52 protein-coding genes and 1 pseudogene (1 of these 53 only partly in view) are annotated in these 56142 nt (G+C 71.1%); 23 read left to right on the forward strand and 30 right to left on the reverse strand.

Annotated features, from left to right (window positions below; genetic code table 11):
- Positions 1 to 313 carry the 3' portion of a hypothetical protein gene (locus FY549_RS02080; protein ID WP_149083613.1) on the forward strand. It extends 470 nt beyond the left edge of the window, so 313 of the gene's 783 nt are visible here — the last part of the coding sequence; the start codon falls outside the window, past its left edge; its stop codon occupies positions 311 to 313.
- A gap of 3 nt (positions 314 to 316) precedes the next feature.
- On the opposite strand, the pseudogene cydC reads toward FY549_RS02080, so the two are convergent.
- The 5 genes and pseudogenes from cydC to FY549_RS02105 form a co-directional block, all read right to left on the reverse strand.
- A pseudogene (cydC, locus tag FY549_RS02085) lies at positions 317 to 1985 on the reverse strand (thiol reductant ABC exporter subunit CydC).
- The gene (gene cydD, locus FY549_RS02090) at positions 1982 to 3640 is read right to left on the reverse strand and encodes a thiol reductant ABC exporter subunit CydD (protein ID WP_149083614.1); all 1659 of its coding nucleotides are present in this window, start codon (positions 3638 to 3640) and stop codon (positions 1982 to 1984) included. Before cydD ends, cydC begins: the two are co-directional and overlap by 4 nt.
- A complete protein-coding gene (gene cydB / locus FY549_RS02095) occupies positions 3637 to 4665 on the reverse strand; it encodes a cytochrome d ubiquinol oxidase subunit II (RefSeq protein ID WP_149083615.1) in 1029 nt (342 codons plus the stop codon). Before cydB ends, cydD begins: the two co-directional genes overlap by 4 nt.
- Positions 4666 to 4679: 14 nt before the next feature.
- Positions 4680 to 6095 carry a cytochrome ubiquinol oxidase subunit I gene (locus tag FY549_RS02100; protein ID WP_149083616.1) on the reverse strand — a complete coding sequence of 472 codons (1416 nt, stop codon included), beginning with the start codon at positions 6093 to 6095 and terminating at the stop codon, positions 4680 to 4682.
- Complete coding sequence (locus tag FY549_RS02105) at positions 6082 to 6756, reverse strand: ArsR family transcriptional regulator (RefSeq protein WP_149083617.1); 675 nt, start codon at positions 6754 to 6756, stop codon at positions 6082 to 6084. The genes FY549_RS02100 and FY549_RS02105 overlap by 14 nt, the downstream gene beginning before the upstream one ends.
- A gap of 100 nt (positions 6757 to 6856) precedes the next feature.
- Here FY549_RS02105 and radA point away from each other — a divergent pair, with 100 nt between their 5' ends.
- Positions 6857 to 8224 carry a DNA repair protein RadA gene (gene radA, locus FY549_RS02110; RefSeq protein ID WP_149083618.1) on the forward strand — a complete coding sequence of 456 codons (1368 nt, stop codon included), beginning with the start codon at positions 6857 to 6859 and terminating at the stop codon, positions 8222 to 8224.
- A gap of 24 nt (positions 8225 to 8248) precedes the next feature.
- Here radA and FY549_RS02115 read toward each other — a convergent pair whose 3' ends face one another.
- The 4 genes from FY549_RS02115 to FY549_RS02130 all read right to left on the reverse strand — a co-directional run bounded on the left by FY549_RS02115 (position 8249) and on the right by FY549_RS02130 (position 12842).
- The gene (locus FY549_RS02115) at positions 8249 to 8668 is read right to left on the reverse strand and encodes a dehydrogenase (protein ID WP_149083619.1); all 420 of its coding nucleotides are present in this window, start codon (positions 8666 to 8668) and stop codon (positions 8249 to 8251) included.
- Between the two features lie 236 nt (positions 8669 to 8904).
- On the reverse strand, positions 8905 to 9546 hold the full coding sequence (locus tag FY549_RS02120; RefSeq protein ID WP_149083620.1) for a hypothetical protein: 642 nt from the start codon (positions 9544 to 9546) through the stop codon (positions 8905 to 8907).
- A 60-nt stretch (positions 9547 to 9606) separates the two neighbouring features.
- On the reverse strand, positions 9607 to 10107 hold the full coding sequence (locus tag FY549_RS02125; protein WP_071329949.1) for an amino-acid N-acetyltransferase: 501 nt from the start codon (positions 10105 to 10107) through the stop codon (positions 9607 to 9609).
- A 203-nt stretch (positions 10108 to 10310) separates the two neighbouring features.
- The gene (locus FY549_RS02130; protein ID WP_025105479.1) at positions 10311 to 12842 is read right to left on the reverse strand and encodes an ATP-dependent Clp protease ATP-binding subunit; all 2532 of its coding nucleotides are present in this window, start codon (positions 12840 to 12842) and stop codon (positions 10311 to 10313) included.
- A gap of 175 nt (positions 12843 to 13017) precedes the next feature.
- Between FY549_RS02130 and FY549_RS02135 the strand changes: the two genes are divergently transcribed.
- From FY549_RS02135 to FY549_RS02160, 6 genes are all read left to right on the forward strand, one after another.
- A complete protein-coding gene (locus tag FY549_RS02135; protein ID WP_149083621.1) occupies positions 13018 to 13641 on the forward strand; it encodes a hypothetical protein in 624 nt (207 codons plus the stop codon).
- The gene (locus FY549_RS02140; protein WP_149083622.1) at positions 13641 to 14276 is read left to right on the forward strand and encodes a hypothetical protein; all 636 of its coding nucleotides are present in this window, start codon (positions 13641 to 13643) and stop codon (positions 14274 to 14276) included. Before FY549_RS02135 ends, FY549_RS02140 begins: the two co-directional genes overlap by 1 nt.
- The gene (locus tag FY549_RS02145) at positions 14276 to 15028 is read left to right on the forward strand and encodes a hypothetical protein (RefSeq protein WP_149083623.1); all 753 of its coding nucleotides are present in this window, start codon (positions 14276 to 14278) and stop codon (positions 15026 to 15028) included. Before FY549_RS02140 ends, FY549_RS02145 begins: the two co-directional genes overlap by 1 nt.
- Positions 15025 to 15261, forward strand: a complete 237-nt coding sequence (locus FY549_RS02150) for a helix-turn-helix domain-containing protein (protein WP_149083624.1) — start codon at positions 15025 to 15027, stop codon at positions 15259 to 15261. The genes FY549_RS02145 and FY549_RS02150 overlap by 4 nt, the downstream gene beginning before the upstream one ends.
- Positions 15262 to 15430: 169 nt before the next feature.
- Positions 15431 to 15772: a hypothetical protein gene (locus FY549_RS02155; protein WP_149083625.1), complete on the forward strand. Its 342-nt coding sequence runs from the start codon at positions 15431 to 15433 to the stop codon at positions 15770 to 15772.
- A 143-nt stretch (positions 15773 to 15915) separates the two neighbouring features.
- Positions 15916 to 17337 carry a dicarboxylate/amino acid:cation symporter gene (locus FY549_RS02160; protein WP_187614908.1) on the forward strand — a complete coding sequence of 474 codons (1422 nt, stop codon included), beginning with the start codon at positions 15916 to 15918 and terminating at the stop codon, positions 17335 to 17337.
- Positions 17338 to 17500: 163 nt separating this feature from the next.
- On the opposite strand, the gene FY549_RS02165 is transcribed toward FY549_RS02160, so the two are convergent.
- Entirely contained in the window at positions 17501 to 19231 is a 1731-nt protein-coding gene (locus FY549_RS02165; RefSeq protein ID WP_149083626.1) for a cation:proton antiporter, read from the reverse strand.
- A 78-nt stretch (positions 19232 to 19309) separates the two neighbouring features.
- On the reverse strand, positions 19310 to 19618 hold the full coding sequence (locus tag FY549_RS02170; protein WP_149083627.1) for a MerR family transcriptional regulator: 309 nt from the start codon (positions 19616 to 19618) through the stop codon (positions 19310 to 19312).
- Between the two features lie 127 nt (positions 19619 to 19745).
- On the opposite strand from FY549_RS02170, the gene FY549_RS02175 reads away from it, so the two are divergent.
- The 5 genes from FY549_RS02175 (at position 19746) to FY549_RS02195 (ending at position 23085) form a co-directional block, all read left to right on the forward strand.
- Positions 19746 to 20168 (forward strand): Hsp20/alpha crystallin family protein, encoded by a 423-nt coding sequence (locus FY549_RS02175; protein WP_025105470.1) that lies wholly within the window; start codon positions 19746 to 19748, stop codon positions 20166 to 20168.
- 67 nt (positions 20169 to 20235) lie between these two features.
- Positions 20236 to 20463: a DUF2795 domain-containing protein gene (locus FY549_RS02180; RefSeq protein WP_149083628.1), complete on the forward strand. Its 228-nt coding sequence runs from the start codon at positions 20236 to 20238 to the stop codon at positions 20461 to 20463.
- A gap of 36 nt (positions 20464 to 20499) precedes the next feature.
- The gene (locus FY549_RS02185; protein ID WP_149083629.1) at positions 20500 to 21537 is read left to right on the forward strand and encodes an LLM class flavin-dependent oxidoreductase; all 1038 of its coding nucleotides are present in this window, start codon (positions 20500 to 20502) and stop codon (positions 21535 to 21537) included.
- A 299-nt stretch (positions 21538 to 21836) separates the two neighbouring features.
- A complete protein-coding gene (locus FY549_RS02190) occupies positions 21837 to 22775 on the forward strand; it encodes an endonuclease domain-containing protein (RefSeq protein WP_149083630.1) in 939 nt (312 codons plus the stop codon).
- Between the two features lie 103 nt (positions 22776 to 22878).
- Complete coding sequence (locus tag FY549_RS02195) at positions 22879 to 23085, forward strand: methyltransferase (protein ID WP_149083631.1); 207 nt, start codon at positions 22879 to 22881, stop codon at positions 23083 to 23085.
- A 168-nt stretch (positions 23086 to 23253) separates the two neighbouring features.
- On the opposite strand, the gene pheA is transcribed toward FY549_RS02195, so the two are convergent.
- Positions 23254 to 24237 carry a prephenate dehydratase gene (pheA, locus tag FY549_RS02200; protein WP_149085951.1) on the reverse strand — a complete coding sequence of 328 codons (984 nt, stop codon included), beginning with the start codon at positions 24235 to 24237 and terminating at the stop codon, positions 23254 to 23256.
- A 45-nt stretch (positions 24238 to 24282) separates the two neighbouring features.
- Here pheA and pgm point away from each other — a divergent pair, with 45 nt between their 5' ends.
- Positions 24283 to 25926: a phosphoglucomutase (alpha-D-glucose-1,6-bisphosphate-dependent) gene (pgm, locus tag FY549_RS02205; protein WP_149083632.1), complete on the forward strand. Its 1644-nt coding sequence runs from the start codon at positions 24283 to 24285 to the stop codon at positions 25924 to 25926.
- A gap of 211 nt (positions 25927 to 26137) precedes the next feature.
- Here the strand turns inward: pgm and FY549_RS02210 are convergent, their stop codons facing one another.
- The 10 genes from FY549_RS02210 to FY549_RS02255 form a co-directional block, all read right to left on the reverse strand.
- Positions 26138 to 26956, reverse strand: a complete 819-nt coding sequence (locus tag FY549_RS02210) for an ABC transporter ATP-binding protein (RefSeq protein WP_149083633.1) — start codon at positions 26954 to 26956, stop codon at positions 26138 to 26140.
- A gap of 11 nt (positions 26957 to 26967) precedes the next feature.
- Positions 26968 to 28005, reverse strand: coding sequence for an ABC transporter substrate-binding protein (locus FY549_RS02215; protein WP_149083634.1), 1038 nt, complete (start codon positions 28003 to 28005; stop codon positions 26968 to 26970).
- 30 nt (positions 28006 to 28035) lie between these two features.
- Entirely contained in the window at positions 28036 to 28887 is an 852-nt protein-coding gene (locus FY549_RS02220) for an ABC transporter permease (RefSeq protein ID WP_025105461.1), read from the reverse strand.
- A gap of 141 nt (positions 28888 to 29028) precedes the next feature.
- A complete protein-coding gene (locus tag FY549_RS02225; RefSeq protein WP_149083635.1) occupies positions 29029 to 30132 on the reverse strand; it encodes a glycerate kinase in 1104 nt (367 codons plus the stop codon).
- Entirely contained in the window at positions 30129 to 31196 is a 1068-nt protein-coding gene (locus FY549_RS02230; RefSeq protein ID WP_149083636.1) for a LacI family DNA-binding transcriptional regulator, read from the reverse strand. Before FY549_RS02230 ends, FY549_RS02225 begins: the two co-directional genes overlap by 4 nt.
- A 43-nt stretch (positions 31197 to 31239) precedes the next feature.
- Positions 31240 to 32004 (reverse strand): sugar phosphate isomerase/epimerase family protein, encoded by a 765-nt coding sequence (locus tag FY549_RS02235; RefSeq protein WP_149083637.1) that lies wholly within the window; start codon positions 32002 to 32004, stop codon positions 31240 to 31242.
- Between the two features lie 507 nt (positions 32005 to 32511).
- Positions 32512 to 33438: a sugar phosphate isomerase/epimerase family protein gene (locus tag FY549_RS02240; protein ID WP_149083638.1), complete on the reverse strand. Its 927-nt coding sequence runs from the start codon at positions 33436 to 33438 to the stop codon at positions 32512 to 32514.
- Complete coding sequence (locus FY549_RS02245) at positions 33435 to 34655, reverse strand: DUF993 family protein (protein WP_149083639.1); 1221 nt, start codon at positions 34653 to 34655, stop codon at positions 33435 to 33437. Before FY549_RS02245 ends, FY549_RS02240 begins: the two co-directional genes overlap by 4 nt.
- Positions 34652 to 35821 (reverse strand): Gfo/Idh/MocA family protein, encoded by a 1170-nt coding sequence (locus tag FY549_RS02250; RefSeq protein ID WP_149085952.1) that lies wholly within the window; start codon positions 35819 to 35821, stop codon positions 34652 to 34654. The genes FY549_RS02245 and FY549_RS02250 overlap by 4 nt, the downstream gene beginning before the upstream one ends.
- A 101-nt stretch (positions 35822 to 35922) precedes the next feature.
- On the reverse strand, positions 35923 to 37023 hold the full coding sequence (locus FY549_RS02255; protein WP_149083640.1) for a substrate-binding domain-containing protein: 1101 nt from the start codon (positions 37021 to 37023) through the stop codon (positions 35923 to 35925).
- A 131-nt stretch (positions 37024 to 37154) separates the two neighbouring features.
- On the opposite strand from FY549_RS02255, the gene FY549_RS02260 reads away from it, so the two are divergent.
- Positions 37155 to 38168, forward strand: coding sequence for a hydroxyacid dehydrogenase (locus tag FY549_RS02260; RefSeq protein ID WP_149083641.1), 1014 nt, complete (start codon positions 37155 to 37157; stop codon positions 38166 to 38168).
- Positions 38165 to 40129: a DUF2264 domain-containing protein gene (locus FY549_RS02265; protein ID WP_149083642.1), complete on the forward strand. Its 1965-nt coding sequence runs from the start codon at positions 38165 to 38167 to the stop codon at positions 40127 to 40129. Before FY549_RS02260 ends, FY549_RS02265 begins: the two co-directional genes overlap by 4 nt.
- A 3-nt stretch (positions 40130 to 40132) precedes the next feature.
- Here FY549_RS02265 and FY549_RS02270 read toward each other — a convergent pair whose 3' ends face one another.
- On the reverse strand, positions 40133 to 41104 hold the full coding sequence (locus FY549_RS02270) for a LacI family DNA-binding transcriptional regulator (protein ID WP_149085953.1): 972 nt from the start codon (positions 41102 to 41104) through the stop codon (positions 40133 to 40135).
- 106 nt (positions 41105 to 41210) lie between these two features.
- On the opposite strand from FY549_RS02270, the gene galT reads away from it, so the two are divergent.
- Genes galT through galE form a run of 3 tightly spaced genes read left to right on the forward strand, consistent with a single transcriptional unit; the run spans position 41211 to position 44603 of the window.
- Positions 41211 to 42398 (forward strand): galactose-1-phosphate uridylyltransferase, encoded by a 1188-nt coding sequence (gene galT / locus FY549_RS02275; protein WP_259614157.1) that lies wholly within the window; start codon positions 41211 to 41213, stop codon positions 42396 to 42398.
- A complete protein-coding gene (gene galK / locus FY549_RS02280; RefSeq protein ID WP_149083644.1) occupies positions 42395 to 43579 on the forward strand; it encodes a galactokinase in 1185 nt (394 codons plus the stop codon). Before galT ends, galK begins: the two co-directional genes overlap by 4 nt.
- 46 nt (positions 43580 to 43625) lie before the next feature.
- Positions 43626 to 44603 (forward strand): UDP-glucose 4-epimerase GalE, encoded by a 978-nt coding sequence (gene galE / locus FY549_RS02285; RefSeq protein ID WP_149083645.1) that lies wholly within the window; start codon positions 43626 to 43628, stop codon positions 44601 to 44603.
- A gap of 1 nt (position 44604) precedes the next feature.
- Here galE and FY549_RS02290 read toward each other — a convergent pair whose 3' ends face one another.
- The 3 genes from FY549_RS02290 to FY549_RS02300 are packed head-to-tail and all read right to left on the reverse strand — an operon-like array spanning position 44605 to position 48023.
- On the reverse strand, positions 44605 to 45930 hold the full coding sequence (locus tag FY549_RS02290) for an MFS transporter (RefSeq protein WP_149083646.1): 1326 nt from the start codon (positions 45928 to 45930) through the stop codon (positions 44605 to 44607).
- Entirely contained in the window at positions 45927 to 46856 is a 930-nt protein-coding gene (locus tag FY549_RS02295) for a polysaccharide deacetylase family protein (protein WP_149083647.1), read from the reverse strand. The genes FY549_RS02290 and FY549_RS02295 overlap by 4 nt, the downstream gene beginning before the upstream one ends.
- Positions 46857 to 46877: 21 nt before the next feature.
- Positions 46878 to 48023 (reverse strand): ROK family protein, encoded by a 1146-nt coding sequence (locus FY549_RS02300; protein WP_149083648.1) that lies wholly within the window; start codon positions 48021 to 48023, stop codon positions 46878 to 46880.
- A gap of 485 nt (positions 48024 to 48508) precedes the next feature.
- Here FY549_RS02300 and FY549_RS02305 point away from each other — a divergent pair, with 485 nt between their 5' ends.
- Positions 48509 to 49036: a GNAT family N-acetyltransferase gene (locus FY549_RS02305; protein WP_149083649.1), complete on the forward strand. Its 528-nt coding sequence runs from the start codon at positions 48509 to 48511 to the stop codon at positions 49034 to 49036.
- Positions 49037 to 49048: 12 nt separating this feature from the next.
- Here the strand turns inward: FY549_RS02305 and FY549_RS02310 are convergent, their stop codons facing one another.
- Entirely contained in the window at positions 49049 to 50494 is a 1446-nt protein-coding gene (locus FY549_RS02310; RefSeq protein ID WP_149083650.1) for a gamma-aminobutyraldehyde dehydrogenase, read from the reverse strand.
- A 99-nt stretch (positions 50495 to 50593) separates the two neighbouring features.
- Here FY549_RS02310 and FY549_RS02315 point away from each other — a divergent pair, with 99 nt between their 5' ends.
- Genes FY549_RS02315 through FY549_RS02325 form a run of 3 tightly spaced genes read left to right on the forward strand, consistent with a single transcriptional unit; the run spans position 50594 to position 52838 of the window.
- Positions 50594 to 51061, forward strand: coding sequence for an Lrp/AsnC family transcriptional regulator (locus tag FY549_RS02315; protein WP_149083651.1), 468 nt, complete (start codon positions 50594 to 50596; stop codon positions 51059 to 51061).
- A 26-nt stretch (positions 51062 to 51087) separates the two neighbouring features.
- A complete protein-coding gene (locus FY549_RS02320; RefSeq protein WP_149083652.1) occupies positions 51088 to 52491 on the forward strand; it encodes an NAD(P)/FAD-dependent oxidoreductase in 1404 nt (467 codons plus the stop codon).
- The gene (locus tag FY549_RS02325; RefSeq protein WP_149083653.1) at positions 52488 to 52838 is read left to right on the forward strand and encodes a cupin domain-containing protein; all 351 of its coding nucleotides are present in this window, start codon (positions 52488 to 52490) and stop codon (positions 52836 to 52838) included. Before FY549_RS02320 ends, FY549_RS02325 begins: the two co-directional genes overlap by 4 nt.
- A gap of 15 nt (positions 52839 to 52853) precedes the next feature.
- Here FY549_RS02325 and FY549_RS02330 read toward each other — a convergent pair whose 3' ends face one another.
- Genes FY549_RS02330 through FY549_RS02340 form a run of 3 tightly spaced genes read right to left on the reverse strand, consistent with a single transcriptional unit; the run spans position 52854 to position 55654 of the window.
- On the reverse strand, positions 52854 to 53801 hold the full coding sequence (locus FY549_RS02330; RefSeq protein WP_149083654.1) for a site-specific DNA-methyltransferase: 948 nt from the start codon (positions 53799 to 53801) through the stop codon (positions 52854 to 52856).
- A 32-nt stretch (positions 53802 to 53833) separates the two neighbouring features.
- A complete protein-coding gene (locus FY549_RS02335) occupies positions 53834 to 54883 on the reverse strand; it encodes a biotin/lipoate A/B protein ligase family protein (RefSeq protein WP_149083655.1) in 1050 nt (349 codons plus the stop codon).
- Between the two features lie 33 nt (positions 54884 to 54916).
- Positions 54917 to 55654 (reverse strand): DUF1684 domain-containing protein, encoded by a 738-nt coding sequence (locus FY549_RS02340; RefSeq protein ID WP_149083656.1) that lies wholly within the window; start codon positions 55652 to 55654, stop codon positions 54917 to 54919.
- Positions 55655 to 56142 lie beyond the last annotated feature (488 nt).

The following is a 56142-nucleotide window of genomic DNA, read 5'->3' on the forward strand; positions in this document are numbered from 1 at the left end:
CACGGAAGTGCGGCTGCCGCTGCGCGCGGGCTCTCGGATCATCGTCGACACGCAGCGCTTCTGGCACGCCGTGTGGCATCGCGGCGCCGGTCCGCGGTATGCGCTCATCACCTCCTGGACCAGCGGCCCCGAGCTCGACGCGTACATCGCCGCCCACCACGGCGACCCGCACCCGCCCACTGTCGACCTCGACCCGCGACTCGTCGACGAAGCCCAGATCGAGATGCACCGCCGGATCGAGGAGCGCCGTCGCGCGTTCGAGGCGCAGGGCATCGTGATGGAGCCGCCCGCCGACATGAACCTCGTCGGCTGAAACTCAGACCGTCCGGCCGCCCTCGATCCGCACCACCCGGTCGACCGTCCCCTCGGGCGGCGCCACGTGCGAGATGAGCAGCACCGACTGCTCCCCCGTCGCCCGCAGCAGATCGCGCAGCAGGGCGTCCGACGCCTCGGGGTCCACGCCCGCCGTCGGCTCGTCCAGCACGAGCACCGGGAACCCCCGGAGCAGCGCGCGAGCCAGAGCGATCCGCTGGGCCTGACCGCCGGACACCAGCGCGCCGCGGTCCCCGACCCGGGCATCGAGCCCTCCGCGCTCGCGCACCCAGGGCCCGAGCCCCACCCGGTCGAGCACGGAAAGGAGCTCGTCATCGGTGGCCGTGTCCTTCGCGAAGAGGAGGTTCTGCCGCACGTCCTCGTCGAACAGCTGCGGCTGCTGCTCGCACAGCCCGACGATGCGACGCAATGACGGCCCGGACAGCGCGGCCGCGTCGAGGTCGCCGATCCGGTACTCGCCGTCGACGCGGAGGAAGCCGACGAGAGCGGCCGCCAACGAGCTTTTTCCCCGCCCCGCTCGCCCCGGCTACGAGCACCCGCTCCCCCGGCCGGAGGTCGAGGTCGACGCCTGTCAACGCCGCGGCGCCTCCGGGCCAGTGCGCCGTGGCACCGCGCAGAGCGAGGGCCGGCACTCCCGTGATCTCCACGTCTTCTCCCGCGTCGGTCCGCAGCTCCGGCGGCATCCGCTCGGGCAGCACGTCCACGATGCGCTCCGCACTCGCACGGACGCTGCGCCACGAGGCCGCGGCGATCGGCACGGCGCCGAACACCTCGAACACGACCATCGGCACGAGCACCGCGACCGCGAGCCACGGCGCATCGATCGCACCGGTGCTCAGGCCGGGTGCGGCCACCGCGAGCGCCCAGACGGATGCGGCTCCCGCCATCAGCGACACGACCCCGGCGGCGACGGCCTGCGCGAGCGACGCCCGACCGACCACCCGACGCAGAGCGGCGTCCGCGGCGCGGATCCGCTCCCGCGCCTGTGCCTCCGCACCGAACGCGAGAAGCACGTCGAGGCTGCCGAAGTAGTCCACGAGGGCAGCGGACACCTCAGCTCGACGTTCCGAGACCGCAGCCTCTGCGCGGGAGCCGAAGATCCAGCCGAGACCGACGGCCGCGAGCGCGGCGACGAGGAGGCAGACCGCGAGGGTCAGCGCGGCGGGCGGCGAGACGAAGGCGAGGAAGCCGACCGCCCCGAGGGCCACGACACCCGAGACGGCAAGCGGCTGCACCACCCGGAGCGGGAGGTTCTGCAGATTCTCCACGTCGTCGACGAGCGCCGCGAGCACCTGCCCGCGGTCGGTCGCGCCGAGACCCGCCGGCGAGAGCGGGATGAGACGGCGCACCATGTCGGAGCGGGTCGCCGCGAGCTGCCGGAGCGCGGCGTCGTGACCGCTCAGCCGTTCCAGATACCGCGTGACGGCACGGGTCACCGCGAAGAACCGCACCCCGACGACGGCGATGGACAGCGGCACGAGCGAGTCGACGATCGACGAGCTCACGATCAGCCAGCCGCTCACGGCGAGGAGGCTCACCGCGGCGGCCGCCGACAGCACCCCCCAGATCAGCCCGGGGAGAAAGCGCCGGAACGGTGGCTGTGCGAGGCGGAGCACGTCGCGGACCCGCTCGCTCCGCGTCGTCGCGGTCATGCGCTCACCCCCAGCGCCACGATCCGGTCGGCGATGTCCCTGGCCGAGCGACGGTGGGACACGAGGAGCACGGTGGCGCCGGCGTCCGCGCGCTCCCGCAGCGACCGCCAGAGGCGCTCCTCGGTGTCCGGGTCGAGAGCGCTGGAGGGCTCGTCGAGCGCGAGCACGCGAGCAGGGGCGGCGTCATGCCGGTACAGCGCCCTGGCCACGGCGACACGCTGCGCCTGACCGCCGGAGAGCCCGGCCCCCTGCACACCCAGCACCCGTTCGGCCTCGATCCCCTCTGCGCACGCGGCGTCGAGTGCCGCCCGCACGCGGGCGACGTCGGGAGCGGTGTCGCCGAGGGCGACGTTCTCCGCGACCGTGCCGCGCATCAGCCCGGGGGTCTGCCCCGCCCAGGCGAGCCAGTCGAACGGCGCGAGCTCGCGCACCTCCCGCCCCTCCCACCGCGCGGTGCCCGTGTAGTCCGCGGCTCCACGGAGGGCGGCGAGCAGACTCGACTTCCCGGAACCGCTCGGCCCCTCGATCAGGGTCACCGTCCCCGGCTGCGCGACGAACGACACCGGTGGCAGGTCCCGCACACGAAGTCCCTCGACCACGAGCCCCCGCTCCCCCTGCACGACCCCGACACGGCTGCCGGAGGAGTCCGTGGGGTTCGGTCGTGCAGCCGTACCCGGGTCGTGCAGGCGCACTCCCCCGCGGTCCCGCTCCCGCGCCGCGTCCAGCACGTCGAACACGTCTTCCGTGGCCGCGACCCCCTCGGCCGCCGCGTGGAACTGCACGCCGACCTGCCGGATGGGAAGGAAGGCCTCGGGGGCGAGCAGCAGCACAAAGAGCCCGACCTCGAGACTCAGGTCGCCCGAGAGCAGCCGGAACCCGACTGCGACCGCGATGAGCGCGACGGCGAGCGACGACAGCAGCTCCATCGCGAACCCCGAGAGGAACGAGAACCGGAGCACCTTCATGGTCTCGCGACGGTACTCGTCCGCCGTCACCTCGATGCGGTCGGCCGCCCGACGGTCGCGTCCGAACAGCCGCAGCGTCGACAGGCCCTGCACCGTGTCGGCGAAGCGAGCGGCGAGGTGCTGCAGCGTCTGCCACTGCTTCTTCTGCACCGTGCGGGTCGCGATGCCGATGAGGATGAGGAACAGCGGGATCAGCGGCAGGGTGATGACGGCGGTGAGGCCGCTCGGCCAGTCCTGCCACCACATGACCGCGACGAGCACGGGCGTCGCGATGACGGTGAGCACGAGCTGCGGGATGTACCGCGCGAAGTACGCGTCCAGGGCCTCCAGGCCGTGACCGGCGGTGACAGCGATCTGCGTCTGATTCCGCTGTGCGAGCCACCCCGACCCGAGCCGCCCGACGGCCGCGACGAGCGCCGCGCGCAGCTGCATCCCGGTCCGGGCGGCAGCCCGGGTGCCGGCGGCGTCGGACGCCGCGATGAGCAGACCCCGCAGCAGCGCCGTCCCCAGCAGCACGAGCAGGGTGACCGTGACGTCACGCCCCGCGATGGCTCCGACGACCGCGTCGGTGAGCAGCCACGCGAAGGCGATCGTCACCGCGGTCTGGAAGACGCCGATCGCGGCCGACGCCAGGAGGAATCCCCGGGCGGCGGCCGCGTATCGGAGCAGCCTCGGATCGACGGGTTTCACGCGTGCGCCGGAGCCCCCTCGATCGATCGGCGGGTGACGCGCTTGCGGAACACCCAGTAGGTCCAGGTCTGGTATGCGATGACCAACGGCAGGGCGATCAGCGCGGTCCAGCTCATGATCTGCAGCGTATACGGTGTGCTCGATGCGTTGGCGATCGTCAGACTGTACGCCGGGTCGATCGTCGACGGCATCACGAACGGGAAGAGCGCCGAGAAGAGCATGACGACGGCGAACATGACCGTGAGCATGCCGGCGAAGAACGCCCAGCCGTCACGACGGACGAGCGAGAAGCCGACCGCCGCGATCAGGCTGACCGCCGCGAGCGCACCGGCTCCGACGACCAGCCAGAGCAGCGGAGCCTCCCGGCCCATGGCGATCGCGACCGTCCAGACCACCGTCGCGGCTGCCAGGAGGATCGTCGGGATGGCAGCCTTCTTCGCGAGCTTCCGCGCGTCCTCGTGCACCTGGCCGTCCGTCTTCAGCGCGACGAACAGCACACCGTGCAGGAAGAAGAGCAGCAGCGTCGTGGCGCCGACGAGCAGGGCGTACGGGTTGAGCAGCGAGAAGAAGCCGCCGACGTAGATGTGGTTCTCATCGATCGCCACCCCCTGCACGATGTTGCCGAAGGCGACACCCCAGAGCAGCGCCGGCACGACCGAGCCGATCACGATCATCCGGTCGAAGCCCTGCTTCCACTTCCGGCTCTCCCGCTGGTGGCGGTACTCGAACGAGACGCCGCGCAGGATGAGCGCGAGCAGGATGAGCAGCAGCGGCAGGTAGAACCCGCTGAACAGCGTGGCGTACCACTCGGGGAACGAGGCGAACAGCGAGGCACCGGCCACGATGACCCAGGTCTCGTTGAGGTCCCACACGGGGCCGATCGTGTTGATGACCTGCCGGCGGGACACGTCGTCCTTGCCGAGGAACGGCAGCGACATGCCGACACCGAAGTCGAACCCGTCGAGGACGAAGTACCCGACGAACAGGAAGGCGACCACCCAGAACCAGATCGTTGCGAGATCCATGATGCTCGTTCCTCTCAGTACACGACCGACGGCAGCTGAGCCGTCTCCTCATGGGGCTTTTCGTCGGTATCCGGCCCCTTCTGGGCGGCCTTGACGATCAGCCGGACTTCGACCACGGCGAGGGAGGCGTAGATGGCGGTGAAGGCGATCAGCGAGATCAGGACCTCGAGGCCGCTCACCCCCGGCGAGACGCCGTCGCGGGTGGACATCAGGCCGAACACGATCCACGGCTGCCGACCCATCTCGGTGAACACCCAGCCCATGATGTTGGCGGCGAGCGCGAGCGGGAACGACCAGATCGCGACCTTCCACATCCACGGCGCGACCGGCTTGGTGGCCTTCTTGCGGGTGACCCAGAGGCCGGCGACGGCGACGAGGGCGGCGGCCATGCCGAGGCCGATCATCCAGCGGAACGACCAGTACGTGATCCACAGCACGGGGGCGAAGTCGGTGATGCCGGTGCTCGCGTACGTCTGGGCGTACTCGGCGTTCAGGTCGTTGATGCCATGCACGCAGGCGTCGAGGGTGTGCGTCGAGAGCAGCGACAGCAGGTACGGCACCCGGATCGAGAACAGCTCCGAGCTGCCGTCCGGCGTCCCGAGGGTGAAGAGGCTGAAGGAGGCGTCGGCGCCGCAGACGGTGTTGAACGTCGCCTCCGCGGCGGCCATCTTCATCGGCTGCGCGGCGTACATGGCGAGTCCGAGCTGGTCGCCCGTGAGCACGACGCCGGCGGTGGAGAAGATCATCGCCCAGAGGCCGAACTTCAACGAGACGCGCATGGTGTCGAAGTGCTGGCCGCGCGCCAGGTGCCAGGCCGACACCGAGATGACGACTCCCGCGGCGAACATGAGCGCGCCGAAGATGGTGTGCGGGAACGCGGCGAGCGCGACCGGGTTGGTCAGCAGGGCCCAGAAGTCGGTGAGCTCGGCGCGGTTGGTCGCCTCGTTGAACGTGTAGCCGACCGGGTTCTGCATGAACGCGTTGGCGGCGATGATGAAGTACGCCGACAGGATGCTGCCGATCGAGACGCACCAGATCGTCGCCAGGTGGAGCTTCTGCGGAAGCTTGTCCCAGCCGAAGATCCACAGCCCGATGAAGGTCGCCTCGAAGAAGAACGCCAGCAGTCCCTCGAACGCGAGCGGGGCGCCGAACACGTCCCCGACGAAGCGGGAGTAGTCCGACCAGTTCATGCCGAACTGGAACTCCTGCACGATGCCGGTGACCACGCCCATCGCGAAGTTGATGAGGAAGATCTTGCCGAAGAACCGGGTGAGGTGCAGGTACTGGACCTTCGCCGTGCGCACCCAGGCCGTCTGGAAGATCGCGGCGACGAGCGCCATGCCGATCGTGAGCGGCACGAAGAGGTAGTGGTAGACGGTCGTCAGGCCGAACTGCCATCGGGCCAGGGCGAGCGGATCAAGCCATTCCATGAGCGACTCCCGTTCTGTTCGACGCCTGCGCGGCGGTGTCGCGCAGCTGCACGGTGCATTCGGAGGGCAGCGCGGCCTCGCGCACGCACTCGGCTTCGAGCGGACCCCCCGCTTCTGCCAGGATGCCCTGGATCAGTCCGAGATGCACTTGGCACAGCATCGGGCGGTCCTCCGGCCGGCCGGCTGCGTGCGGGCAGGGGCTCAGGTCGACGGTCAGCCCGCGGTCGTCCACGATCGGCTCGAACCCGCTCTCCTCCAGGTGCTCGACGAGGGCGTCGAGCTGGTAGGTGGCGTCCTTCCCGAGGGCGGTCCCGGTGCCGGGGAGCACGCTGCGGAGGAGGTCGCCGCGGCGGGCCGCCGCCTTGGCCTTGCTGCGCGCGACCGGGCTGGAGGCGTCCGGTGCCCCGGTGGCGGCGCGGTACAGCGTACGAGGACGACCCCGGGTGGTGCGGTGCTCGACGGTCGGGATGACGTAGCCGCCCTCGATCAGTCGCTGGAGGTGCTCGCGCACGGTGTTCGGGTGGAGGCCGGTGGCCTCGCGCAGATCGCCGATCGCGAGCTCCCGAGCGGTGCCGGAGTGACTGGCCTCGAAGAGGAGGTGCAGGATGCGCACTCGGGAGTAGCTGGAGATCGGCCCGCAGACGGACCCGCCGTTGGACATGTCTCAATTATCTGTCCGGACGGGTGCCGCACGGGGGCTCCGGGCCGTGAATAACCGCCGCGTCGATAGGGATGTCTGATGCCGCCGATAGCCTGGGGGCATGGCCACCCGGAAACCCGCTCCCCCCGCGTACGTCTGCACCGAGTGCGGATGGACGACGGCCAAGTGGGTCGGCCGCTGCGGCGAATGCCAGCAGTGGGGAACGGTGCAGGAGCAGGCCGCGCAGACCGGAATCCTCCGGCGGGTCAGCGCCCTCCCCCCGACGGCGGACCGCGCTGCGCGGCCGATCACGCAGATCACGACGCAGGACGCCCCTCGCCGCACGAGCGGCGTCGGCGAGTTCGACAGGGTGCTCGGCGGCGGCATCGTCCCGGGAGCGGCGATCCTCCTCAGCGGCGAGCCCGGTGTGGGCAAGTCCACCCTGCTCCTCGAGGTCGCCGCGCAGGCGGCACGGAGCGGACGACGCGTCCTCTACGCGAGCGCCGAGGAGTCCCCTGCACAGGTCCGGCTGCGGGCCGAACGTACCGGCGCCCTGCACGACGAGCTCTACCTCGCGAGCGAGACCGACCTCGCGACCATCCTCGGCCACATCGACGAGGTGCAGCCGCAGCTCGTCATCGTCGACTCCGTGCAGACGGTGTCCTCGTCCCTCACCGACGGTGCCGCGGGCCAGCCCAGCCAGGTTCGCGAAGTCGCCGCGACCCTCATCCGGGTGGCGAAGGAGCGGGACCTGCCGATCGTCATCGTGGGCCATGTGACGAAGGACGGCCAGGTCGCCGGCCCCCGGGTGCTGGAACATCTCGTCGACGTCGTCTGCCACTTCGAGGGCGACCGGCAGACCTCTCTGCGGTTCATCCGTGCCCTCAAGAATCGCTTCGGTCCGACCGACGAGGTCGGCTGCTTCGAGATGACCGGAGACGGCATCGCCGAGGTCCCTGACCCGTCCGGCCTGTTCCTGTCGCAGGGCGCGTCCGAACCGGGCACCTGCGTCGCGATCTCGCTCGAGGGCCGCCGCGCCCTTCCCGTCGAGGTGCAGGCGCTCACCGTCCCGAGCAACGCCCCCAACCCTCGGCGCATCGTGCACGGTCTCGACTCCTCGCGCGTGGCCATGGTGCTCGCGATCCTCGAGCGGCGGGCGGGTGTGCCGACCGGCAGCCTCGATGTCTACGTGTCCACCGTCGGCGGCGTGCGTTTCACCGAGCCCGCCGCCGACCTCGCCATCGCGATCGCCGTCGCCGGCTCCATCCAGATGATCTCCGTCCCGCGCACGGTGGCCGCGGTCGGCGAACTCAGTCTCGCCGGCGAGGTGCGGCCGGTGACGCAGGCGGCGCAGCGCCGATCCGAGGCCGCGCGGCTCGGCTACGAGCAGGTCGTCGACGATCGGTCGAAGACGCTGCGAGCGGCGCTGGGCGACATCAGAGCGCGCAACAGCACTCGCCGCCCTGACCGAGACATTCCGCCGTTCTGAGCCAGCAGCCGCGCCGGCGAACTGTCAGGCGTCGAGAGCCTTGAGCAGCTCCACCGGGTCAGCCTGCATCGGGTGGGGTCCGGCGATGTCGAGGAAGACGGTCGTGATCGGGTGCGCCGAGAGGAAGGTGCGCAGCCAGGTCGCGTCGAAGATCCCGACGCCCGGCGGCAGGTTCGCGGGCTTGTTCTTCGCATCGCTGAAGAGCAGCAGCGCGAGGTCACCGGAGTTCGGGTCGCGGTAGGTCCACACCTCGCCGCTGTCGAGCGGGTTGTCACGAGCGCCCGGTTTGATGAGGGGAACGACGGTGGTGCCGTGCCGCAGGGCGAGGGCCACGGCGGCGACGTCCTGCTTCTCGAGGGCGACCGCCAACGCCTCGGACCGGAAGTCCTCGGGGGCGGGCTTCCTCTTCGGGCTCTTCCCGGACTTCGCCTTCTTCGCTGCCATGCTCCCAGCTTAGGCACCGGGGCCCGGGATCCGCGCCGGACATGATTGGGGCCCTCTCGAGTCCTCCATTGGGGACTGGGGTACTCGAGAGGGCCCTCGGACTCTCGGGCGGCGGTGTCGAAGCGCTGGGGACGCTGTAGTTCGACGCCACTGGGGATGGCATGTTGCCGCATAGGCGGAGAGTCACCTCTATGGTATCCCAAAGAAGGAGTCCTGTCAGCACAGGCCCGCTTCGCCTAGAACAAGAGGATCTGCGTGGTGGACGCGCTGGGGAAACCACCGATCGAGACGCCCACGTGGTACGACGCTCCCCCGCCAGGAGCACGCTGGCGGTTCTCCTGTGCGCACGTCTCGACACTGGACCGCGTGCGATCCCAGACGACCGGCTCCTTGCTCACTACGGTGGCCCCGGCCGTGAGCGTGGCGATCATGCTGCTCGGGTTCTCCTGGCAGTCGGTGGAGCGCCACCATACGTCGGAGCCGCTGGAGACCGTGAACACCTGCGTCGTCGAGCCGACGTCGATCGTGCAGTCCCGGGTGCCCGTGTTCGTCAGGGAGATGGAGAGCTTCGGCGAGACGCCCGCCGCGTACGACTCGGCGTCCGTGACAGCCTTCACCTCGACATCCTTCGCCTCACACGCGACGACCGCCGGAGTGGCGTCCGCCGACGGCGACGGTGAGGGCGACGGAGAGGACGGCGCGGACGGGGTCGGGTCCGCGGCCGCGGAGGAGGTCGGCGCGGGGCTCTGTCCCCCGGCCGCCCAGGGCCGTGCGACGAGAAGCCAGACGGCGGCACCGACGATCGCGAGGACGAGGATCAGCCCGAGCAGCACCGCCAGCCGCCGACGACGGTACACGGCGGCGGAGTGGCGGGGCATGCCTCCAGGCTAAGCGATCGGCCTCCGTGAGCCTGGGAGGCGCGAGGCGGTGGCCCGGGCTCAGAGCACCTTGAGCATGCGCGTGTTGCCGAGGGTGTTCGGCTTCACGTGCGCGAGGTCGAGGAACTCCTCGACGCCGGCATCACCGCTGCGCAGGAGCTGCGAGTACACGTCGGGATCGACGACCTGCTCCCCGATCGGCGTGAAGCCCCGACGGCCGAAGAAGTCCACCTCGAAGGTGAGACAGAACAGCCGCGTGAGGCCGAGCGCCCGCGCGTTCTCCTCCAGCCGCTCGACGATGGCCCGACCGACGCCGTGATGCAGCCAGTCGTCGCGGACGAGCAGTGTGCGCACCTCGCCCAGGTCCTCCCAGATCACATGGAGCGCTCCGCAACCGATCAGCTCGCCATCGGCTTCGGCGACGACGAACTCCTGCACGGCGCCATAGAGCACGGCGAGGTCTTTGCCGAGAAGGATGCGCTGCTCCACCATCGGCTGGAGCAGGTTCCGGATGCTGACGATGTCGGCGCTGCGGGCCGGCCGGACGATGTACGCGCTCACCCGACCAGCCTAGGTCCCGCCCCTGCCGTCACCACTCCGACGCGGCACGGCTTCGGAGATCCCGGCCGTCACCCCGCCGCCTGGGGGCGTCGCCCCGCGTGTCGCCTCGCCGGTCCGACGTCGTACCGGGAGGGGGCGATGCGGGGAGACGACGAAGGGGCGGATGCTGTCGCATCCGCCCCTTCGGGTGATGGTGTCGAGGATCAGTCGTTGCCGGTGATCGCCAGGTCGGGCGTGCCGGAGATCGCGCCGCCGCCGGTGTTGACACCGACCGCCACCTTCTCGCCGCGCGGGCCGTGCTCGAACAGGAACTCCCCGTCCTTCGCGTCGACCTTCACGTGGTCTCCCGAGTCGAGTTCGCCGTGCAGGATCTTCTCCGACAGACGGTCCTCGATCTCGTGCTGCATCGCGCGGCGCAGCGGGCGAGCGCCCAGGGCCGGGTCGAAACCGATCTCGATCAGACGCTCCTTGGCGGACTGCGACAGCTCGATCGTCATGTCGCGGTCGAGCAGACGCTCGCCGAGGCGCTTCGTGAACAGGTCGACGATCTGCACCAGCTCGTCCTTGCTCAGCTGCGGGAAGACGATGATGTCGTCGACGCGGTTGAGGAACTCGGGCTTGAAGTGCCGCTTGAGCTCTTCGTTCACCTTGCCCTTCATCCGCTCGTAGCTCGTGGCGTTGTTGCCCTCGATCTGGAAGCCGACGGGGCCGCCGGCGATGTCGCGCGCACCGAGGTTCGTGGTCATGATGATGACCGTGTTCTTGAAGTCCACGATCCGACCCTGACCGTCGGTGAGACGACCTTCTTCCAGGATCTGCAGCAGCGAGTTGAAGATGTCAGGGTGCGCCTTCTCGATCTCGTCGAAGAGGACCACGCTGAACGGCTTGCGGCGCACCTTCTCGGTGAGCTGGCCACCCTCTTCGAAGCCGACGAACCCGGGAGGGGCACCGAACAGTCGCGAGACGGTGTGCTTCTCGCCGAATTCGCTCATGTCGAGCGAGATGAGGGCGGCCTCGTCGTCGAAGAGGAACTCCGCGAGCGCCTTGGCCAGCTCCGTCTTTCCGACGCCCGTGGGGCCGGCGAAGATGAACGAACCGGAGGGACGCTTCGGGTCCTTGAGGCCGGCACGCTGACGACGGATGGTCTTGGAGAGGGCCGCGATGGCCTCCTCCTGACCGATGACGCGCTGGTGCAGCGCCTTTTCCATGAAGACGAGTCGGCTGGACTCCTCCTCGGTCAGCTTGAACACGGGGATGCCGGTCGCCTGGGCGAGCACCTCGGCGATCAGGCCCTCGTCGACGACCGCCTGGGTCGCGACGTCGCCCGCGCGCCACTGCTTCTCCAGACGCAGCCGCTCCGCGAGGAGGCTCTTCTCCTCGTCACGCAGCGAGGCGGCCTTCTCGAAGTCCTGCTCCTCGGAGGCGATCTCCTTCTGCTCACGCACGGCGGCGATCTTCTCGTCGAACTCGCGCAGCTCGGGCGGGCTGGACAGGATCGACAGGCGCAGACGTGCACCGGCCTCGTCGATCAGGTCGATGGCCTTGTCCGGGAGGAAGCGGTCGGAGACGTAGCGGTCGGCGAGGTTCGCCGCGGCCACGATCGCGCCGTCGGTGATCTGCACCTTGTGGTGCGCCTCGTACCGGTCGCGCAGCCCCTTGAGGATGTTGATCGCGTGCGGCAGCGTCGGCTCGTTCACCTGCACCGGCTGGAAGCGGCGCTCGAGTGCGGCGTCCTTCTCGAAGTGCTTGCGGTATTCGTCGAGCGTGGTGGCCCCGATCGTCTGGAGCTCACCGCGGGCGAGCAGCGGCTTGAGGATGCTGGCCGCGTCGATCGCGCCCTCGGCGGCACCCGCACCCACGAGGGTGTGGATCTCGTCGATGAAGACGATGATGTCGCCGCGCGTGCGGATCTCCTTGGTGACCTTCTTCAGGCGCTCCTCGAAGTCACCGCGGTAGCGGGAACCGGCGATGAGCGAGCCGAGGTCGAGCGAGTAGAGCTGCTTGTCCTTCAGCGTCTCGGGCACATCGCCCTTGACGATGGCCTGCGCGAGGCCCTCGACGACGGCGGTCTTGCCGACGCCGGGCTCTCCAATGAGGACGGGGTTGTTCTTGGAGCGACGGGAGAGGATCTGCATGACCCGCTCCGCCTCCTTCTCGCGCCCGATCACGGGATCGAGCTTGTTGTCGCGCGCGGCCTGCGTGAGGTTGCGACCGAACTGGTCGAGCACCTGCGAGCCGCCCTGCGCACCCGACGGGGTGTCGTTGGACTGCGCGCCGACGGACGCGGGCTCGCGCCCCGGAGCGCCGGACAGCAGCTGGATGACCTGCTGCCGCACCTTGTTGAGGTCGGCGCCCAGCTTGACGAGCACCTGAGCAGCCACGCCCTCGCCCTCACGGATGAGGCCGAGGAGGATGTGCTCGGTGCCGATGTAGTTGTGTCCGAGCTGCAGGGCCTCGCGGAGGCTCAGCTCGAGCACCTTCTTGGCGCGCGGGGTGAACGGGATGTGGCCGGTCGGCTGCTGCTGACCCTGGCCGATGATGTCCTGCACCTGCTCGCGCACGGCGTCGAGGGAGATGCCGAGCGACTCCAGCGCCTTGGCTGCGACGCCCTCGCCCTCGTGGATGAGGCCGAGCAGGATGTGCTCGGTGCCGATGTAGTTGTGGTTGAGCATCTTCGCCTCTTCTTGGGCGAGGACGACCACTCGACGGGCTCGGTCCGTGAATCTCTCGAACATGTTGACTCCTTATTCGCACGGGGCGAAGACGCATGAAGCGCTTGTACATCGAGAGTAACGACCAGGAATGGCGGGTATGCCCGTGTTCGCCGTGGGCATAGCGAGGTCTTGACGGGTTTATCGACAGTCGTTATGTTAACGAAAGTCGATAAACCCGGACAGTCAGGAGGAGCTCATGCTCGCCACAGGAAGACGCCCCTCGCTCGCCGACGGCGTCGCACTCGGGCTCATCGCGACCGGCGCCGTCAGCGTCGGGATCGGCGCCGTCGTCGCCGTCGCGCAGGCCGCCGGTGCACTGTTCTCTCCGTCGCCGACGGTCGCGATGCCGGTGCACGACGTCGACCTCTCCGCCCTGGACGGCGTGGTCGGGGTCGAGAGCGCCACCGTGGACTCCGCCCTCGTCACGCTCACCGCGCCTTCCACGAGCGCCCGCTGGCTGCTACTGCTCGAGACGGCGCTCCCCGCGCTCGCCACCGTGGCGCTGTGCGCGGTGGTCTGGTGGCTGGGCGTCTCCCTCATCCGCTCCCGACCGTTCCGCGCCTCCCTCGGGTGGATGTTCGCCGTCGCCGCCTGCCTGCTGATGGCGGGCACCCTGTTCGGGCAGCTCGCCGGGGGCATCGGCCGCGCCGAGATCGTGAAGGATCTCGCCGCGACCGACCCCGCGGTCGAGGACGTGCTGTGGGCGCTGCTCATGGAGTTCGATCTCGCACCCGTGGGGTGGGCGTTCGCCCTGGCTCTCGTGGCAGGCGTCTTCACCATCGGCCGCCGTCTGCAGCGCGACACGGAGGGACTGGTCTGATGGCCACCGACACCGCCACCCGCTCCGAGCGGGCCGACGCGATCACCGTCATCCTCTACGCGGCCGCGGCTCTCGTGACCGTCGGCCTCGCGACGATGCTGCGCGTCGCCGGCACCTTCCGGGACGCCGGGATCGCGTGGTCGATCCCCATCGACGAACAGCCGATCTCGGCGACCACGGATTCCGGTCAGATCTCCGTCGAGGGCATCGCGCAGGAAGCGATGGTCTTCGCGACCGGAGTGAACGGCGTCTCGATCGCCGCCATCGTCGCGGCCATCGCACTGTGGGTCCTGGCCGCCGTCGCCATCATCGGCGCGGTGACGCTCGTCGCCTGGAACTTCCTCCGCGGCCGGTTCTTCGTGCCGGGCAACGCACGCGCCTTCGACGTGATCGGCTGGACGCTCGTGCTCGCGCCGATCGCGATCGTGATGCTCGAGACCATGGGGCGGAACGGCGTGACCGCGGCTCTCGGCCTCGGCGACGGGGAGCCCGTCCACCCGATCGAGTTCTGGACGATCGCACCGATCTTCGCCGTCGGGGTGACCGTCGGGTTGATCGCCGTCGCCTTCCGTCGCGGTATCCGGCTACAACAGGAGAAGGTCGTGCTGGAGCGCGACACGGAGGGACTGGTCTGATGATCACGTTCGGCTCGGAGGCCGTCTGGCCCTCGCTGCTCAACACCGGGATCGCGCTCGCGGTCTGTGCCGCGGTCGTCGCCCTCGTGGTCTGGAACAGCCGTCGCCGCGGCAGCCGCACCGTCGCCCTCGATGCGGCGCTCACGCTGTCCGGGTGGTGGATCACGCTCTCCGCACTCGGCGCGATGGTCATCGTCGTCAAGGCGTTCGCGGTGGACGGGGCGGAGCTGCACGGGGCGACGACGGTCTTCCTCGACTGGCCCGCGAGCCTCCCGTGCTCGGAGTACGGCGACAGCACGACGACCATGCTCAGCTGCGGCGGCACGAACCTCTCGGACTTCACCGTGGGCAACGCCTCGCTCGGCCTCCGTCTCCTCGCGGCCGCGGCGCAGCTCAGCACCCTCGCGCTCACCACCGTGCCCGCCGTCGTCCTCGCCCTCATCTGCTTCCATACCCTCCGCGGTCGCGCCTTCTCCCGCACCGTGGGCCGCGCGCTCGTCGGCGGCGCGCTCGCGCTGATGGCTCTCGGGGTTCTTTCCGACCTGCTGAACGGCATCGCCGCCACCGCGGGGCTGCGGGAGGCGTTGCCCGTGGACAGCGAGTGGTATCCGCCGGCGTATCAGCTCACGGTCACACCGCTGCCGTTCGCGGCAGCGCTCGGCCTCCTCGCCCTCGCCGCGGTGTTCCGTCAGGGCATGCGCGTGGAGCAGGAGCGCGCGGCCCTGGAGCGCGAGACGGAGGGGCTGGTGTGAGCCCGGCGGAGAGCGACGACGAGTTCACGGGAATCCACTGCCGTCTCGACGAGCTGCTGGCCGCCCGCGGCATGACCCTGACGGAGCTGAGCGCCGCCGTCGGGGTCAGCATCGTGAACCTGTCGGTGCTGAAGAACGACCGCGCTCGCGCGATCCGTTACTCCACGCTGCGGGCCATCTGCGAGGCGCTCGACTGCGAGGTCGGCGAACTCCTCGTCCTCGCCGATCGCTGACACGCTGACACCGTCGACCCACCCCCTTCCGCGCACCCCGGCCTCTTGCGGACGCGCGCAGGGGGCCGGGACGCACAAAGAGGGGTGGGTCGGCGGGAGGGCGAGCATGGTCACACAGGGGATTGCAAGCCCCTTCTATGAGTCGGCTGTGAGTGGGTACGGTCGCCTCATGACCAGCACCCGCACCCCTTCGCGTCGCGGCCTCCGCCTCCTGGCGATCGTCCCGGCCGCTGCCCTCGCCTTCTCCCTCGCCGCCTGCGCGGGAGAGAGCCGCCCCTCGGTCGATGACGTGGCCGACGGCATCCAGCAGGTCTTCCAAGGCACCGCGCAGGAGGACGCCATGACCGACGAGGCGGCCACGTGCCTCGCGGAGGCACTCGTCGACTCCGACCTCAGCAACGAGACGCTCGGGTACATCGCCGACGGCGAGGACAAGCAGCGCGACGAGGCCGACAAAGCCCTCACGACACAGATCATCCAGGACAATCTCCAGAACTGCGTCACGCCCTGACGGCGGATCGCAGCGAAGGATGACGGCCGTGGGAGGGTGGCCGTCATCCTTCGTCATATCCGCCCAGGGAATTCTCAGGCTCTCCTAGCGTTGAGCCTCATGGCGTGCACCCGGCGCGCCGCGATTCTGGAGTCCCCACCTCAATGAGCACCACCGCACGCGCCCAGAAGGCGCCAGACACCCGCGGGCCGGTCCGGAAGCTGCTGACCTCGTTCGGCTTCCAGATCATCGCCGCCCTCGTCCTCGGCATCGCCGCCGGCCTGATCGGTCGTCAGCTCGGCGCCACGGCCGAGAACCCCACCGGAGTGTCGGCCACACTCGACACGATCGGCAGCTCCTATGTGACGCTGCTCCGCGCGGCCGTCGTCCCGTTGATCTTCACCGCGATCGTCGCGAGCATCTCGAACCTCCGTCGCGTGCAGAACGCCGCACGCCTCGCCGGGCAGACCATCCTGTGGTTCGCGATCACCGCTTTCATCGCGGTCGTCATCGGCATCGTCCTCGGCCTCGTGATCCAGCCGGGCAGCCGCGCCGGCGAGGGCCTGGAGCCGGGCGAGCCGTACACGGTCGGCACCTGGTGGAACTTCCTGCTCGGTCTCATCCCGCAGAACTTCCTCGGCCTGACCGTCAGCACCTCCCCCGGCGCTACCGAGGGCTCGTTCACGTCGAGCGTCGGCTTCAACATCCTCCAGGTGATCGTGGTGGCCGCCGTCGTCGGCATCGCGGCGCTCAAGGCCGGCAAGAAGGCCGAGCCGTTCCTCGTCTTCACCGAGTCGCTGCTCAAGGTCATCCAGCGCGTGCTCTGGTGGATCATCCGCATCGCCCCGCTCGGCACGTTCGGCCTCATCGGCTCCGCCGTCATCAAGTACGGCTGGGAGAAGCTGGCGTCGCTCGGCTGGTTCGCGGCCGCGGTCTACATCGGCCTCGCGCTCGTGCTGTTCGTCGTGTACCCGATCCTGGTCCGCACGCACGGCCTGTCCATCAAGCAGTACTTCTCGGGCGTGTGGCCCGCGGTGCAGCTCGCCTTCGTGAGCCGCTCCTCCATCGGGACGCTGCCGCTCACGGAGCGCGTGACCGAGCGCAACCTCGGCGTGCCCCGCTCCTACGCTTCGTTCGCGGTGCCGCTGGGCGCGACGACGAAGATGGACGGCTGCGCCGCGATCTACCCGGCCATCGCCGCGATCTTCGTCGCGCAGTTCTTCGGCATCGAGCTGAACTTCGTGCAGTACCTGCTGATCGTGATCGTCTCGGTCGTCGGCTCCGCTGCCACCGCCGGCACCACGGGTGCGGTCGTCATGCTCACGCTGACGCTGTCCACCCTGGGACTGCCGCTCGAGGGCGTCGGCCTGCTCCTCGCGATCGACCCGATCCTCGACATGGGCCGCACGGCCGTGAACGTCGCGGGTCAGGCGCTCGTCCCCGCGATCGTCGCGAAGCGCGAGGGCATCCTGGACGAGGAGCTCTACAACGCACCGCGCGAGGGCCTGCCCTTCGCCGATGACTCCGGCGACGACGCACCCGAGGCGCCCGCCACCTCCGCCCCGGAGCCCGCCAGCACCCGCTGAGCCCGGTCGCGCACAGAGCGCCCCACCCTCCTTCGGGAGGTGGGGCGCTCTTCGTATCCCCGCACCTCCGCCGACCCACCCCTTTTCGTGCGTCCCGGCCCCTTGCGTGCGACCGGAAGGGGCCGGGACGAACGGAAAAGGGGTGGGTCGGCGGGAAGGGGAGTCAGTTGCGGCTCAGGGGGCGGGTCGCGCCGCGGGTGTCGAGGGCGAGCTCCTCGGCATCCATCGCGGCCAGCAGCTCGCGCATGACCTCCTCGTCGAGCTCCCCGGCGTCACGCTCGGCCACGAGGATCTCCCGCCGCACCTGCAACCACCCCTTCGTGAGCGCGACCAGGTCGTCGTAGGAGGGGCGCGCGACCGTGTCCTCCACCTCCTGCGCGTCGTCGGTGTCCTTCTCCACCCGGGTCATGCGCTTGGTGAACGCGTCGAACATGCCGAGGTCCACCTCGCCGTGCTTCTGCTCCCACTCCCGACGCTTCTCGGCGAGATAGGCCTTGCCCGCTTCTCGGCTCTTGGCCTTGACGTTCCGCAGAGCGGCCGCGTCCTCCTCCCGCTCCTCGTCCCCCGCGATCTGCAGACGGCGGATGAGCAGTGGCAGCGTGAGCCCCTGCAGGAGAAGCGTGCCCACCGTGACGATGAAGGCGACGACGACGATGGCGTGCGCCGCCTCCGTGTCGAGCCCAGCGAGGTCGGCAGCGGCCACCGCGATCGCGAGGGTCACCACACCCCGCATGCCCGCCCACGAGATGACGGCGTTGTCCTTCCAGGTCAGCCGGAGACCCGCCATCCGCTCCCGCACGATCTGCGTCCGCAGCTCGTCCGTGCTGTGGTCGCGCCAGCGCCGGGACCGGCGGCGACGTTCATCGAACTCCCCGGACGCGATACCGCGGTCCATACGGGCGAGCCGACGACGGTCCTGGAAGTTCGACCAGGCGCTGATCGGGTAGATGTAGAGCGGCCGCACCACGAGCACCACCAGGAGCACGGCGCCGGAGAGCAGGAGGATGTGCCCCACCGACTCGCTGCCGAGGTCGCTGAGCACCCTCGGGAACTGGAGGCCGATGTAGGCGAACACGAAGCTCTCCAGCAGCAGGTCGGCGGACAGCCACAGCGGCGCCTCCTGTTGCCGGGTCGTGTAGTCGGTGCGAGGGGCGTTGAAGCCGACGAAGAGCCCCATCGCCACGACCGCGAGGACGCCCGACCCCTGCAGGTGCTCCGCGATGCCGTAGGCGCCGAACGGCGCGAGCAGGCCGAAGGTCCCGATCACGACCGGGTCGCCGATCCGCATCCGGAGCTGATGCAGCACGACCCCGAAGACGAGGCCGATGCCCACGCCCACCCCCACGGCCAGAAGGAACTGCCAGACGCCACCCCAGACCGAGACCGTGGCACCGGCGAGGATCGCGGCGAACACGCGGTACAGCGTGAGAGAGGTCGCGTCGTTGATGAGACTCTCGCCCGACAGCACCGTCATGATGCGACGGGGCAGACCGAGACGACGACCGATCGCCGCCGCCGACACCGCGTCGGGCGGGGCCACGATCGCCCCGAGCAGCAGCGCGCCCGGAAGCGTGAGCGACGGCAGGATCAGCCAGGCCACGAGTCCGACGGCCAGCGCGGTGAGCAGCACGAGCCAGATCCCCAGGCGGCGGATCTGGGGGAGGCTGCGTTTGAACCCGACGAACGACACGTCCAGCGCCGCGGAGTACAGCAGCGGCGGCAGCACGAGGCTCAGCAGCAGGTGTCCGTCGACGTCGAGCTCCGGTACGAACGGGAGGAAGGACGCGGCGAGGGCGACGACGGTCACGAGCAGCGGTGCGGGCCAGCCGCGTGAACGCGCGACGGCGGCGACGGCGACCGCTCCGACGAGGACGTAGAAGATCCCGGCTTCCATGCGGAAAGCGTAGCGGCGACGCCGGCGCGCCCCGCGCCTCCGCTGTGCCTTCGGACACGCGCGGAGGGGACGCGAAAGTCACGGGGTGCCGGGCTGGTCCCGTGCGGAGCTCTCCGCGTCGAGCGCCTCGCGGAGGTCGGCGTTCTCGTCCTGCAGGTCGAGGACCCGCGCGATCCCGGCGATGTTGATGCCGTCGCCGCGCAGCTCCGCCGCCCGGCGCAGTCGCCTGATGTCGTCGTCGCTGAACCGGCGGGTGCCGCCGTCGCTGCGGGCCGGTGCGACGAGCCCCTTGCTCTCGAACAGCCGGATCGTCGCCTCGGGGAGGTCGACGAGCTGAGCGGCCACGGCGATGCCGTAGAGCGGGGTTCGCGAGTCGCGTGTGGTCATCCGGATGTCCTCGGTTCGGGGTTGCGCGATTCCTGATGCTGTTCTATAACAAATCTATACCTCAAGTGCAGATAATCTGCACACCACCTCAGCCCTTCGCAGGGCCGCACGAAAGGAGAAACCCCTCATGGCACTGACCTTCGATCCCTTCAGCCAGCTCGATCGCTTCGCCGCGAGCGTGCTGGACTCCGTTCGCGCACCCCGGTCGATGCCCGTGGACCTGTACCGGGACGGCGATCGCTACATCCTGCACGCCGACCTCCCCGGCGCCGATCCCGGCTCCATCGACGTCGACCTCGACGGTGGCCAGCTCACGATCCGCGCGCAGCGCACGGCCGACACCCGCGAGGGCGTCCGTTGGCTGGCGCGGGAGCGCGGAGCGGGGTCGTTCCTGCGCCAGTTCTCGCTCGGCGACGGCGTCGACCTCGACAACATCAGCGCCTCCTACGAGAGCGGCGTGCTGTCGGTCGTCATCCCGGTGAGCGAGCGGGCGAAGCCGCGCAAGATCGTGGTCGAGTCCGGCGAGCAGCGCCAGGCGATCGACGCGTGAGCATCCGGGGGCGGCGCCGTCGCGCCGCCCCCTCTTCCTCCTTCTCTTCTCGCAGAAAGGACGTCCCATGGCTCTCTCTTCCTCCCTCGACCGCTTCCTCGCCGGCATGGAATACCCCGCGACCCGCGACGACCTCCTGCGCGAGGCCGCACGCGAGGGGCTTCCCGTTGACGACTGCGCGGCCCTGCACGAGCTGCCGGAGCAGAGCTTCAGCGCGGCCTGGCTCATCCGGTACCGCCTCGCTCGCCTGGCGATCGCCGATGCACTCCAGCCCGCGGCGCCGCTCGCCGCCTAGGGAATGCGGGAGCGGCCGGCCAGGTTGCACCCGGAGATGAACGACGTCGCACTCTCCGCCCTCGACCTCGTGCCGGTCCGCTCCGGCCAGACCAGCGCCGAGGCCATCTCCGCCTCCCTCGCCCTCGCCGAGACCGCCGACCGACTCGGCTACCGGCGCTTCTGGTTCGCCGAGCACCACAACATGCCGGCGGTCGCGTCGACCACTCCTCCGGTCCTCATCGCGGCGGCCGCCACCCGCACCTCCCGGATCCGGCTGGGTTCGGGCGGCGTCATGCTGCCCAACCACGCCCCCCTGATCGTGGCCGAGCAGTTCGCCGCGCTCGAAGCCATCGCGCCGGGGCGCATCGACCTTGGCCTCGGCCGGGCCGCGGGCAGCGACCCCGTCATCACCCAGCTTCTCCGCGGATCCGGGACGACGAGCGACGTCGAGCAGTTCCCACGCCATGTGCAGGACATCGCCGCCCTCTTCACCGCGGACGGCGCCACCGTGCGTTTCACCTCCGGCGGCGAGTACACCGTGCGCGCCACGCCGGCCGCGACCGGGGTTCCCGACGTCTGGCTGCTCGGGTCGAGCGACTACTCCGCGCAGCTCGCCGCCTCCCTCGGCCTCCCGTACGTGTTCGCGAACCACTTCTCCGGGCAGGGCCTCGAACGGGCCCTCGACCTCTACCGCACAAACTACCGTCCGAGCGAGGAGCACCCGGAGCCGCGCACCTTCCTCACGGTCAACGCCGTCGCCGCGCCGACCGTGGAGGAAGCCGAGGCCCGAGCGCTCCCGCAGCTGCGGATGATGGCTCGGCTCCGGCTCAACCAGCCCCTCGTGGCCCTCGAGACGGTCGAGCAGGCTCTCGCCGCAGCGCACGATGCCGCGACCGATCAGGTGGTCGAGGCTGCGCGGTCCCGGTGGTTCGTCGGTACCGGTGACTCTGTGGCCGCCGAGGTGCGCGGGTTCGCCGAGCGGTACGGCGTCGACGAGGTCATGCTCTCCCCCGTCGCCGGGGCGTACGACGCGGAGCCCCGTGACGCAGCCGCCGGCCGTGCCCGGACGCTGGAGCTCGTCGCGGGATCCTGAGCCGTCGCGGGACCCTGAGCCGTCGCGGGATCCTGAGCCGTCGCGGATCCCGAGCCGTCGCGGGATCGATATCGCCCCCCGACCTGCCTCGCGCGGCGCATTTCTGATCCCGCTCCCGGTTCCCTCCTCGGTGCGGGATCGATAACGGTCGCCGGCCGGGTCCATGAGGCCCCTTTTCGATCTCGCGAGCCTCCCGCCCCCTCCCTCACAAACGCCCGCGGATTCGGGTTGTCCCCAGACGCCGGGCGGCAATGATGGTCTCGCCCGGGGTCGGGGCACACCGCGACCAGCATGGACGGATGCGACACCGGATTCCGCTCCCGCCCGACCTCGGCCCTCACTTCGCGGTCCGCGACGCCGCAGCCATCGGGGTGGGCCGGAAGAGATACTCCAGCCGAGACCTCGTGCGGCCGTTCGCGGGAGTGCGGTCGACGGCGGAACCCGTCACCTTCGACGACCGGGTGGCCTCCTACCGACCGCGGCTCCGGCAGGGTCAGTCCTTCGCCGGACGCACCGCCCTGAGACTGTGGGGGCTCCCCATGCCCTTTCGCTGGGCGCCGGGCGAGCCCCTGGATGTGGCCGTGCCTACCGGGACGTCTCCTCCCCGGACCGTCGGCGTCCGAGGGCGCCGGATCGCCCCCGGGCGGGCCGACACCTGGCACGTCCTCGGAGTACCGACGGTCGATCCGGTCAGCGCGCTGTTCCTGTGCGCGCGTGAGTTCGTGCCGGTGGCGACGGTCGCCACGCTCGATGCCCTGCTCACCGCGTCCGACGTCTACCCGGGCCTGCGGACCGGGCGGCCCGTCGCGACCGTCGAGAGCATCGAGCGACACCTGGCGCGCTGGGGGCGCTTCCCTGGATGCGGTCGAATACGCGATGCTCTGCCGCTAGCACGGCCGGGTGTCGAATCCCCGAAGGAGACGGAAACCCGTCTGCTCCTCACGACCTTCGGCCTTCCGGAGCCTTCCATCCAGCATGTCGTCTCCGTCGACGGGCGCTTCCTCGCCCGCGTCGACCTCGCCTACCCGGAACACCGCATCGCGATCGAGTACGAAGGCGACGGACATCGAACGGACCGTGACCAGTGGCGGACCGACATCCGGCGCCAGCGCGACCTCGAGGACCACGGTTGGCTCGTGATCCGGGTCACCGAGCTCGATCTGCGCGACGGTGGCGGGGCCCTCGCCGCACGCGTGCGCCGAGCGATCGCCCTCCACCCGGTCCGCGCGCACGGCTGAGCGCGGCGCCTCTCCTCGAGCAGCGGAGAGCGCCCCTTCTTCGAAGGGCTGGCTTCCGGTCGTACCGAGGCGTAGCCTCAGCGGCAGAGAGAGGGGTTCGACGATGAGCACCAAGACACTCGCACTCTGGGTGGCCTACGGCATGAACGGCGTGGTGGGCAGCATCCGTCACGACGAGAACGGCTATGTGGTGACCATGGCGGGGGCGGACGCGGCGGCCGGGACCTATCCCAGCCTCGCCTCCGCGAAGGGCGCGCTACACGCGCGCATGCTGCCGGGCAGCGCCTGGCCGCGGTTCCAGGAGCACTGACCGCGCGACCTCACGGGATCGCACCGAGTCACCCCAGGTGGTCCGGGTGGGCATCCGATCCCGCGACCCGGTGGGGCTCGGTGCCGGATGGAAGACGGGCGTTGATCGCGGCGAGGACGTGCGTTATCGATCCCGCGCGTGCGGGCGCGGCACGGCACACGGGTGGGGTCAGGACTCGGGCTCGCCCGAGAGGATGCCGCGGAGCCAATCGCGGGCCTCGATGAAGACGTCGTCGGAGTAACGGTCGGGATACTGCACGATCTGCCGGTCGGCACGGGGGTACGAGCCGAGGAACACCACGCGCGGGCTGAAGCGGCGGATTCCGAGCAGGGCGTCGGCCATCCGCTCGTGCTCGATATGCCCGTCTGCGTCGATGACGAACCGGTATCGGCCGAGCTCGTCGCCGATGGGCCTCGACTCGATGAGCGAGAGGTTGATCCCCCGCGTCGAGAACTGCTCCAGCATCTCCAGGAGCGAACCCGGGTGGTCATGCGGGAGCTCGACGATCAGCGAGGTCTTGTCGGCTCCGGTCGGCGCGGGCGAGCGCGTGGTGCGGGTGACCAGCACGAACCGCGTGACGGCGGCCGCGTTGTCCCCGATGCCCTCCGCCAGCACGTCGACGTCGTAGTGCTGGACGATCCCCGGCGCGGCGATCGCGGCCTGCGCGGGCGAGGTGCCGTCGAGGACGCCGATCGCCGACGCGACGTTGCTGGCCGCCGGAACGTGCGAATGCGTCGGGAGGTGTTCGCCGAGCCAGCCGTGGCACTGTGCGTACGCGACGGGGTGCGCGGCGATGACTTCCACCTGGTCGAGGGTGGTCCCCCGCGGTGCCACGAGGACGAAGTTCACCTTCACCAGGTACTCGCCGATGATGCGGAGCCCTGGCAGGGTCGCCAGCGCGTCTTGGGTGGTGGAGACGCCGCCCTCGATGGAGTTCTCGATCGCGATCATGGCCGCATCGCTGCGTCCCTCGAGCACGTCCGCGAGCGCTTCGCCCACGTTGTGCACGGGCCGCCATTCCTGGCCCCTGGCCTCCGCCACCTGGTCGAGCGCCGCCTCCGTGAAGGTTCCGGCTGGTCCGAGATAGCTGTAGGTGCGGCGAGCGGTCACGGCGTTCAGCCTATCCCTCGGTGACTCATCGCATTCCCGCATGTCAAGGCGGATGCGCGTATCGATCACACCGGGCAGACTGAGACCATGAGCAGCCGTGCCGGCCTCCCCGCGGAGGAAAGTGACCTGATCGACGTCGACGAGCTGATCGCCGCCTACTACGACCGCGTACCGAACCCGGACGTCGTCGCCGAGCGGGTGGCCTTCGGTACCAGCGGACACCGAGGCTCCTCGCTCACCAACAGCTTCAACGAACACCACATCCTCGCGACCACCCAGGCCATCGTCGACTACCGCGCAGCGCAGGGCATCACGGGCCCGCTCTTCCTCGGTCGCGACACGCACGCCCTGTCCCTCCCGGCCGAGCGCAGCGCCATCGAGGTCCTGCTTGCGAACGGGGTGGACGTTCGTGTCGACGCCAGAGACTCGTGGGTGCCGACGCCGGCACTGAGTCACGCGATCCTCACCTACAACCGCGGGCGCGCCGCCGATGACCCGGGCCGGGCCGACGGCATCGTCGTCACCCCGTCGCACAACCCGCCCCGCGACGGCGGCTTCAAGTACAACCCGCCGCACGGGGGGCCGGCCGACACCGATGCGACGGGCTGGATCGCCGAGCGCGCCAACCAGCTCATCGCCGGCGGCCTTGCCGAGGTTCGTCGTGAGCGCTTCGCCGACGTGGACTGGGACGCGATCACCGGCTACGACTTCCGTGACGCGTACGTCCGCGACCTCCCCTCGATCATCGACTTCGAGGCGATCCGTCGCGCTGGCGTGCGAATCGGCGCCGATCCCCTGGGCGGTGCGTCGGTGGAGTACTGGTCGCTGATCGCGGAGGTGCACGATCTGGACCTCACTGTCGTGAACCCGGAGGTCGACCCCACCTGGCGCTTCATGACGCTCGACTGGGACGAGAAGATCCGGATGGATCCGTCCTCCCCCTCGGCCATGGCCGCGCTGGTGGCGAAGAAGGGCGACTACGACATCCTCACCGGGAACGACGCCGACGCGGACCGCCACGGTATCGTCACCCCGGACGCCGGGCTGATGAATCCGAACCACTACCTGGCCGTCGCGATCGACTACCTCTTCTCGCACCGCGAGCACTGGCCGCGCGATGCCGCGGTGGGCAAGACGCTCGTGTCGTCCATGATCATCGACCGGGTCGCTGACTCGCTGGGCCGGCGCCTGCTGGAGGTCCCGGTGGGCTTCAAGTGGTTCGTGCCCGGACTGCTCGACGGCTCTGTCGCATTCGGCGGCGAGGAGTCAGCGGGCGCTTCCTTCCTCCGTCACGACGGTTCCGTGTGGTCGACCGACAAGGACGGCATCCTCCTCTGTCTGCTCGCGGCGGAGATTCTCGCCGTGACGGGGAAGACTCCGTCGGAGCGCTACGCGGAGCTGGAGGACGCCTTCGGGTCGTCCGCGTATCAGCGCGTCGATGCGCCGGCGACACCCGAGCAGAAGGCCACGCTCGGCAAGCTCGCCCCGGAATCGGTGACGGCGACGACACTCGCCGGCGAGGACATCACGGCGAAGCTCTCACATGCTCCGGGCAACGGCGCGGCGATCGGCGGACTCAAGGTGCAGACGCCGCACGCGTGGTTCGCCGCACGACCGTCCGGCACCGAAGACGTCTACAAGCTCTACGCCGAGAGCCTGCGCGGCCCGGAGCACCTCGCCGAAGTGCAGGCCGAGGCCCGCGCGGTGGTCTCCGCTGCCCTCGGCGACTGACACCCCCTCCCCGCTTCGCGGGATCGAAACCGCTCCCCTCGGCAGCCGTCGGGGGGAGTTTTCGATCCCGCCCCCGCACCGCCCGAGCCCGGACGGGGTTGCGGGTTCAAGAACGTTCCTCTCCCGCGCCTCAGGGGTCCGTTTTTGATCCCGCAAGCGGGGACGGGCGGGAGGACGGGCGGGGGACGGGGGGCGGGGGCGGGGACGGGGGTCAGTCGGCGTCGGTGGAGGAGCCGAGGAGCTCGCGGACACGGCTGGAGACGCGGTGGAACTCCTCCGTCTCCAGCACCTCGGCATAGCCGCGGCGGGCCGGGAGGTCGACGCGGTGCTCCTCCAGGATCCGTCCGGGGCGCGGTCCCATCACGATCACGCGGCTGGCGAGATAGACCGCCTCGGCGACCGAGTGCGTCACGAGGAGCACGGTCGTGCCGGTGGCGCTCCAGATCCGGTTCAGCTCGACGTTCATGCGCTCGCGCGTGAGGGCGTCGAGCGCGCCGAACGGCTCGTCCATGAGCAGCACCCGCGGCTCGTGCAGCAGCGCCCGGCACAGCGATACCCGCTGCTGCATCCCGCCGGAGAGCTCATGCGGCAGCGACTTCTCGAAGCCCGTGAGACCGGTCATCTCTATGAGCTCGTCGGCGCGGGCCTGAGCCTTGCGCATGTCCATGCCGCGCATCTCGGCCTGAAGGAGGATGTTGCCGCGGACGCTCCGCCACTCCAGAAGCGCCGCTCGCTGGAACACGTAGCCGATGTCCTGCCGCGGACCGCGCACCTCGTCGCCGCGAAGACGGATGCTCCCGCGGCTCGGAGCGGTGAGCCCGGCCACGGCCTTCAGAAGGGTCGACTTGCCGCAGCCGGAGGGGCCGGCGATGGACAGGAACTCTCCCTCTTCGACGCGCAGGTCGACGCCCTCGAGGGCCGTGACCTGGCGTCGCTTGGAGGCGAAGGTGATCGCGAGATCCGTGACCTCGAGCGCCGGGGCGGTGCTCGTGACCGCAATGTCGCGCTCCTGCTGAACGTGAGTGTCCATGACGATCGGTCTCACTTCCCGGGCGTGAACGAGTCGTCGAAGTAGGTGTCCACGTCACCGTCGCCCGAGATGAGCCCGGCCTCGGACAGCACCTCCAGCGTGGACTCCCAGTCCTCGGCGGCGTTGGCGCCGGGCGCCTGTCCTTCGGTGGCGTCGGTGTGGAGCAGTTCGATGGTCTCCTCCCACTGGTGGAGCAGCACCTCCTGCGACGGCATCTGCGGGTCCTTGCCCTCCATCGCGGCCACGGCGGCCTCGGGGTCCTCCTGCGCCGCCTCGAAGGCCTCGGAGGTCGCGGCGACCAGTGCCTCGACCAGCTCCGGGTCGCCCTCGATGGTGTCCGTCGGGGCGATGAGGCCGTTGCTGAAGAAGTTCAGGCCGGCGTCGGAGTAGCGCAGGTACTCGACGTCCTTGCCGCTCTTGTCGGCGATCGTCGGCCCCTGGTCATGCGCGAAGCCGATCAGCCCGTCGACCTTGCCCGAGAGCATCGCGGCGATCTTCCCGGCCGCGTCGAGGTTCTGCTGCGTCACGTCGCCCTCCTCCAGGCCCACGGCCTCGAGGTACATCGGGAAGGTCGTGGTCGGAGCGTCGCCCGCGGAGACGGCGATGGTCTTGCCCTTGAGGTCCTCCGGGCTGGAGATGCCCGAGTCGGCGAAGACCTGCACGGCCGACGGCGTGGTCTGCAGGAAGACACCGACGCTCTTGATGCCGACGCCCTTGTCGATGTTCGCGAGGACGGCCGGGGTGTCCGCCCAGCCGAAGTCGACCTGTCCCTGCCCCACGGCCTGCGCGGTCTTGGTCGAGCCCTGGCCGGCCTTGATCGTGAGATCGATGCCGTGCTCCTCGAAGATGCCCTGGTCGACGCCGTAGTAGAACGCCGCGTGCTCACCGTACGGGTACCAGTTGAGCATGAGGGTGACGGGCGTGAGCTCGCCGCCCTTCGCGTCGCCGCCGGAGCTCGCCGGTGCCGTCGACCCTCCGCAGCCGGAGAGGGCGAGCGCTGCGACGGATGCGAGGGCGATCGAGCTGAGGATGGTGCCTGACTTCTTCATCAGTGCCTTCTTTCGTGGGGGACGAGGGGTTCAGAGTCGGACGGTGGCCGCCGCGACGTCGCGCTTGGAGGCGTGCCACGGGATGAGGAAGCGCTCGGCGATCTGGATGATGCCGAAGAGGATCACGCCGAGCAGCGACATGATGATGAGCGCAGCGAAGAGCATCGCGGTGTCGAGGTTGCCGTTGGCCTGAAGGATCACGTAACCGAGGCCCTCGTTCGCGCCGACGAACTCACCCACGACCGCACCGGTGACGGCGAGTGTCGCGGCGACCTTGAGGCCGGAGAGCAGCTCCGGAAGGGCCGCGGGCAGCCGCACCTTCAGGAACGTCTTGAATCGGCTCGCCCCCATGGTCGACGCGAGCTGAAGGATCTCCGGGTCGACGGTGCGCAGGCCCGCGAGGCCCGAGATGACGACCGGGAAGAACGCCATGAGCACGGCCACGAGGATCTTCGGCTCGGCCCCGAACCCGAGCCACACCACGAACAGCGGCGCGATCGCGATCTTCGGGATGACCTGGGCGAAGAGGATGACCGGGTACAGCGTCTGCTCGAGGCCCCGCGAGTACACCATGAGCACGGCGACGAGGACGCCGACGACGACCGCGATGACGAAGCCGATGACGGTCTCGTACGTGGTGACCCAGGTGTTCTGCGCGAGGTAGGCGGCGTTGTCGGTGAAGGCGGCCCAGGTGTCGGCGGGCGACGGGATGATGAACGCGGGTACCCAGCCGAGGCTCGTGGACACCCACCAGAGTGCGAGGACCGCGAGGACGAAGACGAGGGGATGCCAGTGACGGCTCCACCACCGGACGATACCGGGAGGCTCGGGGCGATCGGCGGCCAGGGCCAGGGTCATGGTCGCGGAGGGGGCAGACGACATGGGGTCCTCGACATCTTCGTGAAGGATTCGGGAAAGCGCATTCCCGAGCGGTGCTGCGAGTCTATGCCGACCGTTCTGCCGTGTCAACGGATGGGTGTGCCCGCGCCGCGATCGGCGATGAACGCCCGACTTCCGTACCGATCACTGTGCCCGGGCCAGCTCCGCGCCGGCGGCCCGCAACCATCGGGCGGGGTCCGAGAGCGCGGCCGTCGGCGACCCCGCCAGCACGGTCAGGGACACGGCCTTCGCGAACAGGGCGGTGTCGGCGTCGTCCGCGATCCGGCCGGCCGCGAGCAGGGGCTGCACCCCGGCCTCGACGGCGAGCGCGGCAAGGAACGACGGGACCTTCCCGTCGCCCGACTGTCCGTCGTAGGACCCCTCGCCCGTGATCACGACGTCGGCGTCCCGAACAGCCCCCGCGAGGTCGATGAGCGCGGCCACCTCTGCCGCCCCCGGAGCGAGGACCCCGCCCCAGCGGACGAGCGCTGCTCCCGTCCCGCCGGCGGCACCCACGCCGGGCAGCTCCGGGTCGACGGGCAAGAGGGCGGCGAGATGCGCGAGTGCGTCGTCCACGCGGGCGATGTCCTCCGGTGCCGTGAGCCCCTTCTGCGGGCCGAACACGGCCGCCGCGCCACGCGGCCCGGTGAGCGGGTTCGTGACATCGGTGAGTACGCGGACGTCGGGCGCCGTCCGCAACACCCCGAGCTCCGCCGTGACGATGTCCGCCAGACCGCGCGCGCCCCGCGCGACCGGATCTCCGCCCGCGTCGAGGAAGCGTGCCCCGAGGGCGGTGAGCATCCCGGTGCCCCCGTCGGTGGAGGCGCTGGAGCCGATGCCGAGGATCAGGCGCGAGACCCCGTGATCGAGGGCCGCGGCGATCGCCTGCCCGAAGCCCGTGGTGTCGGCGTCCCAGGGGCGCAGATCGTCGAGGAGCTCGATCCCCGAGGTCGAGGCGATGTCGACGACCCCCGTGCCGCCCGGGGCATCCGTCGTGCTCGGCAGCAGCAGCCACGAGGTCTCGACGGGAACGCCCGCCGGACCGTCGACCGTGATGGGCATCCGTCGCGCGTCGGGCACCGCCGTGGCGAAGGCGGCGACAGTTCCCTCTCCGCCGTCGGCCATCGGGCGGAGCACGATCTCCGCCACCGGGTCCACCTCGGTCCACCCGGCCGCGAGCGCCGCTGCGGCGTCCGCCGCCGTGATCGTGCCCTTGAAGCTGTCTGGAGCGATGACGACGCGAGTCATGCCCGGAGCCCCGGCGTGCTCGCACGCACGACCACCTCGAGCGGGAGCGTCGGTTGCTGCCAGTCCTCGTCGACGATCGCACGGAAGGCGTGGTAGCCGGCGTCGCTCAGCGGGACGCACACCGTGGTGAGCGCCGGGGTCACGTCGCGGCTCGAGGGCACGTCGTCGAAGCCGCAGACCGCGATGTCCGCGCCGACCTGACGGCCCGCCGCGCGGATGGCCGCCATCGCACCGATCGCGACGACATCGCTGATGCCGAACACCACGGTGCCGTCGGGGACACCGGTGGCGAGGGCTTCGGCCATCGCCGCCACTCCGGATTCGCGGCGGAAGTCTCCGCGGACGGTCTGCGCGATCTCTCCGCCGCCCTCCGCGAACCCGGCACGGAAACCGGCCAGCCGGTCATCCGACGTCCGCACCCCTTCCGCGGCCCCGAGGAGCACGGCCGAGCGGTACCCGAGCTCCGCCATGCGACGACCGAGCGCGGCGGCCCCGGCCCGGTTGTCGATCTCGACGCGGCGATCGCCATCGCCATCCGCACCGAAGGCGACGACGCGGCCGCCGAGGCGCGTGAACTCGGCGAGCTCGCGGGCGGTCTCCGCCTGGCCTTCCTCCTGCGTCCGGGAGGCGGCGAGGATGAGGCCCTGCGGCCGCTGCCCGCGCAGCGCACGGACGATCCGCGCCTCCCGCGCCGGGTCGCGTTCGGTGATCGCCACCGTCACGACGAGTCCCTGCTCGTCCGCACCCCGGGCGACGCCCGACGCGATGAGCCCGAAGTACGGGTCGGCGATGTCGGCGACGAGGAGCGCGATCACCGGCGAGCGCCCGCGCGCCGTCGCCTGCGCGGAGACGTTCGCGGTGTAGCCGAGGGCTGCGGCGGCAGCCTCCACCCGCTCGCGGAAGGGAGCCGCGACCTTGCGCTCGGAGCCGTTCAGCACGCGGGAGGCGGTCGCCAGGGAGACGCCCGCTTCGAGGGCGACGTCGTGCAGGGTCGGTGCGGGTCCCCTGGCGTGGCGGGGGCGGCGCGCGGCCGGCGACTCTGCCGGGGTGGCGGACGAGGTCATGCTCCGAGCCTAGCGACGGAGGCCGGACCGCTTCGGGCGACGCTCACGGCTGCCGTCCGAGATACCCGAGAAGGGTGGCGGCTTCGCCGGCGAGGAGCCGCGGGTCATCGTCGGGGACGAACTCCAGCAGGGCGTCGCGCGGCGGGCGCGGGGTCGCGGCGGCGTCCGCGAAGAACCGGGTCCAGAGCGCGGCTCTCGATCGGAGCGGATGGCGCTCCGTGCGCGGCCACCAGGAGAAGACATGCGCGGCGGAGACATGGGGCCCGAGCTGCCGGAACTCGTCCAGCACCGCGGGGACCGAGGCGCCGACCGTGGGCTGCCAGTACGTCGACAGCGCCGGGTGGTCGACCTCGTGCAGCAGATCGAGTGTCGACGGTGCGGTGTCGGCGAGGGTCCCACCATGGAACTCCAGTGCGATGCCGATGCCTCGAGCCGCCGCCTCGACCGCCGCCGCACGGAGCCGGGTCACCACGCGGGCACGCTCCGCGGACGACCCCTCCGCGGAGCCGTGCACGCCCGCCCACACCCGCACCCGGTCGGCACCGAGGGCCGCGGCGCTGTCGAGGACCGCGGTCAGTGACTCCTCCGGACCCGCGCGGAAGTACGACCCGTAGGACGCCACGGCGAGCCCGGCATCCGTCGTCATCCGGGCGACCTCCGCCGCGCGGTCGACATCCCCCGGCGGCACATGCACATCGCCGCCCCACTCGATCACGTCGAGACCCGCGGCGGCCGCGAGCGCCACGATCCTCTCCGGCGGCAGGGCGCGGAACGTCACCGAGCACAGCCCCGCACGGATCCCCGTCATCCCGTCATCCTCTCAGTCCTCCGGTCTCCCGGGCTCGGTCCGACCCGTCCCCCCGGATGCCTCGGGCTCGTCGGGTTCCTCGGGTTCCCCGGGTTCCCCGGGTTCCTCGGGTTCCTCGGGTTCCTTGGCTTCCTCGGCCGGACCGTCCCGGCCCCTTCCGTCCCCGTGTCGAGTACCACCTGCACGACCCTGTCCCGCCTGCACGACCGGAACCCAGGTCTGGCCGTGCACACGGACCCGCGTCGTGCAGGTGTCCGATCGGTCCCGCACACGACGACCGGGACACGACGACGGAGATGGGGACGGATGCACGACCTGAGCACGTCGGGACGACCGATACCCGGGAACGGATCGTGCATCCGTGAACGGGTCGTGCATCCGGAACCTCGGCGGAACCGGGACGGGACGGAACCGGGACGGGACGGAACCGGGACGGGACGGAACCGGGACGGGACGGAACCGGGACGGAACCGGGGCGGGACCGGGACGGGACGGGGTCACCGCGACTCACAGGTGGGGGGCGACCGCCGTCGCGAAGGCCTCCGCGGTGCGGCGGACCACACGGGCGGGGTCGTCCGCCCAGACATCGGCATGGAAGATCTCCACCTCGATGTCGCGGTCGTAGCCGGTGTCCTGCACCGCGCGGGTCAGCGTGCCGAAGTCGATCACTCCGTCCCCCGGATAGTGCCGCGAGAGAAGGGGATCCGCCGCAAGGGGCGTCTTCCAGTCGCACACCTGATACGTCGCGATGCGGCCTTCGCGTCCGGCACGTGCGATCTGGTCGAGCACCTGCGGGTCCCACCAGATGTGGAACGTGTCGACCGCTGCTCCCACCACGGCGGGGTCGAAGTCCGCCGCGATGTCGAGCGCCTGACCGAGGGTCGAGACCACGGCGCGGTCCGAGGCGTACATCGGATGCAGCGGCTCGATCGCGAGGGTGACCCCCGCAGCTCGGGCGTCGTCCGCCAGCGCACCGACCGCGTCGCGCACCCGCTCCCTGGCACCGACGAGGTCGCGTGACCCCGCGGGGAGCCCCCCGGCGACGAGGACGAGCACGGCCGTGGAGCCCTCGGCCGCGGCAGATGCGAGCGTCGCGGTCTCCTCGATCGCCCGGCGGTTGTCGTCGAGGGCGGCGTCCCGCTCCGGACCGGCCGGAAGGGTGAAGAAGCCGCCGCGGCAGTGTGTCGTGAAGCGGAGGCCCGAATCGGCGAGCATGCGGGCGGCGACGTCGAGCCCCACTGCGTGAACGGGCTCCCGCCACAGACCGATGGCCTCGACCCCCGCCGCGGCCGTCACGTGCAGGGCCGTCGCGAGGTCGGCGCGCTTGACGGTGGCCTGGTTGATCGAGAGGCGCGGATGCGGCACGGGCGGGTCAGCGCTCGCGCCGACGGTCCGGGCATCGAATGCGGTCGCGAGCCCTCGGGAGGCCGTCATGCGTCCACTCCGTTCAGACGGAGCAGGCCGTGCCAGCGCTCCCGCGCGAGTTCGGGTCGCTCCAGGGCGAGGGATCCGTTCGCCAACTCGACGATGCGACTGAGGTGCGGCAGGCTCCGGGCGGAGTGCAGACCCCCCACCATCTGGAACGCCGGCTGATGGCCGTTGAGCCATGACAGGAAGGCCACTCCTGTCTTGTAGTAGAAGGTCGGCGCCGCGAACACCTGCCGGCTGAGCTCCTCGGTCGGGCCGAGAAGCTCGAGATAGCGGTCGGGGTCGTCGGCATCGAGCGCCTGGATCGCGGCGGAGGCCACGGGGGCGAGCGCGGCGAAGGCGCCGAGCAGCGCGTCGGAGTGCCCCCGCGACGGAGCACCGTCCGACGGCCCGGTGCCCCTCAGGCTGTCGCCGCCGATCAGGCCCACGTAGTGGAAGTCGTCACCGGTAAACATGCGCACGCCCTCCGGCAGGCGCTCGCGAACCCAGACCTCGGATTCCGCGTCGAGCAGGCTCATCTTCACCCCGGCGACCGCGTCGCGGTTCTCGCCGATGATGTCGAGCAGCACCTCGGCGGCGTCCTGCCACCCTGGCGCCCCGCTTCCCCCGGAGGACGACGGCGCGAAGTACCCCGCCAGCTCCGGGTCGAACGCGGTACCGAGCCAGTGCAGGACGACGGGGGCCGATGCGCGGGAGAGCACCTCGCGGTAGACGCGGCGGTAGTCGTCGGCGCTCTCCGCCACCCTGGCCAGGTGCCGGGAGGCCATGAGCACGGGACCCGCCCCCTGCTCCTCGGCGAAATGCAGTTGCTCCAGGTAGGCGGCAATCACCTGATCGAGCGAGATGTGCGGTTCGTCGATGTGGTCGGTGTTGACCCCGACCACCACCGTGCCACCTTCCTCGCGGGCGACCTGGGCGCTGCGGGCGATGAGCTCGCGCACGGCCTTCGCGTCCAGGCCCATGTTGCGCTGTGCGGTGTCCATCGCGTCGGCCACGCCGAGTCCCCAGGAGTACACGTTGCGGCGGAAGGCCAGGGTCGCCTCCCAGTCGATGTCGGCGGGCCGCCCCGGCGTGTTGTCGGCGTGCACCTTCGGCACGACGTGGGCGGCCGCGTAGGCCACGCGACTGCGCAGCGGACCGCCCGGCCGTGTGACGGCGCCGGCTTCGCGGAGCTCGACATCGGAGGTGGCGCCGTCGTCGGCGAGCAGGCGGAGGGTGGTCATGCCTGGTCCAGCGTCAGCGGTTCGAGCACGATCTTCCGGCCCTCGGCGCTGGAGGCGAGCCCGGCCTCGGCGAACTGGACGCCGCGCGCGCCGGCGAGCAGGTCGAACGGGTAGTCGGTGCCGAGGACGAACGAGGTGAGGTACTCCTCCCACTGCTGCCGGAAGCCGTTCTGGAACACGTCGTTCGTCGGCACCTGCTGCCAGTCGGCGTCGTAGTCGTGGCTGTCCTCCAGGTCCGGGTTCCACACGGGCTTGGGCGTGGCGTTGCGGGGCTGGATCTTGGCGCCGAACAAGCCCACGACCGCGGAGCCGTGCGTCCCGTCGACCTGGAACTCGACGAGCTCGTCCCGGTTGACCCGCACCGTCCACGAGGAGTTGATCTCCGCGATCGCCCCGCCGTCGAGCTCGAAGATGCCGTACGCGGCGTCCTCTGCGGTGGCGGTGTAGTGGTCCCCCTTCTCGTCCCAGCGGTCGGCGATGTGCACGGCAGCCTGTGCGTAGACGCTCTTGACCTCGCCGAAGAGGTTCTCCAGCACGTAGTTCCAGTGCGGGAACATGTCGGTGATGATGCCGCCGCCGTCCTCCGCGCGGTAGTTCCAGCTCGGGCGCTGCGCAGGCTGCCAGTCACCCTCGAACACCCAGTACCCGAACTCGCCGCGGACGGACAGGATGCGGCCGAAGAATCCCGAGTCGATCAGGCGCTTGAGCTTCTGCAGTCCCGGGAGGTAGAGCTTGTCGTGGACCACGCCGGTCTTCACGCCCGCGTCGCGCGCCAGCCGCGCCAGCTCCAGCGCCTCGTCGAGCGACTCCGCGGTGGGCTTCTCGGTGTAGATCGCCTTGCCGGCGGCGATGGCCTTCCGGATCGCGGAGGCGCGGGCCTTGGTGACGAGGAAGTCGGCGTAGATCTCCCACTGCGGATCGGCGAGGGCGGCGTCGAGGTCGGTCGTCCAGTCGGCGATGCCGTGTTTCGCGGCGAGCTCGGCGAGCTTGGTCTCGCTGCGGCCGACGAGGATCGGCTTCACGGTCACGCGCGTGCCGTCGGCGAGCTCGATCCCGCCCTCGTCGCGGATCGCGAGGATCGATCGCACCAGGTGCTGTCGGTATCCCATGCGTCCGGAGACGCCGTTCATGATGATCCCGATCTCGCGGGTGGTGGCCTGTGCCATCTCGGTCCGTTCCTCTCGGTGGGAGCTGTCGGCGCTGACAGTCGTCATCGGTAAGCGCTTTCCGAGATCATGGCACGAGACGAGCGGCCTCGCAACCGCCGCTAGCGGGGAGCCGCCGTGCTGGCCCGCATGTGCAGCGCCGGGGCCACCTCCACGCGCTCCGCGGGGCGGGACACCCCCTCGCGCAGCCGATCACGGAGGAGCTCCACCGCACGACGCCCGACGTGCTGCTTCGGCGGTCGCAGGGCCGTGAGCGGCGGGGAGCCGTGCTCCGCGACCTCGTCGTCGTACGCGATCAGCGAGAGGTCGTCGGGCAGCCGCCACCCTTCGTCCTGAAGGTGCTGCTGGAGCAGGAGCGCCTGCGGATCCGAGTGCACGAGCAACGCGGTCGTTCCGGTGTCGCGGATCTCGGCGAGCAGCGCCGAGACGAATGCCGCGCGCTCCCGGCCCTCCATCCTGTCCAGTGCCGCGTCACGATCCACGCCCACCGCGAGACCGAGCTCTCCGACCGCACGGGACCACCCCTGGCGCAGCCCGGCCGACGTCGGCGACTGCGGAGACGTGAGGATGCCGACTCTCCGGTGGCCGAGGGTGGCGAGATGCCCCGCGGCCAGCGCGCCCCCGAACGCGTGGTCGGTCGCCACCGTCTGCATCCGGGTGAGGGCGAGGGCGGGCGGCGTCCGCCGCTCCGCGAGCACCACCGGCACCGGCAGGGTGTCCAGCCAGGCGAGCAGGCCGTGTCCGTCCGCGCCCTGCGTCTCCGGGGCCACGATAAGCCCATGCACCGTGCCGGACTCCAGGAGCGCCGCGATCTGACGCCGCTGGTCCGCCGCCGCGTAGCTCGCCCCGCGGAGGACGACCTGCACCCCGGCCTCGACGCCGGCGCTCCGGGCGCCGGCGACCACCTGGGGCCAGTAGTAGTTCAGGGACGGCACGACCATCCCGACCCGGAACTCGGGCGCGACCCCGACCGCGCGTGGCACCGTGGTGTCCAGAGCGCTGCGCAGGATGGCTCCGCCGTGCACCCGAGTGAGGAGCCCGCGGTCGGCGAGGGCCGTGATGTCGCGCCGGATCGTGAGCTCCGCGACCCCGAACCCCCTGGCGAGATCGGCGACCCGCACCGCTCCCGTCCTGCGGAGCTCGTCCAGGATGCGTTCGCGACGGGACAGGCCGAAGCGCGGGGTCGCGTGATGGTCCGACATGGCGAGCGCTCCTTGTTCGAGTCTGTTCGATCAGGATGTTTCCTGTTTGATTACGTTGCCAACGCTGGAACGCACAGTCTTCACTGGAACCGCGCTGTTCGGCAAGCGCATACCGACGCCCACGGAGACCCATGCCCCACCGACCGACCGCCCTCGCGACGTCCTCCCTCGACGCCTGGGACCTCCTGTTCGACGAGCCCCGCCGCGAACGCCTGCGTGACCTCACCACCTCCGAGGGCCCGCTGCATCTCCCGGCCCTCGACGACCCCGCCCTCGATGACCGCCTCTCGCGACTGGAGGTCCTGGTGACGGGGTGGGGCGCTCCGGTCCTGGACGAGGCGCTGCTCGCCCGGCTCCCCCGGCTGCGCGCGGTGTTCCATGGGGCGGGAAGCGTGCGCGGGCTCGTCTCGGAGGCGTTCTGGGAGCGTGACATCCTGCTCACCACGGCGGCCGAGGCGAACGCGGTTCCGGTGGCGGAGTACACGCTCGCGATGATCCTGCTCTCCGGCAAGAGGGCGCTCCACCGGATCCGCACGGACGACGCCCAGCACGATCTCCGGGTGGCGCCACGTGCCGGGGGGCGCATCGGCAACCTCGACCGCACCGTCGGCATCGTCGGCTTCTCGCGCATCGGCCGCCGCGTCGTCGAGCTGCTGCGACCCTTCCCCGGGCTGGAGGTGCTCGTGGCCGACCCGTTCGCCGATCCGGATGAGGTGGCCGCGGCGGGTGCGCGGCTCGTCCCCCTCGAGTCGCTGCTCCCGGCCGTCGACGTGCTCTCCCTGCACGCGCCCGCCCTGCCGTCCACCAGCCGGATGATCGGCACCCCGCAGCTCGCCGCCCTGCGTGACGGCGCGACCGTCATCAACACCGCCCGTGGATCGCTCGTCGACCATCCGGCTCTGCTCGCCGAATGCGCGGCCGGTCGGCTCGACGCGATCCTCGATGTCACCGAACCGGAGCCGCTCCCCCGCGACTCCCCGCTGCTGCGCCTGCCCAACGTCGCGGTCACGCCGCATCTGGCCGGTTCCCTCGGCACCGAAGCACGCCGACTCGCCGACGCCGCTCTCGACGAGCTGGAGGCCTGGGCCCAGGGCCGCTCCGCCGCGCACCCCGTGCGCCGCGCAGACCTCACCCACAGCGCATGACCCGGCTTTCACTCCCTCCCGAAGACCGCACCCTCTCCCCGTACACCGGATGGACGCGCGCACACCTGACGAGGGTGGCCGACACGATCCTCGACGGCGCCGCCCGGCACGCGAGCCCGACCGGCGCGGGCATCCGGTACCCCGGTGCTCCCGGCGGCTTCGGACCGGAGGTCGACGCGCTCGAGGGGTTCAGCCGCACGTTCCTCCTCGCGGCGTTCCGCATCGCCGGCGACCCGGCCGGCACGGAGCCGTTGGCCGACCGGTACGCGCGGGGACTCGCGGCGGGCGTCGATCCGGACGGCGCGGAGCGGTGGCCGCGTCCCGACGAGGTCGATCAGGCGAAGGTGGAGGCCGCCGCTCTCTCCCTCGGCCTGCATCTCACGCGCGACGCCGTGTGGGCGCGCCTGGACGACACCGCACGGGCGCACACCGTCGACTACCTGGCCGGATTCGTCGGCGGCTCCCGCCCTTCCAACAACTGGGCGTGGTTCCGGCTGCTGGTCGAGCAGTTCCTCGAGAACGTGGGCGGCCCGTTCTCCGCCGCGGATCGGGCCGCCGACCTGGCGCTGCTCGACGGTTTGGAACGGGAGGGCGGCTGGAGTGCGGACGGCGCCGCGCGCTCCTTCGACCACTACGCCGGCTGGGCCCTCTCCTTCTATCCGCTGCTCTGGGCGGACATGGTGGGCGCGGAACCACGCCATGCGCAACGCATCGCGCGATATCGCTCGCGGTTGGACGCGTTCCTGGATGACGCCCTCCACCTCGTCGGTGCCGACGGCGGCCCCCTGGTCCAGGGCCGCAGCCTCACCTACCGCTTCGCCACCGCAGGCGCGGCCGCCGTCGCTGCGTTCGTCGGCGGCTCCCGGCACGACCCCGGCCTCCTCCGACGCTCCGTGAGCGGACAGGTCCGCCACTTCACCGACCGTGGCGCGCCCGAGGCGTCGGGGGTGCTCCCGCTCGGCTGGTTCGGCCCGTGGCGGCCGCTCGCCCAGGACTACTCCGGACCCGGCTCTCCGTACTGGGCGGGGAAGGGGCTCCTCCCCCTCGCCCTTCCCCCTGGCCACGCATTCTGGACGGCCGTCGAGCAGCCGCTGCCGGTCGAGCGCGGCCCCTTCACCCGCGTCCTGGTCGCCCCGGGGTGGGTGGCGGCGGGCACCCGGGACGGCATCGTGCGGGTGGTCAATCACGGCACCGATCACGGGACCGCCGGCACCGTGCAGCCGGACGCCCCGCTCTACGCCCGGCTCGGGTACTCCACGGCGACGGCGCCGGTACTCGCGGGCCCCGGTGTGCGCGATCCCCTCGACGGCACGGTCGCCGTGGTGCGCGACGGACGTGCGAGCCACCGGTCCGGCTTCACGACCGGAGCCCTGCGCGAGATGGACGGCACGGGGATCGGCGCCTCCTCCGGACCCGTGCACTGGCACCGTCGCTTCGTCGAGGAGTTCGACGTCGGGGGAGGCGGCACGCCCGTCGTGACCGCGGTCGGACCGGTGCTCGATGTCGTGTCTGCCGTCCGCGGCGCCTGGGAGGTGCGATTCGTGAGGGTGCGGTCGTGTCGGATCGCCGGGGCCGACGCGACGGTCCGCGACGGAGACGTCCTCCGCGTCGGTGGCTGGGCGCTCTCCGCCTCCACGGTCGCGGAGGTCGGCCCTGCCCACCTCTCCGCGGCCCTCGTCCCCGGTGGGGAGACCCAGAGCCGGGTCCTCGGGTTGCACGGGTGGGACGAGGCGACTGCGGGGGTCCGGCGGGAAAGGAACGTCACGCCTCTTGCCGCGGAGACGGGCACGCCCTGGCTCTCGGCTCCCCTCGCCCCCGACACGTGGGCGGTGGCCGGAGTGCTCCTCGGCTCCGCCGCCGAGGTCCCGAGGGTCACGGTTCGCGGAGGGAAGGGCGACGTGACGTGGCCGGATGGCTCCACGACCGCCCTCCCCCTCGACGACCTCCTGCCGCCGGGCTGAAGGTCAGCGTCGTGCGGTGCTCGACCGCTCCACGAGGTGAGTCGGCACGATCACGGCGGGTGCGGATCCGGCCGGAGCGTCCGCGCTCGCGCTCTCGACGGCCGCGACGAGGGCCGTGACCGCGCGGTGGGCGAGCGTCGTGAAGTCCTGCCGAACCGTTGTCAGCGGAGGGAGGAAGTTCGCCGCCTCCGGCACGTCGTCGAACCCCACCACGCTGACATCGCCGGGGACGGCGCGCCCGGACTCCGCCACTGCCCGCAACAGCCCGAGCGCCATCTGGTCGTTCGCGCAGAACACCGCGCTCGCCCCTCGCAGTGCGGTGCCTGCGGCGAAGCCCGAATCCGCCGTCCAGTCCCCGCGGACGATCTCCGGCGGCACGAGGCCGGCGTCCGCCAGGGCTGTCCGCCAGCCGCGCTCACGCTCCGCCGCCGCGAAGGAGTCGGCGGGACCCGCGAGATGATGGACGGTCTCGTGGCCGAGAGAGAGCAGGTGGCGCGTGGCGGCTGCGGCTCCGGCGGCGTGATCGCTGTGCACCACCGCGGCACCCGCGCCCTCCGGGGCGTCGACGATGACGAGGCGCAGCCCCAGGGGCGGGGTCGCGGAGGGGACCAGCGCCGAGGCCTCGTTCAGCACCAGGGCGCCGTCGACGCCCTGGTCCGCGAGACGGGCGAACGCGCTGTCCACCCCGTCCGCCGCGGTGACGACGGTGAGCGCGTACCCCCGCTCCGCCGCCGCCTCTGCCGCGGCCTGCAGCATGCGGGAGTTGCCGACCGTGGCAAGCGTGGTCACGACGAGCCCGAGGGTGTGGCTCCGGCCGGTGCGCAGGGCGCGCGCGGCACGATGCGGCCGGTATCCCAGCTCGGCCATGGCGGCTTCGACCCGGGCGCGCGTGGCGGGGTCGACCCGCGGGCTGCCGTTGACGACGCGGGAGACCGTCTGCCCCGAGACGCCGGCCCGCGCCGCCACGGTCGCCATGGACACGCGGGCGGATGCAGGCGTCGCGGGCTTCCTGACCACCGGATCCTCCGTTCACAACTCCGTCGTGTTGACGTTATCACGGCTGTCGACCTATCATGTTGACGTGAACACGCCCGCTTCTCCTGAGATCCGCACGGAGCACCTCGGCGCCGGTGTCGTCAAGCGCGCGACCACCCTCGCGGACGGCCGCGAGCTCCTCTACTACGACGATCCGGATACGACTCTCGGCCCGAAGCGGTCGGTCGACGCCCGCCTCCTCGCCCCGCGGCCCGAGACGGCCACCATGCGGCTGGACGTGCTCACGGGCGACTGGATCACGGTCGCCGCCAACCGCCAGAACCGCGTCATGATGCCGGGAGCCGACGCCGACCCGCTCGCACCGCAGACGCCGGGGAACCCGTCCGAGGTGCCGTCGCGGTACGACGTCGCCGTGTTCGAGAACCGCTCCCCCGCGTTCGGGCCCGCCCTCGCCGAGACGGTCGGGGGCGCGCCCGCCGCGGCGAACCCGCCGCAGGGCTTGGACGACCTCGCCGCCCTCGGGTTCGGACGCACGCGTACGGCCATCGGGCGCTGCGAGGTCGTGTGCTTCAGCCCCGAGCATTCCGGCTCCTTCGGCACGCAGTCCGTCACCCGCGCCCGCACCGTCATCGAGGCGTGGGCCGACCGCACGGCGGCCCTCTCCACTCTCCCGGGCATCCAGCAGGTCTTCCCCTTCGAGAACCGCGGTGAGGCGATCGGCGTCACCCTCCCGCACCCGCACGGACAGATCTACGCCTACCCGTACGTGACGCCCCGCACGTCGCGGGTGCTGGACGCCGTCGAACGCACCGGCCCCGACCTCTTCAGCCGCATCCTGGCGGAGGAGCAGGCCTCCGAACGCGTGGTGTTCCGCGGCGAGCACTGGACCGCGTTCGTCCCCTTCGCCGCGCGGTGGCCACTCGAGGTACATCTCATGCCGCACCGGCACGTGCCGGACCTTGCGGAGACGACCGCGGCCGAGCGCGACGAACTCGCCCCGCTCTACCTCCGGCTGCTGCGGGGCGTCGACGCGCTGTACGGCAGCCCCACCCCGTACATCGCCGCTTGGCACCAGGCCCCCGTCCACACCGGCCGGGACACCGTGCGGCTGCACCTGCAGCTCACGAGCCCGCGGCGCGCGGCCGACAAGCTCAAGTTCCTCGCCGGCTCCGAGGCGGCGATGTGGGCGTGGGCCGCCGAGGTCTCGCCCGAGCAGGGGGCCGCCCGACTCCGCGACGCCATGGCCCGCGCCGACGAGGAGGCCTCCGCGTGACCCGCGCGCACGACGCCGCCACGGCGCTCTTCACCACGTTCGCCGACCGCGCCCCGGAAGGCGTCTGGTCGGCACCCGGCCGGGTGAACCTCATCGGAGAGCACACCGACTACAACGACGGGTTCGTGCTCCCGTTCGCGATCCCGCAACGCACGGTCGCCGCGGTCGGCCGCCGGACCGACCGTCGGCTCCGCGTCGCATCGACCTTCGCCGCCGAGCCCGTGGAGGTCGGCCTCGACGAGCTCGATCGCCTCTTCCCGACGCCGACCGGCACGACGCCTGCGGTGCCGGAGTGGGCCGCCTATCCCCTCGGCGTCGCCTGGGCACTCCGCGCGGCCGCCCCTGCAACGGAGGCCTTCGGCCTGGACATCGCGATCGCCTCCGACGTCCCTGTCGGTGCCGGACTGTCGTCGTCCGCGGCGATCGAGGGTGCCACGGCGACTGCACTGGACGACCTGTGGGGCACCGGTCTCGACGCCGTGACCCTCGCCCGCGTCGGGCGGACGGCCGAGAACGAGGCCGTGGGCGCTCCCACCGGGATCATGGACCAGATGGCCTCGATGCTCGGCGAGCGCGACGCCGCGATCTTCCTCGACTGCCGCTCCCTCACCACCGAGGTCGTGCCGCTGGGCATGGCCGACGCCGGTCTCGCGGTGCTCGTGATGGACACCAGCGTGACCCACGCGCATTCGACCGGCGGTTACCGGGAGCGCCGGGAGGCATGCGAGCGCGGAGCCGAGATCCTCGGGGTGCCGGCGCTGCGCGATGTCTCCGTGTCCGACCTGGGCAGAGCCGAGAGCCTCATGGACGAGGTGACCTTCCGCCGCGTGCGGCACATCGTCACCGAGAACCAGCGCGTGCAGGACACCGTCGCGACGCTGCGTACCGCGGGCGCCCGGGCCATCGGCGACCTTCTCCTGGCCTCCCATGCGTCGATGCGCGACGACTTCGAGATCTCCACTCCCGAGCTCGACGCGGCGGTGGAGACGGCCCTCACCTCCGGAGCGGTGGGCGCCCGCATGACCGGCGGCGGCTTCGGCGGTGCCGCGATCGCCCTCGTCGACCGCGACGCCGTGCCCCACCTCGAGGCCGCCGTGCGGGCACGGTTCGCCGCCGAGGGCTTCGTCACCCCGCACCTGTTCGAGGTCGGCCCGTCCGCCGGTCCCCGCCGCGACGCCTGACACAATGGTGGGTCGAGCCGCCACCGCCGCGGCAGGAGAGGAACGCATGTCCTGGATCGTCACCGGCGGCGCCGGCTACATCGGTGCCCACGTCGTCCGCGCCCTCGCGGAGGCCGGACTCTCCCCCGTCGTCCTGGACGACCTGTCCAGCGGCGTGGCCTCCTTCGTGCCGGAGGGCGTGCCCTTCGTGCAGGGCAGCATCCTCGACCGCGCCCTCGTCGAAGAGGCGCTGCGCACGCACGAGGCGGAGGGCGTGATCCACGTCGCGGGCTACAAGTACGCCGGTGTCTCGGTCCAACGCCCCCTGCACACCTACGCGCAGAACGTCGAGGGGACGCGGATCATCCTCGAGGCGATGGAGGCGGCGGGCGTCGCGAACATGGTCTTCTCCTCCTCGGCGGCCGTGTTCGGCACCCCTGATGTCTCGCTCGTCGTCGAGGACACCGCCAAGAAGCCGGCGAGCCCCTACGGCGAGTCGAAGCTCATCGGCGAGTGGCTGCTCCGCGACCAGGCGATCGCGACCGCCGACTCCGACCGCCCGCTGCGCCACACGTCGCTGCGGTACTTCAACGTCGTCGGCTCGGCTGACCCGACGGTCTACGACGTCAGCCCGCACAACCTCTTCCCGATCGTCTTCGAGGCACTGATCGAGGGCCGCACCCCGAAGATCTTCGGCGATGACTACGACACCCCCGACGGCACGAACGTCCGCGACTACGTGCACGTCGGTGACATCGCGGCCGCCCACGTCGCGGCGGCGGAGCGCCTGGCCTCGGGCGCCCCGATCGAGCCGGCGTACAACCTCGGTTCCGGCGACGGGCTCAGCGTGAAGCAGATCATGGACGCGGTCGCCCGCGTCACGGGCATCGACTTCACCCCCGAGATCGGCCCGCGCCGCCCGGGAGACCCGGACCGGATCGTGGCGACGGGCGAGCTCGCGGCACGCGACCTCGACTGGACCATGCGCTACACCGTCGACGAGATGGTGCGCACGGGCTGGGAGGCGCGGCGCGCCGCCGGCTGACTCAGAGGTCGCGCGTGCGGATGGGGTAGAGCCAGAAGCACAGCCAGCCGAGGGCCGTGAAGGCGAGCGGGATGACCGCCAGCATGAGCCGGATACCGCCGTCGACGGTCTCGGGCTGCGCGTCGCCGAGCTCGGCATCGAAACCGGTCGCGGTCAGCACGGCGGCGGCCACGATCGCCTGGAGGACCACGGAGCCGCGCACGACGAACCCGTTCACGCCGAAGTACGCCCCCTCCCGCCGATGCCCCGTGCGGAGCGCGTCGTCGTCGATGATCTGGGCCAGCACGACCTCGAGCAGCTGCAGCAGCCCGCCGACCCCGACTCCGACCGCCACCCCGACGAGGGACGCCCCGAGCACGGAGGTCGGGAACAGGTACCCGAGCATCGAGATCCCGAACACGGCGACGCTCCACAGCAGCGCCGTCCGCGGCGAGGTGCGCCTGACCACCGCGCTCCACAGCACGATCGACGGGATGGCCGTGAGGAAGATGGCTCCGAGCAGCAGACTCCCCTCCCCCTCGGCCGCCCCGAGCGAGTAGCGGACGTAGAAGGGGACGGCGGCGAGGATCACGGCGATCGAGGTCTGCACGCAGAGGGAGCCGAGCACGTAGGGCACGAACGCGCGGTTGCGGAACGTGTAGACGAGCTGATCGCGCCAGCGCATGGCCTCGGATGCGGTCTCCGGGACGCGGCGCTCGACCATGCCCCCGAGGAAGGACCACACGAGCAGCACGAGGCAGACGCCCGACAGCACGAGCGCCATGCCCGGCCAGCCGATCGCGTCGTAGAGGGCGGGCGCACCCGCCGTACCGAGGACCATGCCGAGGATGGCGAAGATCTGCCGCGGCACGTTCCCGCGGGCACGCTCCTCCGTGGTCCGGAAGATCTCCGGGAAGAGCGCCGAGATGTTGAGCACCACCACGACGAAAGCGATGTCGTAGACCGCCACCACGACGAGGAACCAGACGATGAGCCCGGCGGCCGGGAGCGCGGGCGGCATCCACACGAGCGCGAAGGCGACCACGAGCGGCACGATGCCGAGCCCGATCCACGGGATGCGCCGGCCCCACGGAGTGCGGATCCGGTCCGACAGCGCCCCGACGACGGGGTTGAGCGCCGCGTTGAGGATGCCGTGCGCGATCATGGCCCCCGCCACCCACCCCGCAGGGACGGCGAGATGGGAGACGTAGAAGTACACGACGAAAGCCGAGAAGGTCTGCGTCATCAGTTGCGTCGGGAACCCCGAGGCCCCGAACGCGACGGCCTGCGAACGGGTCGGCGCGGCGTCGATCCTGCGATCGCGCAGCCGCTCCGCGAGCGAGGTCATCGGCCGCCTCCCCGCTGCACGTCCCGCAGCGCTCGCCAGCCGACGCGAACGAGACCTTCGTCCGCGATCGTCTGCCGCGCCACCGGGTCGTCCAGGAGGCGCAGCTCGTAGCCCCGCTTGGCCGCCCCGAAGTCCACCGCGGCGCGCAACTCCTCGCCGTCGACCATCGGGTGCAGATAGATCTCGGTCACCCCGGGCGGGACCGCTCGCAGCACGGCGAGGAAACCGTCGCGCACCTGCTCGTACGACTCCTCGTCGGCGGTGCCCTCGCCGCGCAGTTCGAACGGGTGCGTCCACAGCCGGTCGACGATCTCCACGCCGAAGGCATCCGCCACCGCTGCCGCCTCGGTCAGTTTCGCCTGGAGCATCGGGTCGGCATCCGCTCCCTCCATGTGCCGGGGCAGGCGGAACGGGAGGCCATGGCGGGCGGCGAGCTCGAAGACAGGGCGCAGGAAGTCACGCCCGGTGAGCAGGCCGTACACCGAGCCCATGTGGTTGTCGAGATGGGTCACGTCGACACCGGCGTCGAGGGCGGTCTGCAACTGCGCGGCGAGCTCCGCCGCGACGTCGGCCTCGGACGCCTGCCGTTCGACCGTCGCGACGTCCGCGGGGAAGAAGCCGTCGTCATCGACGAGGGTCGATGACCCGCCGGTGAGCGGACGCCACCGGTAGCGGCGCCACTCGCTCGTGAGCACGAGGTGCACGCCCACGTCCAGGTCAGGGCGCGACGCCGCGAAGGCCAGCGCTTCCGGCGACCAGGCGCACGGCACCATCACCGTGGCCGAGTCGATGCGGTCGCGGGCGAGAAGGCCGGAGATCGCGGTGTTCGCCGCATGGCACATCCCGAAATCGTCGGCGTTGAGGATGACCGCCCTGGCGTCGGTCGAGAGCCCGAGGCGATCGGCGAGGGCGGAGGGAACGGTCATGCGGGTCCTTGTCGGTCGGGCTCAGCGCCCGGTGGGCAGCGGGCGGGACGGCGTGAGGATCCGGGTGAACACCTCGGCTCGGAGGGCGGACGCCGCCTCCCCGATGGCTCCGACCAGCGGCGCCTCCGGACCGAACGCGGAGGCGATGAAGCGGAGCGAGAGCTGAGCCGAGAACTCGTCGGCGACCCGCTCGATCGCGTCCAGGAGCGCCGGATGCGCGGCCTCCCCGCCGAGGATGAATGCCTCGGGGTCGAGCACGAGAGCGACGCTCCCGGCCGCGAGGAACACCCGACGGCCGATCTCCTCGACGAGTGCCCGCGCCGGCTCGTCGCCGTGACGGGCCGCTTCGAGATGTGCGAGGAACGGCGCGTCGACGTCGAGACCGTGCCCCAGGGCGAGGTCCCGCACGACCGTGGCACCGGCGACGGGGGCGCCGATGGGCACCGGCGTCTGCGGAAGATACATCACCTCTCCGGCGACGCCGGAGAAGCCGCGGTGCAGGGCACCGTCGATGACGATGCCCGCGCCGAGGTCGTCATCGAGCAACAGCAGCGCGAAGCTGGCGAGGTCGGCACCGACGCCCGTGGTGAGTTCGGCGAGCGCCGCGAGGTTCACATCGTTCTCGACGCGGACCGGGCAGTCGAGCGCGGCCGAAAGGGCCGCCCGGAACGCGCCGCCGTCCGGACCCTGGTTGTCTCGGATCGCCCCGTCGGGACTGACGATGCCGGGCACTCCGACGACCGCGAGGTGGAGCGTCCCCTTCGCGGAGCGACGGCATCGTGCCACGAGGTCCGCGATGTGAGCGACGCGGTCACCGCCCGCGGGGAAGGCACCGTGCTGCTCGGCCCGCACGGCGCCGGTCGCGTCGACGAGGACGACGTGGGCGGCATGATGGTCGACATGCACCGCCGCCGCGTGGCCGAGGCCGGGGTGCAGCCGCACTCGCCCCGCAGCCGGGCCACGGGTGTCGCGGTCGACCCCGGCGGCCGCGACCGCCCCCGCTCCGTCGAGCATCCGCAGCACCTGGGTGACCGCCGTGCGCGAGAGTCCGGTCGCCGCCATGAGCTCGGCCCGCGTCTGCGGGCCGCTCGTCGCGAGACGCTCGAGGATGGCGCGACCGTTGAGCGTGCGGAGCAGGGTCTGCGGTCCTGCGAGGGGTCGGGACATGCGGCGGAACCTCTGAGGGATCGATGCTCGTGCGGAGTCAGTGCCCGCCAGCCTGCCACATCACGTCGCACCCGTCGACCTCCCCCGGCGTCTCGGGCTCACCCGCACGACCCGGGCACGGCTGCACGACGGGGGACGGTTGCACGACCCGGGGACGGCTGCACGACGGGATCCGGGTTCCGGGTGCACGACGGGGGGACGGGCGCACGACGGGATCCGGGTTACGGCCCCACGGGCGTAGCGGGGTCGTGCAGGTGTAACCCGGTGCCCGGAGGAGGGACAGACCGACCCGGAGGCCCGGTCGGATCGGGGAGCCGGGGCCCGGGGGGCGGTGACACCCGCACGACCCGGACACGATTGCACGACGAAACCCGGGTTCACATCCCCCACACGTCCCGAGGTCGTGCAGGCGCAACCAGGACGGGGAAGGACGGGAAGGGGACGGGGGCGGGAGTTCCGTCGGCGGGCCCGCATAGGCTGGAGGGATGACGCCCCTGGTGATCCGAGACGCCGTCGCCGATGATGCCGAGGCCGTGGCCGGAGTACACGTGCGCTCCTGGCAGGTGGCCTACCGAGGACTCATCGATCAGGCCGTGTTGGACGGGTTGTCCGTCTCGGAGCGCGCAGACGGGTGGCGCCGCATCTTCGCCGACCCGTTGCCCACCAGCCTCGGGACCCTCGTCGCCGAGCGTGACAGCACGATCGTCGGCTGGGCCTCGTTCGGCTCCGGTCGTGACCCCGACGGACTCGACGACGCCGAGCTGTACGGCATCTACGCCGACCCGGACGCCTGGTCGACAGGGGCCGGGCATGCCCTTCTCGATGCGGCCGAGCAGCGCATGATCGCCGCCGGCCACACCCGCGCCTACCTCTGGGTGCTCGACGGCAACGAGCGTGCCGACACGTTCTACGCCCGGCACGGGTGGGAGCTCGACGGGGCCACGAAGATCGACCAGCGACCCCAGTTCACGCTCCGGGAGCACCGCCGCGTGAAGCTCCTCGCCCCGCGCTGACCCTCCGGCCGGTCAGTCGAGCGCGCTCATCACGTGCTTGACGCGCGTGTAGTCCTCGAAGCCGTACTGCGACAGGTCCTTCCCGTAGCCGGAGTGCTTGAATCCGCCGTGCGGCATGTCGGACACGAACGGGATGTGGGTGTTGATCCACACGCACCCGAAGTCGAGATCGCGGGAGAAGCGCAGGGCGCGGGCGTGGTCTCGCGTCCACACCGAGGCGGCGAGCGCGTACGGCACGTCGTTGGCCATCGCCAGCGCCTCCTCGTCGGTGCCGAAGGACTGCACGGTGAGCACGGGTCCGAAGATCTCGCCTTGCACGACCTCGTCGTCCTGCCGCACGCCCGTCACGACGGTGGCCGGCCAGAAGTAGCCGCGGTCGCCCTGCCGCCTCCCTCCCGTCTCCACGGTCGCGTGTGCCGGCAGCCGGTCGATGAAGCCCTGCACCTGGGCGAGCTGGGCCGCGCTGTTCAGCGGCCCGTAGAAGACGCCCTCCTCGTCCGGGGCGCCCGTCCGCGCGTGGGTCCGTGCGCGCTCCACCAGCGCGGCGACGAACTCGTCGTGCAGGGAGGCGTGCACGAGCACGCGCGTCGCGGCGGTGCAGTCCTGTCCCGCGTTGAAGAAGGCGCCGGCGACGATGCCCTCCACGGCCTTCTCGATCCGGGCGTCAGGGAAGACGATGGCGGGCGCCTTGCCACCGAGCTCCAGGTGGACGCGCTTGACGTCGGCTGCGGCCGAGCGCGCCACGGCCATCCCCGCCCGCACGGAGCCCGTGATCGCCACCATCTGCGGCGTCGGGTGCTCCACGAGCGCCGCTCCGGTCGCCCGGTCGCCGAGGACGATGTTGAGGGTGCCGGCCGGGGTGTGCCGCGCGACGATCTCGGCCAGCAGCACCGTGGTGAGGGGCGTGGACTCGGCCGGCTTGAGCACGACGGTGTTCCCCGCGGCGAGCGCCGGTGCGATCTTCCACACCGCCATGTTGAGCGGGTAGTTCCAGGGCGTGACCTGCCCGACTACGCCGATGGGTTCGCGACGCACGAAGGAGGTGTGACCGGGAAGGTACTCGGCGGCGGCCCGGCCTTCCAGGCTCCGCGCGGCACCGGCGAAGAATCGCAACTGGTCGACGGACTGGAGGATCTCGTCCGCGACGAGCGTCGCGCGAGGCTTGCCGGTGTCCTGCGATTCGAGGTCGGCGAACTCCTCGGCGCGCGCCGCCATCTCTTCGGCGATGCGGAAGAGGGAGAGCTGACGCTCCGACGGCGGCGTGTCGCGCCATACCGGGAAGGCGGCAGCGGCGGCCGTGTAGGCGGCGTCCACGTCTGCGTGGTCGGAGACGGGGATCTCGCCGTAGGCTTCTCCCGTCACCGGATCGAGCAGGGGCAGGCGACCGCTCCCCCGCGCGGCGACGGCTCGCCCGCCGATGAAGTTCTGCAGGGGCTCGGCCATCGACGGTGAGGACATAGCGCCATGGTAGCCATGCGAACGCGGAATCTGTAGCTTCTTGGCCAGATCTCGACGGAATCAGTTGCAGTAGTGAGGCCAGACTGACACGATCGATACATGAGTCCGAAGAGATCGCAGCCGGCCCTGGACGATATCTCGAAGCGCATCGTCGAGCTGCTCCAGGAGGACGGACGTCGCCCCTACGCCGAGATCGGTCGCGAGGTCGGTCTCAGCGAAGCCGCGGCGCGCCAGCGCGTGCAGCGCCTGACCGAGTCGGGCGTCATCCAGATCGTCGCCGTGACGGATCCGCTGCAGCTCGGCTTCCACCGCATGTCGATGATCGGGATCCGGGTCTCGGGCGATCCCCGCGCGATCGCGGAGGAGCTCTCCGCGATCCCCGAGCTCGCCTACGTCGTCGTCACCCTCGGGACGTTCGACATCCTCGTGGAGGCGGTGTGCGAAGACGACGACCACCTGCTCGACCTCATCGCCACTCGCATCCGCACCATCCCCGGCATCATCCAGACGGAGAGCCTGCTCTACGCGGGGCTCTATAAGGACCTCTACAACTGGGGAACGCGCTGACGCGCTCCCCTCGCATCGGAGTGAACATGGGCACCACGGTCTTCGAACGCCGGCGTCCCCCGCAGTCCGTCATCGACGACGCCCTGCGCGACACGGCCCTGTCGATCTTCTGGCTGGACGACGTCCAGCGTCCCTCGCATCCCCCGGTCCGCGGTGCCCTCCACGCCGACCTCGCGATCGTCGGCGGCGGATACACGGGCCTGTGGACCGCCGTGCGCGCGAAGGAGCGGGACCCGGACCGGAAGGTGGTGCTCCTCGAGGCGTCCCGCGTCTCCTGGGCGGCTTCGGGCCGCAACGGCGGCTTCTGCGAGTCCAGTCTCACCCACGGCCACGAGAACGGCGTGAACCGCTGGCCCGAGGAGATCGACCGGCTGGAGGCGCTCGGTCACGAGAACCTCGACGGCATCGCCGAGACCGTCCGGCGCTACGACATGGACGCCGAGTTCGAGCGGACGGGGCAGCTCGCGGTGGCCGTCGAGCCGCACCAGGTGGAGTGGCTGCGCGAGGAGGAGGGCTTCCTCGACCGGGAGGCGGTCCAGGCGGAAGTGCACTCCCCCACCTTCCTCGCCGGCGCGTGGGATCGGGAGGGCAGCGCCCTCGTCCATCCGGCGAAACTGGGCCTGGAGCTGGCGCGAGTGGCCGTCGAGCTCGGCGTCGAGATCCACGAGCACAGCCTCGTGCGCCGCATCGAAGGGGCCGACGCCGGCCCGGTCACCCTGGTCACGGAGCACGGCCGGGTCACCGCCGACACCGTGGCGCTCGCGACGAACGTCTTCCCTTCGCTCCTGAAGCGCAATCGCCTCATGACGGTGCCCGTGTACGACTACGTGCTCATGACGGAGCCCCTGTCGACGGAGCAGCTCAGCTCCATCGGCTGGCAGAACCGGCAGGGACTCGCCGACAGCGCCAATCAGTTCCACTACTACCGGCTCACGGCGGACGACCGGATCCTGTTCGGCGGCTACGACGCGGTGTACCACTTCGGCGGGAAGGTGCGCCCCGCCTACGAGGACCGTATGGAGAGCCACCGGCGCCTGGCGTCGCACTTCTTCACCACGTTCCCTCAGCTCGCCGGACTCCGCTTCACGCACCGCTGGGCCGGGGCTATCGACTCGTCGAGCCGGTTCTGCGCGTTCTTCGGCACCGCCCGCGGAGGCCGTGTCGCCTACGCCACCGGCTTCACCGGGCTCGGCGTCGGCGCGGCACGGTTCGCGGCGGACGTCATGCTCGACAAGCTGAGCGGTGAGGAGACCGAGCGCACGCAGTTGCGCATGGTCCGCGAGAAGCCCATCCCCTTCCCGCCCGAGCCGGCCGCATCGATCGGCATCAACCTCGTGCGCGCTGCCATGGACAGAGCTGACCACAACGAGGGGCGACGGAACCTGTTCCTGAAGACGCTCGACGCCCTCGGCATGGGGTTCGACTCGTGACCGGGCTCGCCCCCGGGGTCGTCGTCGATGCCGCGCGCCTCCCGCTGACGCACGACCCCCTGCCCGCGGAAGACGTCCGCGACGGCGACCCGACCACGGGCTTCACGATGCTCGACGACGGGGGCGGGGTCGAGGTCGGGGTGTGGGAGATGACCCCGGGCACGGCGACCGACACCGAGGAGGACGAGGTGTTCGTGGTGCTCTCCGGCCGCGCGACCGTAGCGTTCACCACCCCCGCACTGCCGTCGGTCGACCTCCGCCCCGGCTCCGTGCTGCGACTCACGGCGGGCATGCGGACCGTGTGGACGGTGACCGAGACGCTGCGGAAGGTCTCCGTCGGCCTCTGACGCGATCGCCCGGCGTCAGGCCCGACGCACCTCGGCGTGCGGGATCCGGGCGGCCATGACCTGTACGGCCTCCGCGTTGTCGTCGACGAGCACCGCGTCCCGGCCGAGAGCCGAAGCCACGGCTCCGGTCGTGCCGCTGCCGGCGAAGAGGTCGAGTACCCGATCGCCGGGCCGGCTGGACGCGGTGACGATGCGCCGCAGGATGCCTTCGGGCTTCTGCGTGGGATAGCCCGTCTTCTCCCGTCCGGTCGTCGGGACGATCGTGTGCCACCACACATCCGTGGGCAGCTTCCCGCGCGCCGCCTTCTCCGCGGTCACCAGGCCGGGCGCCATGTAGGGCTCCCGGTCGACGTCGTCGGAGTTGAAGACGTACGTCCGCGGGTTCTTCACGTACACGAGGATCGTGTCGTGCTTGGTGGGCCACCGCCGCCGGGACTTGGCTCCGTAGTCGTACGCCCAGATGAGCTCGTTGAGGAAGCAGTCGCGCCCGAACACCGCGTCGAGCATGACCTTCGCGTAGTGCGCCTCACGGTAGTCCAGGTGCAGGTAGAGGGTGCCGTCGTCGGCGAGCAGACGCCAGGCCTCCTCCAGCCGCGGCATCAGGAACGCGCCGTAGTCGTCGAAACTGTCGTCGTACGTGCGCAGCATGCCCCTCACGCGCTCGTATCGGTGGCCGTGGAAGCCGTGTCGCACCTCGGGCTCGCCGGCTGCGCGTTCAGAACTCAGGAGATCCGGGCGCGGAGTGGCCGATTCCGGGCTGATCCCGTCCGGTTCGCCCGGTTCTTCCTCGATTGTGAACGCACGGCGGGCGGTGACCACCTGTCGCTCCCGCACCCGACCGGTGTTGAACGGCGGGTCGAGGTAGACGAGTGTGAAGGATCCGGAGGGCAGGGTCGCCGCGACCGCGAGATTGTCCCCCCTCGATGATCGACACCCGCCCGGGCTCCCCCTCGGTCCGCCCACCCTCCCCGGGGTCCCTGAGCCGGCCGAGGGGCTCACGGAACCCGGTGCAGCCACGCGTCGGTCGAGAACTTCGACTCCACGAGGGCCTCGGCGTCGGCGTACTCGTCCGGCGTGATGTCGCCGTCCTCCGCCGAGGTCAGGGCGCGGAACGTGTCCTTGAAGCGTTCGATGATCTCGGCGCGCTCCAGCCCCGTCTGGCTGCGCAGCGGGTCGACGCGCTTGGCCGCCGACGTCGTGCCCTTGTCACTGAGCTTCTCCCGGCCGATCCGCAGCACCTCGGTCATCGTCTGGCCGTCGATGTCATAGGAGAGAGTGGCATGGTGCAGCACGCCACCGTTCGCAAGGCGCTTCTGCGCGGCGCCGCCGATCTTGCCGGTCGGGCTCGCGATGTCGTTGAGCGGCTGATACACGGCGTCGATGCCGAGCGAGCGAAGCGCCTGCAGGACCCAGTCGTCCAGGAAGGCATAGGAGTCGGCGAACGTCATGCCCGCGACGAGCGAGGCAGGGACGTACAGGGAGTAGGTGATGATCTGCCCTGCGGCCATGAGCATCGCGCCGCCCCCGGAGATCCGGCGGACGACGTCGAAGCCGTGCCGGGCCGCACCCTCCGGATCGACCTCGTTCCGGTACGACTGGAACGACCCGATGACGACGGCCGACTCGTCCCACTCCCAGATCCGCAGGGTGGGGCGGCGGCGGCCCTCGCCCACTCGCGAGGTGAGCACCTCGTCGAGGGCAAGGTTCATGCGAGGAGAGACCGCCTTGTCGTGCACGATCTCCCAGTCGAAGTCACGCCACCCGGGGGCGGTGACCAAGGCCCGACGCACGGCCGTGCCGACGGCTTCGGGGCTGAAGCCGAGAAGCTGGGCACCGTCCGGGAGAGCGCCGCGGACGGCCGCGGCGATCGCGGTGGCGTCCGACTCGGCGGGGAGGCCCTCGACCGCCGCATTGATGTCGTCGAGCGCGGAGTCCGGTTCGAGGAAGAAGTCGCCGGCGAGGCGGAACCGCGCGATCCGGTCGTTCTCGACTTCGAGGTCGACGACGACGAGCTTGCCCCCAGGAACCTTGTATTCACCGTGCACGGATCCAGCTTAAGGCGCGCGGTGCCCCGACGGTCAGCCGCCGAGCACCACGACCCGTTCCCCGGCCCTGATCGGCGTGGAGTAGCGGTTGCCCGCGGTGGGCAGCGGGCAGACGAACTGGTCCGAGAAGGCGCACGGCGGCAGGTACGCCCGGTTGAAGTCGATCACGGCGGTTCCGTCGGCGGCGGGCTCGTCCACGGGCAGGAACCGGAACCGGTACGTCTCCAGCCCGTTCGTCCCGTCGGCGAACACGGCACTGAGCGCACCGCTTCCGCTGCGGGTGACGGTCAGCTCGTGCGGAGCGCCCGCGAGCTCGAACCGCAGACGCCCGGCAATCGCGGTCTCACGCTCCTCGCCGTCGACCGAGGTCACGACGATCGTCTCGTCGGGCGCGGGCACGAACGTCGCGGGGAGCCGCCAGCGCTCGTCGGGGGCGTAGGCGTCGATCGCCGTGAACCACTCACGCTGCGGACGCGCCGGATTCCAGACCCGGAGCGCGAGGAGTCCGTTGCGGTCGAACACGCGGAGCTCCCGACGGCCGAGGCGCAGGGTCTGCGTGCCGCGGAGGGTGACGACCGACCCCGACGGTCCGAGCTCGCTGCCACGGATCCCGCCGTCGCCGGTGAGGGCCCAGAGCCCCGGGACGCCGTCGACCGCCGCGGGTTCGGTGATGAGCCAGTTCGTCGACTCCAGTGCGGACGGCCCGTACTCCGACCCCGCATAGCGTTCGCGCGCCGCATGCCAGTCATGCCAGTCCGTCAGGAAGCTCATCGCCGCGGGCCCTCCCCCTCGCTCGTGCGGATGTGCCCCGAATCTAGGGCTGCCGTCGCCCGCCGGGCCCCCCATCCGTCACACGCCTTCACCCCGCGTCATCCCGCGTCACACTCCCCTGCCCCGGGGGCCGAATCCCGCCCCGTCCCGTCCCGTCCCGAGCGGGTGCGGGATCGATATCGCTCCCCGCCGCCCCTTGCCCCGCCCGTTCCTGATCCCGCAACCCAGACCCGCCCGCCGCACGCCTCCCACGGGATCGAAACCGTCCCCCGCCGCGCCTTCCCCGCCCGTTCCTGATCCCGCCACTCCCCGCGGTCCGCCGCACGCGTCGGGAGCCGAAGAGACCCCACTCGCGGCGCACGGGGACATGACTCCGGCGCGCCGACGCATCTCGCGTGTTCGAAAACGCTCCTCCGAGGTGCGTCCTAGGCACGGAAGTGATCCCCCGGGACAGGGGTGTGGTCCCCACAGGTCACCGTGGACGCCGA

It is taken from the genome of Microbacterium sp. 1S1 (genome assembly GCF_008271365.1).
Classification (GTDB): Bacteria; Actinomycetota; Actinomycetes; order Actinomycetales; family Microbacteriaceae; genus Microbacterium.

Bases quoted from the DNA above. Each gene is read 5' to 3' on its own strand.
- cydB (WP_149083615.1), bottom strand. From the start codon at position 4,665: ATGGATCTCGCAACGATCTGGTTCTGGGTGGTCGCCTTCCTGTTCGTC.
- FY549_RS02100 (WP_149083616.1), bottom strand. From the start codon at position 6,095: ATGGAATGGCTTGATCCGCTCGCCCTGGCCCGATGGCAGTTCGGCCTG.
- FY549_RS02105 (WP_149083617.1), bottom strand. From the start codon at position 6,756: ATGTCCAACGGCGGGTCCGTCTGCGGGCCGATCTCCAGCTACTCCCGA.
- radA (WP_149083618.1), top strand. From the start codon at position 6,857: ATGGCCACCCGGAAACCCGCTCCCCCCGCGTACGTCTGCACCGAGTGC.
- FY549_RS02115 (WP_149083619.1), bottom strand. From the start codon at position 8,668: ATGGCAGCGAAGAAGGCGAAGTCCGGGAAGAGCCCGAAGAGGAAGCCC.
- FY549_RS02120 (WP_149083620.1), bottom strand. From the start codon at position 9,546: ATGCCCCGCCACTCCGCCGCCGTGTACCGTCGTCGGCGGCTGGCGGTG.
- FY549_RS02130 (WP_025105479.1), bottom strand. From the start codon at position 12,842: ATGTTCGAGAGATTCACGGACCGAGCCCGTCGAGTGGTCGTCCTCGCC.
- FY549_RS02135 (WP_149083621.1), top strand. From the start codon at position 13,018: ATGCTCGCCACAGGAAGACGCCCCTCGCTCGCCGACGGCGTCGCACTC.
- FY549_RS02140 (WP_149083622.1), top strand. From the start codon at position 13,641: ATGGCCACCGACACCGCCACCCGCTCCGAGCGGGCCGACGCGATCACC.
- FY549_RS02145 (WP_149083623.1), top strand. From the start codon at position 14,276: ATGATCACGTTCGGCTCGGAGGCCGTCTGGCCCTCGCTGCTCAACACC.
- FY549_RS02155 (WP_149083625.1), top strand. From the start codon at position 15,431: ATGACCAGCACCCGCACCCCTTCGCGTCGCGGCCTCCGCCTCCTGGCG.
- FY549_RS02160 (WP_187614908.1), top strand. From the start codon at position 15,916: ATGAGCACCACCGCACGCGCCCAGAAGGCGCCAGACACCCGCGGGCCG.
- FY549_RS02165 (WP_149083626.1), bottom strand. From the start codon at position 19,231: ATGGAAGCCGGGATCTTCTACGTCCTCGTCGGAGCGGTCGCCGTCGCC.
- FY549_RS02170 (WP_149083627.1), bottom strand. From the start codon at position 19,618: ATGACCACACGCGACTCGCGAACCCCGCTCTACGGCATCGCCGTGGCC.
- FY549_RS02175 (WP_025105470.1), top strand. From the start codon at position 19,746: ATGGCACTGACCTTCGATCCCTTCAGCCAGCTCGATCGCTTCGCCGCG.
- FY549_RS02180 (WP_149083628.1), top strand. From the start codon at position 20,236: ATGGCTCTCTCTTCCTCCCTCGACCGCTTCCTCGCCGGCATGGAATAC.
- FY549_RS02185 (WP_149083629.1), top strand. From the start codon at position 20,500: ATGAACGACGTCGCACTCTCCGCCCTCGACCTCGTGCCGGTCCGCTCC.
- FY549_RS02190 (WP_149083630.1), top strand. From the start codon at position 21,837: ATGCGACACCGGATTCCGCTCCCGCCCGACCTCGGCCCTCACTTCGCG.
- FY549_RS02195 (WP_149083631.1), top strand. From the start codon at position 22,879: ATGAGCACCAAGACACTCGCACTCTGGGTGGCCTACGGCATGAACGGC.
- pheA (WP_149085951.1), bottom strand. From the start codon at position 24,237: ATGCGGGAATGCGATGAGTCACCGAGGGATAGGCTGAACGCCGTGACC.
- pgm (WP_149083632.1), top strand. From the start codon at position 24,283: ATGAGCAGCCGTGCCGGCCTCCCCGCGGAGGAAAGTGACCTGATCGAC.
- FY549_RS02210 (WP_149083633.1), bottom strand. From the start codon at position 26,956: ATGGACACTCACGTTCAGCAGGAGCGCGACATTGCGGTCACGAGCACC.
- FY549_RS02215 (WP_149083634.1), bottom strand. From the start codon at position 28,005: ATGAAGAAGTCAGGCACCATCCTCAGCTCGATCGCCCTCGCATCCGTC.
- FY549_RS02220 (WP_025105461.1), bottom strand. From the start codon at position 28,887: ATGTCGTCTGCCCCCTCCGCGACCATGACCCTGGCCCTGGCCGCCGAT.
- FY549_RS02225 (WP_149083635.1), bottom strand. From the start codon at position 30,132: ATGACTCGCGTCGTCATCGCTCCAGACAGCTTCAAGGGCACGATCACG.
- FY549_RS02230 (WP_149083636.1), bottom strand. From the start codon at position 31,196: ATGACCTCGTCCGCCACCCCGGCAGAGTCGCCGGCCGCGCGCCGCCCC.
- FY549_RS02235 (WP_149083637.1), bottom strand. From the start codon at position 32,004: ATGACGGGGATCCGTGCGGGGCTGTGCTCGGTGACGTTCCGCGCCCTG.
- FY549_RS02240 (WP_149083638.1), bottom strand. From the start codon at position 33,438: ATGACGGCCTCCCGAGGGCTCGCGACCGCATTCGATGCCCGGACCGTC.
- FY549_RS02245 (WP_149083639.1), bottom strand. From the start codon at position 34,655: ATGACCACCCTCCGCCTGCTCGCCGACGACGGCGCCACCTCCGATGTC.
- FY549_RS02250 (WP_149085952.1), bottom strand. From the start codon at position 35,821: ATGGCACAGGCCACCACCCGCGAGATCGGGATCATCATGAACGGCGTC.
- FY549_RS02255 (WP_149083640.1), bottom strand. From the start codon at position 37,023: ATGTCGGACCATCACGCGACCCCGCGCTTCGGCCTGTCCCGTCGCGAA.
- FY549_RS02260 (WP_149083641.1), top strand. From the start codon at position 37,155: ATGCCCCACCGACCGACCGCCCTCGCGACGTCCTCCCTCGACGCCTGG.
- FY549_RS02265 (WP_149083642.1), top strand. From the start codon at position 38,165: ATGACCCGGCTTTCACTCCCTCCCGAAGACCGCACCCTCTCCCCGTAC.
- FY549_RS02270 (WP_149085953.1), bottom strand. From the start codon at position 41,104: ATGGCGACCGTGGCGGCGCGGGCCGGCGTCTCGGGGCAGACGGTCTCC.
- galE (WP_149083645.1), top strand. From the start codon at position 43,626: ATGTCCTGGATCGTCACCGGCGGCGCCGGCTACATCGGTGCCCACGTC.
- FY549_RS02290 (WP_149083646.1), bottom strand. From the start codon at position 45,930: ATGACCTCGCTCGCGGAGCGGCTGCGCGATCGCAGGATCGACGCCGCG.
- FY549_RS02295 (WP_149083647.1), bottom strand. From the start codon at position 46,856: ATGACCGTTCCCTCCGCCCTCGCCGATCGCCTCGGGCTCTCGACCGAC.
- FY549_RS02300 (WP_149083648.1), bottom strand. From the start codon at position 48,023: ATGTCCCGACCCCTCGCAGGACCGCAGACCCTGCTCCGCACGCTCAAC.
- FY549_RS02305 (WP_149083649.1), top strand. From the start codon at position 48,509: ATGACGCCCCTGGTGATCCGAGACGCCGTCGCCGATGATGCCGAGGCC.
- FY549_RS02310 (WP_149083650.1), bottom strand. From the start codon at position 50,494: ATGTCCTCACCGTCGATGGCCGAGCCCCTGCAGAACTTCATCGGCGGG.
- FY549_RS02315 (WP_149083651.1), top strand. From the start codon at position 50,594: ATGAGTCCGAAGAGATCGCAGCCGGCCCTGGACGATATCTCGAAGCGC.
- FY549_RS02320 (WP_149083652.1), top strand. From the start codon at position 51,088: ATGGGCACCACGGTCTTCGAACGCCGGCGTCCCCCGCAGTCCGTCATC.
- FY549_RS02340 (WP_149083656.1), bottom strand. From the start codon at position 55,654: ATGAGCTTCCTGACGGACTGGCATGACTGGCATGCGGCGCGCGAACGC.